This window comes from Streptomyces sp. NPDC031479, assembly GCF_055581065.1.
Map to the genome: position 1 here is coordinate 219,465 of NZ_JBVIKC010000006.1, position 40,535 is coordinate 259,999.

General features: G+C 69.9%; 34 protein-coding genes and 8 pseudogenes (1 of these 42 only partly in view). 26 read left to right on the forward strand and 16 right to left on the reverse strand.

Going from position 1 to position 40,535, the window contains the following annotated elements; translation table 11 throughout:
• Together ACZ5D2_RS10180 and ACZ5D2_RS10185 are read left to right on the forward strand one after the other, a co-directional pair.
• A protein-coding gene (locus ACZ5D2_RS10180; protein WP_468928511.1) for an NADPH-dependent F420 reductase crosses the window boundary here: on the forward strand, positions 1–286 show its 3' portion. It extends 311 nt beyond the left edge of the window; 286 of the gene's 597 nt are visible here — the last part of the coding sequence; its start codon lies off the left edge, out of view; its stop codon occupies positions 284–286.
• Between the two features lie 256 nt (positions 287–542).
• A pseudogene (locus ACZ5D2_RS10185) lies at positions 543–852 on the forward strand (SDR family oxidoreductase); the annotation flags it as partial.
• Here the strand turns inward: ACZ5D2_RS10185 and ACZ5D2_RS10190 are convergent.
• Positions 795–1,262, reverse strand: a complete 468-nt coding sequence (locus tag ACZ5D2_RS10190) for a hypothetical protein (RefSeq protein WP_468928513.1) — start codon at positions 1,260–1,262, stop codon at positions 795–797. The pseudogene ACZ5D2_RS10185 and the gene ACZ5D2_RS10190 overlap by 58 nt on opposite strands.
• Positions 1,263–1,330: 68 nt before the next feature.
• Entirely contained in the window at positions 1,331–2,203 is an 873-nt protein-coding gene (locus ACZ5D2_RS10195) for a hypothetical protein (RefSeq protein ID WP_371680987.1), read from the reverse strand.
• 700 nt (positions 2,204–2,903) lie between these two features.
• On the opposite strand from ACZ5D2_RS10195, the gene ACZ5D2_RS10200 reads away from it, so the two are divergent.
• Positions 2,904–3,368 (forward strand): DUF2199 domain-containing protein, encoded by a 465-nt coding sequence (locus ACZ5D2_RS10200; RefSeq protein WP_468928579.1) that lies wholly within the window; start codon positions 2,904–2,906, stop codon positions 3,366–3,368.
• Positions 3,365–4,020, forward strand: a pseudogene (locus tag ACZ5D2_RS10205) (hypothetical protein). The gene ACZ5D2_RS10200 and the pseudogene ACZ5D2_RS10205 overlap by 4 nt, the downstream one beginning before the upstream one ends.
• Before the next feature lie 1,462 nt (positions 4,021–5,482).
• Here the strand turns inward: ACZ5D2_RS10205 and ACZ5D2_RS10210 are convergent.
• A complete protein-coding gene (locus ACZ5D2_RS10210; protein ID WP_468928515.1) occupies positions 5,483–6,907 on the reverse strand; it encodes a hypothetical protein in 1,425 nt (474 codons plus the stop codon).
• Positions 6,908–7,059: 152 nt separating this feature from the next.
• Between ACZ5D2_RS10210 and ACZ5D2_RS10215 the strand changes: the two genes are divergently transcribed.
• The gene (locus tag ACZ5D2_RS10215; RefSeq protein WP_371681433.1) at positions 7,060–7,257 is read left to right on the forward strand and encodes a hypothetical protein; all 198 of its coding nucleotides are present in this window, start codon (positions 7,060–7,062) and stop codon (positions 7,255–7,257) included.
• Positions 7,258–7,425: 168 nt separating this feature from the next.
• Here the strand turns inward: ACZ5D2_RS10215 and ACZ5D2_RS10220 are convergent.
• Positions 7,426–7,650, reverse strand: a pseudogene (locus ACZ5D2_RS10220) (IucA/IucC family C-terminal-domain containing protein); the annotation flags it as partial.
• Between the two features lie 239 nt (positions 7,651–7,889).
• Here ACZ5D2_RS10220 and ACZ5D2_RS10225 point away from each other — a divergent pair.
• Positions 7,890–8,047: pseudogene (locus ACZ5D2_RS10225) on the forward strand (oxidoreductase); the annotation flags it as partial.
• On the opposite strand, the gene ACZ5D2_RS10230 reads toward ACZ5D2_RS10225, so the two are convergent.
• Positions 8,045–8,395 (reverse strand): hypothetical protein, encoded by a 351-nt coding sequence (locus tag ACZ5D2_RS10230; protein ID WP_468928517.1) that lies wholly within the window; start codon positions 8,393–8,395, stop codon positions 8,045–8,047. The pseudogene ACZ5D2_RS10225 and the gene ACZ5D2_RS10230 sit on opposite strands and share 3 nt — an antisense overlap.
• 470 nt (positions 8,396–8,865) lie before the next feature.
• Here ACZ5D2_RS10230 and ACZ5D2_RS10235 point away from each other — a divergent pair, with 470 nt between their 5' ends.
• The gene (locus ACZ5D2_RS10235; RefSeq protein ID WP_468928519.1) at positions 8,866–9,759 is read left to right on the forward strand and encodes a Vgb family protein; all 894 of its coding nucleotides are present in this window, start codon (positions 8,866–8,868) and stop codon (positions 9,757–9,759) included.
• An 18-nt stretch (positions 9,760–9,777) separates the two neighbouring features.
• Here ACZ5D2_RS10235 and ACZ5D2_RS10240 read toward each other — a convergent pair.
• Positions 9,778–10,259: pseudogene (locus ACZ5D2_RS10240) on the reverse strand (hypothetical protein); the annotation flags it as partial.
• Positions 10,260–10,285: 26 nt separating this feature from the next.
• On the opposite strand from ACZ5D2_RS10240, the gene ACZ5D2_RS10245 reads away from it, so the two are divergent.
• Together ACZ5D2_RS10245 and ACZ5D2_RS10250 are read left to right on the forward strand one after the other, a co-directional pair.
• The gene (locus ACZ5D2_RS10245) at positions 10,286–10,633 is read left to right on the forward strand and encodes an ATP-binding protein (protein ID WP_468928521.1); all 348 of its coding nucleotides are present in this window, start codon (positions 10,286–10,288) and stop codon (positions 10,631–10,633) included.
• 243 nt (positions 10,634–10,876) lie between these two features.
• A complete protein-coding gene (locus ACZ5D2_RS10250) occupies positions 10,877–14,551 on the forward strand; it encodes a protein kinase domain-containing protein (RefSeq protein WP_468928523.1) in 3,675 nt (1,224 codons plus the stop codon).
• Here the strand turns inward: ACZ5D2_RS10250 and ACZ5D2_RS10255 are convergent.
• A complete protein-coding gene (locus ACZ5D2_RS10255; protein WP_468928525.1) occupies positions 14,515–15,054 on the reverse strand; it encodes an Imm49 family immunity protein in 540 nt (179 codons plus the stop codon). The two genes, ACZ5D2_RS10250 and ACZ5D2_RS10255, sit on opposite strands and share 37 nt — an antisense overlap.
• On the opposite strand from ACZ5D2_RS10255, the gene ACZ5D2_RS10260 reads away from it, so the two are divergent.
• Together ACZ5D2_RS10260 and ACZ5D2_RS10265 are read left to right on the forward strand one after the other, a co-directional pair.
• Positions 15,019–15,696 carry an FAD-dependent monooxygenase gene (locus ACZ5D2_RS10260; protein ID WP_468928580.1) on the forward strand — a complete coding sequence of 226 codons (678 nt, stop codon included), beginning with the start codon at positions 15,019–15,021 and terminating at the stop codon, positions 15,694–15,696. The two genes, ACZ5D2_RS10255 and ACZ5D2_RS10260, sit on opposite strands and share 36 nt — an antisense overlap.
• A 248-nt stretch (positions 15,697–15,944) precedes the next feature.
• On the forward strand, positions 15,945–16,388 hold the full coding sequence (locus tag ACZ5D2_RS10265; RefSeq protein WP_468928527.1) for a MarR family winged helix-turn-helix transcriptional regulator: 444 nt from the start codon (positions 15,945–15,947) through the stop codon (positions 16,386–16,388).
• Positions 16,389–17,031: 643 nt separating this feature from the next.
• Here ACZ5D2_RS10265 and ACZ5D2_RS10270 read toward each other — a convergent pair.
• Positions 17,032–17,562 (reverse strand): hypothetical protein, encoded by a 531-nt coding sequence (locus ACZ5D2_RS10270; RefSeq protein ID WP_351036266.1) that lies wholly within the window; start codon positions 17,560–17,562, stop codon positions 17,032–17,034.
• A gap of 585 nt (positions 17,563–18,147) precedes the next feature.
• Positions 18,148–20,595: an FxSxx-COOH system tetratricopeptide repeat protein gene (fxsT, locus tag ACZ5D2_RS10275; RefSeq protein ID WP_468928530.1), complete on the reverse strand. Its 2,448-nt coding sequence runs from the start codon at positions 20,593–20,595 to the stop codon at positions 18,148–18,150.
• Between the two features lie 930 nt (positions 20,596–21,525).
• On the opposite strand from fxsT, the pseudogene ACZ5D2_RS10280 reads away from it, so the two are divergent.
• The 6 genes and pseudogenes from ACZ5D2_RS10280 to ACZ5D2_RS10305 all read left to right on the forward strand — a co-directional run.
• Positions 21,526–21,717 (forward strand): annotated as a pseudogene (locus ACZ5D2_RS10280) (S24/S26 family peptidase); the annotation flags it as partial.
• A 40-nt stretch (positions 21,718–21,757) separates the two neighbouring features.
• The gene (locus ACZ5D2_RS10285) at positions 21,758–22,336 is read left to right on the forward strand and encodes a S26 family signal peptidase (protein ID WP_468928582.1); all 579 of its coding nucleotides are present in this window, start codon (positions 21,758–21,760) and stop codon (positions 22,334–22,336) included.
• Between the two features lie 13 nt (positions 22,337–22,349).
• Positions 22,350–23,396 carry a hypothetical protein gene (locus ACZ5D2_RS10290; protein WP_468928532.1) on the forward strand — a complete coding sequence of 349 codons (1,047 nt, stop codon included), beginning with the start codon at positions 22,350–22,352 and terminating at the stop codon, positions 23,394–23,396.
• A 356-nt stretch (positions 23,397–23,752) separates the two neighbouring features.
• Positions 23,753–24,481, forward strand: a complete 729-nt coding sequence (locus ACZ5D2_RS10295) for an SMI1/KNR4 family protein (RefSeq protein WP_468928533.1) — start codon at positions 23,753–23,755, stop codon at positions 24,479–24,481.
• 115 nt (positions 24,482–24,596) lie between these two features.
• Positions 24,597–24,821: a hypothetical protein gene (locus ACZ5D2_RS10300; RefSeq protein ID WP_468928535.1), complete on the forward strand. Its 225-nt coding sequence runs from the start codon at positions 24,597–24,599 to the stop codon at positions 24,819–24,821.
• Between the two features lie 35 nt (positions 24,822–24,856).
• Positions 24,857–25,880, forward strand: a pseudogene (locus tag ACZ5D2_RS10305) (IS256 family transposase); the annotation flags it as partial.
• 280 nt (positions 25,881–26,160) lie between these two features.
• Here the strand turns inward: ACZ5D2_RS10305 and ACZ5D2_RS10310 are convergent.
• Entirely contained in the window at positions 26,161–26,844 is a 684-nt protein-coding gene (locus ACZ5D2_RS10310) for a response regulator (RefSeq protein WP_468928537.1), read from the reverse strand.
• A complete protein-coding gene (locus ACZ5D2_RS10315; RefSeq protein ID WP_468928539.1) occupies positions 26,841–28,055 on the reverse strand; it encodes a sensor histidine kinase in 1,215 nt (404 codons plus the stop codon). The genes ACZ5D2_RS10310 and ACZ5D2_RS10315 overlap by 4 nt, the downstream gene beginning before the upstream one ends.
• Before the next feature lie 142 nt (positions 28,056–28,197).
• Between ACZ5D2_RS10315 and ACZ5D2_RS10320 the strand changes: the two genes are divergently transcribed.
• The 4 genes from ACZ5D2_RS10320 to ACZ5D2_RS10335 all read left to right on the forward strand — a co-directional run bounded on the left by ACZ5D2_RS10320 (position 28,198) and on the right by ACZ5D2_RS10335 (position 32,205).
• Positions 28,198–29,406 (forward strand): alpha/beta hydrolase family protein, encoded by a 1,209-nt coding sequence (locus ACZ5D2_RS10320; RefSeq protein ID WP_468928541.1) that lies wholly within the window; start codon positions 28,198–28,200, stop codon positions 29,404–29,406.
• Positions 29,407–29,692: 286 nt separating this feature from the next.
• The gene (locus tag ACZ5D2_RS10325; RefSeq protein ID WP_468928543.1) at positions 29,693–30,253 is read left to right on the forward strand and encodes a hypothetical protein; all 561 of its coding nucleotides are present in this window, start codon (positions 29,693–29,695) and stop codon (positions 30,251–30,253) included.
• A gap of 85 nt (positions 30,254–30,338) precedes the next feature.
• Positions 30,339–31,394: a transposase gene (locus ACZ5D2_RS10330; protein WP_468928545.1), complete on the forward strand. Its 1,056-nt coding sequence runs from the start codon at positions 30,339–30,341 to the stop codon at positions 31,392–31,394.
• A gap of 64 nt (positions 31,395–31,458) precedes the next feature.
• Positions 31,459–32,205, forward strand: a complete 747-nt coding sequence (locus ACZ5D2_RS10335; RefSeq protein WP_468928547.1) for an ExeA family protein — start codon at positions 31,459–31,461, stop codon at positions 32,203–32,205.
• Between the two features lie 60 nt (positions 32,206–32,265).
• On the opposite strand, the gene ACZ5D2_RS10340 is transcribed toward ACZ5D2_RS10335, so the two are convergent.
• Complete coding sequence (locus ACZ5D2_RS10340; protein ID WP_468928549.1) at positions 32,266–32,652, reverse strand: Ku protein; 387 nt, start codon at positions 32,650–32,652, stop codon at positions 32,266–32,268.
• 40 nt (positions 32,653–32,692) lie between these two features.
• Positions 32,693–32,881 (reverse strand): annotated as a pseudogene (locus ACZ5D2_RS10345) (hypothetical protein); the annotation flags it as partial.
• Positions 32,882–33,651: 770 nt separating this feature from the next.
• Here ACZ5D2_RS10345 and ACZ5D2_RS10350 point away from each other — a divergent pair.
• Positions 33,652–34,641 (forward strand): IS481 family transposase, encoded by a 990-nt coding sequence (locus ACZ5D2_RS10350; protein ID WP_468928551.1) that lies wholly within the window; start codon positions 33,652–33,654, stop codon positions 34,639–34,641.
• Between the two features lie 164 nt (positions 34,642–34,805).
• Here the strand turns inward: ACZ5D2_RS10350 and ACZ5D2_RS10355 are convergent, their stop codons facing one another.
• From ACZ5D2_RS10355 to ACZ5D2_RS10365, 3 genes are all read right to left on the reverse strand, one after another.
• Entirely contained in the window at positions 34,806–35,720 is a 915-nt protein-coding gene (locus tag ACZ5D2_RS10355; protein ID WP_468928553.1) for a hypothetical protein, read from the reverse strand.
• Between the two features lie 217 nt (positions 35,721–35,937).
• Positions 35,938–36,402, reverse strand: coding sequence for a hypothetical protein (locus ACZ5D2_RS10360; RefSeq protein ID WP_371681011.1), 465 nt, complete (start codon positions 36,400–36,402; stop codon positions 35,938–35,940).
• Between the two features lies 1 nt (position 36,403).
• The gene (locus ACZ5D2_RS10365; protein ID WP_371681012.1) at positions 36,404–36,832 is read right to left on the reverse strand and encodes a matrixin family metalloprotease; all 429 of its coding nucleotides are present in this window, start codon (positions 36,830–36,832) and stop codon (positions 36,404–36,406) included.
• A gap of 465 nt (positions 36,833–37,297) precedes the next feature.
• On the opposite strand from ACZ5D2_RS10365, the gene ACZ5D2_RS10370 reads away from it, so the two are divergent.
• From ACZ5D2_RS10370 to ACZ5D2_RS10385, 4 genes are all read left to right on the forward strand, one after another.
• Positions 37,298–37,603, forward strand: a complete 306-nt coding sequence (locus tag ACZ5D2_RS10370; RefSeq protein WP_468928555.1) for a DUF6247 family protein — start codon at positions 37,298–37,300, stop codon at positions 37,601–37,603.
• 38 nt (positions 37,604–37,641) lie between these two features.
• On the forward strand, positions 37,642–37,854 hold the full coding sequence (locus ACZ5D2_RS10375; RefSeq protein WP_468928557.1) for a hypothetical protein: 213 nt from the start codon (positions 37,642–37,644) through the stop codon (positions 37,852–37,854).
• A gap of 162 nt (positions 37,855–38,016) precedes the next feature.
• Entirely contained in the window at positions 38,017–38,910 is an 894-nt protein-coding gene (locus ACZ5D2_RS10380) for a hypothetical protein (RefSeq protein WP_468928559.1), read from the forward strand.
• Between the two features lie 439 nt (positions 38,911–39,349).
• Entirely contained in the window at positions 39,350–40,444 is a 1,095-nt protein-coding gene (locus ACZ5D2_RS10385) for a hypothetical protein (protein ID WP_468928561.1), read from the forward strand.
• The last annotated feature ends 91 nt before the right edge of the window (positions 40,445–40,535 follow it).

Genomic DNA, 40,535 nt, shown 5'->3' on the forward strand with positions numbered 1-40,535 from the left:
GCTCCCCGAGACGCACGTCGTCAAGACACTCAACACCATGCTCTTCCCGGTGATGACCGCGCCGGCCACGCTCACCCAGCCGCCCACCGTGTTCCTCTCCGGCGAGGACCCGCAGGCCAAGCAGACCGTCCGTGAACTGCTCACCGACCTCGGCTGGCGCAAGGAGTGGATCAACGATCTCGGCGGGATCCAGACCGCCCGCGCCACGGAGGCCGCGATCCTCTTCGTACCGCACGTCATCCGCTCCGGCGGATTCACGCCCTTCGCGATCTCGATCGCCCGCTGACTGTCGATCCCCGGGTTTCGTAGAGGCCCTCCTGATGCGGCCCGGGCCTCGTGACGGCTCTTGACGCGCGGTTCGCTGATGGTTCGTTCGAACTCGATGGCTACCAGGCCGGCGGCGGCGCGGGTTGCAGAAGCCGGTGGTCCAGGTAGCGATCTTCAGCCGGGCCTCGGTTCGGGCGGCCCTCCACCCTCAAGTCGGTCCGCATCACCCAACGCATCCTCAGGCCGTTTCGAAGGACCAGCCTGGCGGAACACCCACTATCGGGAACCTGCCGTACGGAGCGAGCAAGGGCGCCCTGGACCGGATCACGCTGGCCGCTGCCCGGGAACTGGCCTCGCTCGGCGTGACGGCCGGCGCCGTCAACCCCGGCAGGGTCGACACCGGCTGGATGACCGACCGCGCCCGGGAGACGCTCGCGCAGGCCCCCCCTGGGCCGACTGGGCACACCGCGCGAGTGCGCCCACCGCGTGGCCTTCCTCTGCTCGTCCGAGGGCGGCTGGATCAACGGTCAGCTGCTGTACAGCAACGGCGGCCTGCGGTACGTCCCGGGCACCGGCGACACCTGATGGCCCCGGGGCTCTGGGGCGGCGATGGCGCCGGGCGGTACGGCGGCTGTACGGAAGCGGTACACCCGGGCTTCGTCGTGCTGGACACGCCGGTCCTGCTGTTCGGGCAGGAGCCGGGCCCAGGCGGCCGGCTGTTTCTGCTGCTGGAGCCATAGTCCGATGTCGTCGCCGTCCACGATTACGCCGGGTGCGACGTCGGGCAGGACGCCGTCGGCTACGGTGTCGGCCAGGTCGGCCAGAACGCGGTAGTGGCGTTGCCGGTCGAGTGGCCAGGGGCAGTTCCAGTCCCTGTCGATCGCGGTGAGCCGCGCACGACCGGCAGAAGGGCGGCCAGCGGCAGCGTTCTGTCCGGGCCTTGCGAAAGCTGCTTGACGCGGTTCCGGTCCGGCACCGATGCCCTGCTGCTCCATACGGGGTGGCGTTTGCCCTCGTCGGGCGTTGCTACGAAACCTGTACTGTGCACCGCACGGACGACGGTTCAGGAACCGTAGGTGATGGACACGTGCGCCGATCCGGTGGCGGGGCCGGAAGTGCCGCCCGCCGGGACGAGGTTCGACCCGCCACCGCCGCCGCCGGGCCCGGCGGTGCCGTTGCCGTTGACCAGGAAGCAGCCGCCGCCTCCGCCGCCGCCGTGCCAGCCGCCGCCACCACCGCCCCCGCCGAATCCGCCACCGCCCGTGCCGCCGGTACCGGGCGTGCCGTCGGTGCCGGCCCTGAAGCCCTCGGGGCAGGCGGCTCCGCCCTTGCCGCCGAGGGTCTGGGTTCCGCCGCCACCCCCGCCGCCGCTGTCCGGTCGCTCACCGCCGGGCTTCCCGATGTCGCCCGCGTCTCCGCCGGTGGCCTCTCGGACGGGGAATCCGATGAAGCTGGGGCCGCGTCCGCCGCCCCCGCCGCCGGCGGCGACGATGAGGCGGGGGTCGGTGCCGGGAACGCCGGTCAGGGCACAGCTTGCGCGTGCCGAGCTGCAGGTGCGGACGTCACTGGCACCGCCGCCCCCGCCGCCGGGGCGCTGACCGGTGACGGCTCCGCCGCCCGTGTCGACGTTGACGTAGTAGGTGGTGCCCGGCACCACGGTGAGGGTGCCGGTGACGGCGGCGCCGGTCCCGCCCGCTCCGCCCTCGATGGCCGACCGTCCCGGCCCGCCGGTGGCGGTGACGGTCAGTCGGGTGACGCCGGCCGGGACGACGAACCGCTGGTTGGCGCCGGGGGTGAAGGTCTTGGTCACGGGCGCCGCTGCGGCGGGCGCCGCGGGCACCAGCAGGGCCGCCGGCAGCGCCGCGGCGGCGAGCAGGAGCGCGGCCCGTCGGGCCGTGCGCCGAGGGTGTTCGGATCGCTGTGGGGTCAACGTCACGATGGGGACTCCTGGACAGGGCCGTGGCACCCACCCCCCGGGGCGCGCGCGGACGTAGGTCGATGGTCCGGCCCCTGCGCGGGACCGTCCGCCGCGGACCGTCCGGGCCGCAGCGGTCAGGCGTCACGCTCTCCTCCAGTCTCCCCGTTTCCCGGCCCGCCCGCCTCCCGGCGTCCCGGATCCCGCAAGGACGGTGTGAGCGGGTGTCCTGGTGGCAGTGGTCGGTCGTCAGCGAGGATCGGGTGGGTTGTGTCTGGTTTCTCTGGTGTGAGTTGTGATGTTGGCTGTCGGGGGGTGACCAGGTGGCTGCCACAGGCCGGGTAGCAGTTGGGCGGGTGGCTGTGACGGGGTTGCCCATTCCTGCGTGCGGCCGGCGAGGGCGGGGTTGTGTTGGTGGGTATGGGGGAGGGCGGCCGGTTGGCGCGGGGTGTGGTGGTGCGTCGGTTGTGGCGGTGGACCAGGGGCCGGGGGCGGTGTCGTCGCTGCACGTGGGGGTGATGGCCGAGGCTGCCGGGGTGACGGTTCGGACGGTGTGGAAGCTCGGTTGTTGGCACCCCGGGCGCGATGACTGGCCCTGCAAGGCGGCGGGCGGGGCTCCCGCCGGAGGCGGTACCGGAGCCCATCACTAGGCTTCAGCCCTATGACCAGTGATCTCGGGTTCACCTGCGCGTGCTGCGGAGCCCACCACCCTGAGCTGCCGATGAACTACACGGCCGAGGCCCCCGCCGTATGGGAACCGGCCTTCGCCGACGCCGACGATTGCTTGCTCTCGTCCGACCAGTGCGTGGTCCGTGGGCAGCACTACTTCGTCAAGGGCCTGATCGAGATACCGGTCCTCGGCAGCGACGACGTGTTCTCCTGGGGCGTCTGGGTCTCGCTCAGCCGCGAGAGCTTCTCCCGGGCCGCGGACCTGTGGGACACTCCCGGCCGCGAAGCCGAGAAGCCGTACTTCGGCTGGCTCACCACCGACCTGCCGGTCTACCCGACCACCACCCTCAACCTGAGGACGCACGTCCACACCCGCCCGGTCGGTGAGCGCCCCTTCGTCGAACTCGAACCCACCGACCATCCCCTCGCCGTCGAGCAGCGCTCGGGGATCAGCCCGCACCGCGTCCGGGAGATCGCGGCGGCCGTGCTCCACGCCGGTGACCGCGAGCACCAGTGACTGCCGACAACCCGGCACCGCTCGCGCCTGCCGGCCTCAGCCGCAGGGCCCAGAGGTTCGTCCAGGTCGAGGGCATCCGCGTACACCGGCAGGACACCCGGCGACACCGCGACGCGTGGCTCGGGCACGGGATCCCCGCTGCGGAGATCGACAGGGCCTCCGCCTTCCAGGACCGCTGGGGCGGCCTCGCCCTGCCGCCCGCTCCGTTCTACGAGGGCGGTCCGCGCATCCTGGCCGCCGGCCGCCCTGAAGGGACGCGCGCAGAAGGCTGGTCGTTCCCGGCAGGGGACTGCCGGGTGTCCATGGCCTACGGATTCATGATCGGCCCCGACGGTACGTTCGGCATCGATGCCCACCACTGGACGCCGCTGCATGCCAACACGGACGGATGGGTGGAATCCCTGGCGCTGGCCGCCCATGCCCGTCGCTGGCCGAGACCGTCACAAGGATCAAGGGCAAGGCCGTCGAGTCACTGGATCTCGGCGGATTCGCGCCGGTGCCTGAAGTGCAGGGTGTGACCGACACCTGGTGGCGGGGCAAGGACTCGCTCATCGCCGTGTACCGGGGTGAGGCCGTGGGCCTTGACGCCCCGCAGTGCCTGGAAGCACACATCTACGGCGGCCTCGACGAGTGGGGCCTCCGCGGCGGCTGACTCCCGGGACCGGAGCGAGACCGTCTCGCCGGGACATCAACGCCTTCGGCAGCACAGGACGCCTGGCCGGAGGCGGTTCGGGCCCTCCGCCGCCACCACGCCCGCGGCCGCCTCGTGCCGCACCGCCCGAAGGCTGACCCGGTCGGCCTGGACGAAGACTCCCACTGGGACCTCCTCCACCAGTGCCTCACCGACTCCCGCCTTGACCTCGACGTTCGGGCCGCCGGCGCGATCCTCCTGCTGTTCGGCCAACACCTCACCCGGATCGCTGCCCTACCCACCACCGCCCTGACCGCCGGAGACGGGACGACGTTCCTCTTCTGGGCAGGACCCCGATCCCGCTGCCCACCACCCTCGCCGACCGCCCCGCTCCCCAGGGCTGGGCCGCGAACACGAGTGCCACCTCCCAGACGTCCAGGTCTCCGCCGCTGCCCTCAGCCGACGCCTGGCCGCCTGTCACATCCCCAACCGTGCCGCCCGGACCGCCGCCTTGGTGCTCGATCACGGCCGTCCAGTGGCGCCGTCGCGCCGTCACGCCGCCACCGACTGGACCGCCTGGTGCTCCAGTACGGTGCGGATCCCGGCCAGAGCAGGCAGGAGGACCTCTCACGTACGTCGAGGAACCGCTCGGGGTCCGGACCTCGTCGAGGGGAGCTGATGGACCGCGCGTGGGCCCACGCCGGCCAGGAGAGCCACACGACATGGAGCAGTGTCGCCATCCTGCTGGCTGGTCGTCGCGACCAGCCAGCAGGAAAGCTGCCGCAGCGCTGCGGACGAACCCGGACCATTTCGCCGATTGTTCGGTGCCGAGGTGCTCCGGCTGACCCATCTGTCCGACGACAGCGACGAGGACGCGTTCGCTGGTCCCGCTCTGGACATGTTCACCGACTGGTCGGCCGAGGAGACGGACCTCTCTGTGATCACCGAGGTGCTGGTCGCTCTTGGAGAACACATCGACCCCGTGCGGAGGCGACCCTTCTGCGCCACGCTGGTCATCCCATGCCCGAGTACGGCGTGCAGTGGCGCAGGGGTTCATCAGCGACTGGCGGTCCTCGCCGCCGACCTTTTCCGGCGACACACGCACGGCGCTGCTGCGACTGATGACCGATCCGGACCAGTGGTACGGAAGACGGCCTGCCACGGTTGCCGGGGGCAGGGACAACGATCCCGCCTTCGCAGAGGCCATGGCCGCTGCGCTGGACGACACGGATCGCCTGGTCCAGCCAGCGCCCGGCGCACGGCGTCGACGTCCCCGTCCAGCGCGTCCAGCGCGTTCTGGGCGGACACCACCTGGTGCCCGTCAACCTCCCCCCTTGGAGGACTACGACGACGAGCCGCCGAAGCTCCTGATACCCCGCCACCGGCTCGGCCCGGCGCAGCCCTGCGACATGCCGGGCTTCACTCCCCTCGCTTCCGTTGGTCCCGGTCGGGAGGAACACCGCTCACCGGCCTGACGGAGCAGTCACTGCCCTGACTGCTCCTGGCTCGGGTGCCCCTCGGCGGAGCGGGCCTTTTCCAGGAGCATCTTGAAGGGTGTCTGGTCCATGGAGCCACGTGCCATCGAGAGGCCGTACCGGTCGATGAGGCGCTGCCTGTAGTGGCGGTCATGAGAGTCGAGGGTGATTCTGCTGCCCGGCGGCGATATGGCCACGTCTATGCGCGACCAGTTGCCGAAGTACAGCCTCCACGCGCGTATGTACTGCGGGCCTCGGGTGATGTTGAGGATCTCGCTGCTGTTCGAGATTTTGGACTCATCTCTGTACTTTGCATTCTTGGGTTCCCCGGGGCTCCATTTGCCTTCCCTCTTGAGCACCTCGACGGAGCTTCGGGATTGCCCGTACTCGAGAGGCAGTGTCATCCTGTCTCTCCTGATCGCGTACACCTCGGTCTGGGCCCTGAGCGTCTCGTAATCGAGTTTATCGGGATTCTTGATGTCGACCACCGAGTCCTGTGATATTTCTTCCCCCGGATCCAGTTCGCGGCCCGCCGGTGTGACGAATTCGCCGTCGTAGATCAATTTGAATTTATCACTGGGATTTCTGACCTGCGCGATGTCGTTCGCGGGCCCACCATGGACCCAGTAGATACTGCCCAGAATGTAGACAGGAATGCTGCCGTTATTCTTCACGTAAGCATGGACCGTCACGCGCAGTACCGACCTGGCGCTGTCCAGGCTTGCCTCCCTGAATTCGGCGCCACTCATGATCAGCGGAGCTGTTACGGTGGGTACATAGAGCTGCGTATACGCCAGGTTGATACCGGCGATCAGGGTAGGGACGATCGCGCCGATCGCTATTCGCCGGGGATTGCGGAGTCCCTTCCATGCCCGGGACTTGATGAGTTCAATCCCGGCCAAGATGGATCCTATGAGGAAGCAGATCCCGACCACGGTGCAGACGGTAAAGCGGTCGCCGATCTGCAGGAGAAGGAGCGAGGAGCTGCAGAGGAAGACGATCCCGACTCCCACCAGAACGAGGGGCCCTGAATAGGTTAGCTTCCGTTGGTGCCAGTAATCGAGGGTGGCCAATGCGGCGATCAGCTCCACCAGCCCTGCAGCCAGTACGGAATATCCGGCGAGTCGCTCGCCGAAGGTCAGGGCGCGCTGGCTGTCCATCCAGCCGACCCTGAGGAGCAGTCCAGCGGTCAACAGGAAGCCGATGGACATGAGGCTGCCCACTATTCGCCGCTGTGCCGTTTTATCCGGCCAGACGAGGCTGTCTCCGCCGAGCCAGTGGACAGGGTGCCCGGGTTGCAGCCCGGCACGTTGCAGAATTCTTCGGAGTTCCCCGGGAGACCGCGCCTTGCCCGTGCACTTGCCGTTGAGCGAGACTTTGCGCCAGCCAAGGTCATCAGGCGGCCCTACGGTTACCTCGGGCATGTTCGCCATAACACCAGCCTGGCGTCTGTTCGCGGACGGCGCCTCTGGAGCAGGTCTGCGCCCTCACATACAGGGGGGCCACACGCCAGGGTGCGCATGACACTGTCCTGGGTGAAGCTGGTCATGACGTGTTGGTGTCGCTCGTTTCCAGAGGAACTCCCATGCGTACACGACTTCTCACTTTCATAGCCGCCGCGATCCTGGCCGCTCTCGGTGCCGTGGCGCCCGCCGTGCAGGCTGCCGCACCCGGTATCGACGAGCCGGGCTGCCGACACGCCCATGGAACGGTGCAGTACGACCCCGGGTCCGGCCGGTGGATCTGCGCGGGCGGCAGTCACGACGGCGAATCCATCAACTGACCCGACCACGACGCCGCGACGGTGAAGGCTGGCGCGAGGGGCCGGACAGGGCGGGTGTGGCTTCGAGGGACCGTGTCGAAGTCGCATCCGCGCCGGCGCGAGGCCGTCAGCGCCGTCGATCAGCTGGAGGGCCGTGGACGGGTCGGTCAGGTCGACCGTCTGCTTGTTGCTGCGCAGCTGGAGGCGGTTCAGGCAGTAGAGCTGGAACTCGGGTGCGAAGAGGCCGTAGCGGGCGAAGCGGTCCACCAGGGCGGGGACGGAGTCCTGGTAGTCGTGGGCGCAGTCCGCCACCGCCCGCCAGAAGACCTCCTCGATCGGTGCCGTCGTCGACAACGACTGGCGCGCCGCCGCCTTGATGCTGTCTTCCGCCTCCGCCCTCTTCCCGGCCCGCAACGCGCTGTTCGGAGCGGGCCTGGTGGCGGCCTATATGCAGGCCGCAGGTTGAGCGGTCCACGCCATGCCCCCGATTAGGCGCTGGTACACCTCACCCGCGACATCGACTCCGGCCGGGCCGACGTCTACGACGTACCCGACCGGATCGGGTCCTTGCACATCTGATTCGCCATCGGGCGGTGGCCATGACCTCGGCGACGGCCATCAGCAGGTCGAGCCGCCGGGCTCGGCCCCAGCGCGGCTGCGGCCCGACCCCGGAGCGGCGCGTCGGCCCCGCCTGGGAAGGCCACCTCGCCGCCAACCACTTCGGGCACTCACCCTCGCCTGCGAGCTCTACCCGCTGCGGGCCGCGGGCGGCGCGCGGGTCGTCGTCAACAGCTCCGCCGGACACGCCCTAGTAGTGCTTTGTTAGCTGGTGTCGTAGGTCTGCCGGGGGACGGTTTGCTGGCAGGTGGGACAGGTGCCGGTGACCGGCCTTCTTGAGGTGCTTCCATTTGGTTGCGGCCTTTGCGAGTTCGCCGAGCCTGCGTGCCGTTTCGGCTGGCACCGGGTCACTGTCACGGGCCCGTCCGAGAGCCTCGTTCGTCGCCTTGCGGAACTCGGCGACCGTGACGGCAGTACGCATCCCGTTGGCGTGTTCGTTCAGTGTTTTGACGTCGGCGGCGACGTCCTCCCATGAGCCGTTCAGGGCGTTGACGGCCGAGCGGACGGCGGCGCTGTTGTTGAGGAGGTCGAGGTCGGCCATGACGGCGGTGGGGGTTCCGCACTGTCACAGGCTGTTGGCCGTGCGAGCCAGACGCGGCTTGCCGTTGGTATGGAGGAAGTGGATGTTCTCGGGCTTCGAGGGCTCCTTGGTGACGTCGAAACTTGCCGCGTAGAACTGGCAGTCCCCCTCGGACTCACAGAGAACGACACCGTCGTAGAAGAGACCGGAGATGATGTTGGAATAGCGTAGGGTCCGCAGCAGTTCCCGAACCGCCCCCGGTTCCAGAATCTTGGCGGTAGGGATGCCGGCGCTGCGGTCGAGACGGAGCGCGAAGCGGGAATGCGGCCCGGACGACTACAGGTCCGCCGCTACGACGGCTGGCCGGAGGCCGAACGGGCGGATCGTCGCGGGCGCGGTCGGCGTGGCGGGTGGCGGGGCGACAGGCGGCGGAGGGGCTGCGGTTGAGTGGTGGGGCCGTCCCCTCCCCCCCCTCAGAGGAGCAGTCAGCCATGACCGTTCATCAACACCTCCCCGCCGGTACGATCCTGCTCGCCGACTCCCAGGCCCTGGGCTGTGCCGGAATGGTGTTCCGCGTCGACCCGGTGACCGGCGAGGTGGGGCAGTTCGCCCTCGGCGGCGAACTCCAGGGGGCGACCGGCATCGCCATCGAGTCGGACGGCAACATCGTGGTGAGCAAGGACCGGAGCTTTCCCGGGACCGGCATCCTGCTCCGCCTCGACGGGCGGACCGGGGCGCAGTCCGAGGTCACGTCCGGCGGGAAGTTCACCGCCCCGATCGACGTGGCCGTCGAGGCGGACGGGAACATCCTCGTCGCGGACGTCGCCACGGGCGGTTTCGGCGCCGTGATCCGTGTCAACCGCACGACCGGCGAGCAGACCGTCCTGTCGCAGGGCGACGGGACCGGCGATCCGGCGGTGCGGGCGGCGGGGCTGTGCGTGGCCCCGGACGGCTCCATCCTCGTGGTCGAGCAGAACATGATCGGCGGCGAGGACCTCTCGTCCCGGCTGGTCCGCGTCGACCGCGTCAGTGGCGCCCGCACGACGGTCACCTCGGGCGGCGAACTCCGCAGCCCCTGCGGCGTGGTGGTGGACGCGGCAGGCCACATCCTGATCGCCGACGCCAACGCGTTCCCCGGCTTCGGAGGCGGGGTGATCAAGGTGGACCCGGCGACGGGCGCCCAGACCACGGTGTCCTCCGGCGGCGGCTTCGTCGCCCCCGGCTCGATCGCGATCGAGGCGGACGGCAGCCTGTTGGTCACCGACAGCGACCCCGGGGGCACCGACCGCTTCCTGTTCCGCGTCGACCCGGTGACGGGCGCCCAGAAGGTGGTCGCTTCGGGAGGCCAGTTCAAGTCGCTGGTGGGGGTGGCGGTCGTACGGTAGGACGGCCGCGGGCCGGGCTCAGCGCAGCGGGGCCTGCTGGAGCGGGACCGGCCGGGCGGCCGGAGGCGTCGGCGGGGTCAGCCGGCCCGGCGGGGGAGGGGAGACCGGGAGGCTCATCCCCAGCATCCCGCACGGCACTTCGGGGGTCGCGTACGGGAGGTGCAGACGGCCCTCCCGGCTCCAGCGGCCCGTGCCACCGAGCCAGCCCGCCGGGGAGCCGAGCCGGAAGACGTGCCGGTCGGCGGGGCGCCACAGGGCGAACCCGCCCCGCCCACGCGCAGCGCGACCCCGCAGGTCTCCGGCATCAGGGCCTGGCCCGGCTGGACCGCGAACGGGTGCGCGTCCGCCAGCCGCAGGCACTGCGGGAAGCGGACCGGCAGGGAAATGCCCAGCACCCCCCAGCCGAGGCGCGGTTCGCCGGGCGCGTCCGAGCGGATCGGCAGCAGCCCGCTGTCCGGGTCGGCCAGCAGCAGCCGGTCGTCGCTGTCCTCCGCGATCTCTCGGCGGCCGGCTCCAGGAGGGGATGATGGCAGACCCTGCCAAACGGCACTGCCCGTGCGAAGGCAGCGGAGCGGCGGCCCGCGCCCGCGAGGAACTGCGCCACTACCTTGACGACGTCCTGGCCTGCGGGCATCTGGTGCCGCAGGCCGTGCAGGACGCGGCGCTGGTGGTCGTCAGCGAACTGGTGGCCAACGCACTGCGCCACACCTGCGGGTCCTGCACCCTGGACCTGGGCTGGGCGCAGGGCGGTATCGAGATCGACGTCACCGACGCCAGCCCCCACCGCCCGCGCCCCCGCGTCCCGGACCCGAACGCAAGCGCGCGCGGGTTGGGGATGGCCGCTGACCCGTCGCCTGACCACCCGCGTGGCTAGCCGTCAGGACACGGTGGGCGCTGGTCGGCATCCATATAGCGCGCCATGGTCGGCCCGTCCGACCGCTCCGCACCCCCCCACGCCGGTAACGAGCCCCCCCCGAGAACCCTCCGCCGACGGGCCCCGGCCGTGCGGGGACGGCCCGCACGCCGCCCCGTTGACCTTCCGACCCCGGTCACCGATCATGGCGCGACAAACCGCCCCCATGGGGCGGACCAAGGGGGGGAAGCGGTGGGGAGTCCGTTGTTACCGGACGATCCGGAGCGGATCGGCGCGTACTGGCCGGCCTCACGGCTCGGCGAGGGGGCCCAGGGGGTCGTGTACGAGGCGTACGACCGGGCCGGGAACCGGGTGGCGGTCAAACTACTGCGCCGTTCCGCCGACGAGGCCGTCCGCCGGCTGTTCCGCCGCGAGGCGCAGGCCGCACAGCGCGTGGCCGGTTTCTGCACCGCCCGGGTGCTGGAGGTGTCATCCGGATCCGACGAGCCTTACCTCGTAGGGGAATACGTGCCGGGCCCCTCGCTCGGCGTCCGCGTCCGCGACGGCGGGCGGCTGGCGGCGGACGAGGTGGTCCGGCTGGCGATCGGGATCGCCACCGGCCTGGCGGCGATCCATCGGGCAGGGGTCGTGCACCGGGACCTCAAGCCGGGGAACGTGTTGCTCGGCCCGGACGGTCCACGCATCATCGACTTCGGCATCGCCCGGTCCCTCGACATGTCGCAGACTGCCAGCGGCGTGATCATGGGAACGCTCGGCTACATGGCGCCCGAGGTGCTGTCGGGGAAGCGGGCCGGACCGGCCGCCGACGTCTTCGCCTGGGGCGCCACCGTTCTCTACGCGGCTTCGGGCGAGGAACCGTTCCGTGGCGAAACCATGGTCGAGACCGCCTACCGGACCGTACGCCACCGCCCCGACCTGTCCACCGTGCCGCCCTCCTTGCGCGCCCTGGTGGACCGCGCCCTGTCGCAGGATCCCGACCTCCGCCCGGCCGCCACGGAGATCCTGCTGTCCCTGCTGGGCGACCCGGCCGACGCGCCCGCGTCCGGACCCCGGACCGGGGCGGGACCCGCCGGAAGCCCTCCCGAAAGCCCTGCCGTCGACCCCCGGATCGCCCTGATGCAGGTCGGCGCACGCCGCGCCGGCCCCGCGGCATCCGACGCCGGCGACCGGGTCCCCGCTCTGAGCGAGCGGGCCGAGGAGACCTGGGCTGTACTGCCCGAACGGGTACGGCCCCTCGCCCACGAACTCATGCTCCGCCTGATCGTGCCCGGCCCGTTGCCGGACGGCTCTGAGGACACGGTGCGCTCCGCGTCCCCGGCCGAACTCCTCGCCGGCCGGCCGGACACGGAACGGCACGCCATGACCGCTGCCGTCGCCGCCCTTACCACGGGCGGGGCGCTGCTCGTGCTTCCCGACGGCGGGATCCGCCCTGCCCCCGCACTCATCCCCGCCTGGCCCCGCCTGCGCGGCTGGATCGAGACGGACCGCGCCGGAACGACCGTCCGCCTCTGGCTCACCACCACGGCACTGGCCTGGGAGGGCAACGGCCGCCGGAGCGAGGACCTGCCGCACGGCAGCGCATGGGAGAGGTGCGCGGCCTGGTTGCCCACGGCACCGCTCCACCTGCGTCCCAACCCCTTGGAATCCGCCTGCGCGAACGCGGCGTCTGCCCTCGCCCGCCGTACCGTGCGCCGCCATCGGCGGTTCCGGGCGGGGCTGTCCGTCGTCACCGTGCTGGCGCTGCTGGCCGGCGGGGCGGCATGGCTCCAGTCCCGCGAGATCGACCGCAGACGGGCCGAGGCCACGGCGCGGACGACCGCCCAGTCCGCCGAGACCCTGCGCGGCACCGACCCGGTCGCGGCGATGCTGCTGGGACTGGCGTCCTGGCGGGTGGCGGAGGTGCCCGAATCCCGGGCAGCCCTCATCGCCGCCGCCTCCCAGCGCGAGATCCAGGCGACGACCACACCCGCGTTCACCTACGGCGAGAACAGTGAGCGCATGCTGTCGGGCACCGGACGGGAGGCGTTCCAGTTGTCTCCCGAGGGCTTGCGCGCGGTCGTCCTGACCGGCGCGGACAGGGGCCGCGCGCGTACGCTCCTGCCGCCCGGCACCAAGACGGGTCTCCTGGGGTCATCACACCTGAGCGAGGACGGCTCCGTCGTCGTGGCCACGGCTCCCGACGGCGGGACGCTGCAGGTCGTCTCGACCCGCGACGGCAAGGCGCTGGCCCCGCCGCTGCCCTTGAACGGACGCCAGGTGTCCGGCGTGACCAACCGGGGTGAACTGGTCCTCGGCTCGCCCACGGGCGGCACGGAACTCGTCTCACCGGGGGGCAGCACGATCACGAGCGTTCCCGAAGACGCGTCCGTCGCGCCGGACGGTCGCCACATCGTCTCCTGCTCGACGGCTGGGGTCACCGTGCGGCCCGTCGACGGAGGGCCGGGCGTCCTGGTGCCCCGCCCTCCCGGCTCCCAGGAGCCCACCTGCCACAGGAAATTCCTGTTCAGTCCGGACGGCGGCCGGCTCGGCGCGATCAGCTTGTCCACCTCCGGGAACTCCTGCGACGTTGTCGTGTACGACCTGGCGGCCCGGCGCGTCGTGGGTGAGGCCGCCGGGCTGGGCCCCGAACCGCGGTTCAGCTCCCGGGGGAACTACCTCGTGTCCACGAACACCACCAACGGGACCGAGGTCTGGAGCGCGGACGGGGGAAGCCTGCCCGTCGCACGGGTTCCCGCGGCCGGTCTCAACAACCTCACGAGCGCTCGCATCCCGGTCTGGGACCTGGCCCTGGACGAAGAGACCGAGAGCCTCCTGCAGTGGACCGGCGACACCGTCCACCGTCTCGACGTGTCCGGGGCGCTGGCCCCGGGACCCCCCGTCCGGACCTACGTGACGACCAGGGCGGTCTCCGGCGGGGGACGCACGGCCCTGGTCACCGAGAGGTTCTCCCCGGACCTCAGCGGCCGTTCGGACCGCTTCCAGGGCAGGGTGGTCGACACGCGCACCGGCAAGGACGTGGTACCGGCGTTCCACCAGAACCTGTGGGTCGCCCAGGACCTGCCCCGCACCGCACTCGGTGACATCAGCGACGACGGCCGGCTGATTGCGTTCACCCAGGGCGGGGCGGACGACCGGTACGGCATCACCCTGCGGGAGGTCGGCACCGGCCGCGACGTACTGCACTGGGCGGCCGCGGAGGGCAGCGGACCGGCCTGGGTGGACCTGGCCCCTGACGGGGCCCACATCGCTGCCCTCCAACGGGAAGGGGGCGTCCCCACCGGAGAAGGGGACACTCTGAAGATCCTCGACGTCCGCACGCGCAAGGAGGTCCGCTCCGTCTCAGGGACGCAGGCCCGTGGCGCCTTCAGCCCGGACGGCCGCTACTTCCTGACCACCGACGGCACGCTGCTGGACCTCAAGACCGGCACCGAGAGGAAGGAGGCCACTTTAAGCGGCGGTGTTCGGAACGTGGCCTACTCCTCGGACGGACGCCTGGTGGCGGCCTTCCGGGAGACCGGGCTGGTCGAACTGTGGAACGGGCAGGTCACGCAACGGATCGCGACGATGTCCAGCAGCGTCTCGCGCGGCGGCGGGAGGGGCGGCCAGGACCTCGGCGAGTTCACCTTCTCCCCGGCCGGCCGGCTGCTGGCCGCGGTGGTCGACGGCGACAGCGTCCAGCTCTGGGACACCGACAGGCACTATGCCCTGGGAGACCCCCTCCTGCTGCCCGGCCGGGGCGTCGAGGCCCTGGCCTTCGACGGTGACACCCTATGGGCCGCCGCCGGCACCCGCGCCCGGTCCGTGGACCTGACCCCGGCCCGCCTGGCCGAACGCGTCTGCCGACGCGCCGGACGCGACCTGACGGCCCTCGAGTGGTCAACCTACCTGCCGGGCGTCCCCCGCCGCCCCCTCTGCTGACCTTCCACCGACGACGGCGAGGCCCCCCGGCCACGGACGCCCACCGGGTGTCTGAGGGCCGGGCCGCTGTCCGGCCGCGCGTCCGGAACGCCCAGCAGCGGCGGGGGCAGACAGCGGGAGCGCACGCCGAGCTCCCAGCCGTGCACCTGGACGGCGAGGGCGGCCACAGCAAGGGTTTGCAGGGGCAGGTGGGTCCTGGGCGCGGGATCGTCCCCGACCCGTCGGCTGTACTCCTCCAGCCAGGCGAGGAGGGCCTGTTCTAAGGCCGACCGGTCGTCATCGAGGAGTACGCGCAGCAGGCTCTGCTCCGGCGTCAGGGAGCCCGCCGCGTCAAGCCTGCCCGCGGCCTCCGCCCGCTCCGCGGCGTCCGGCATGCACGCCGTCACCTGGTCACCTTCGAACACGGCGCGCCCCGCCGCTTCGACCCGGTCGTCGGCGCAGACGGCCTGCACTCCCGCACCCGCGCCCTGGCCTTCGGCCCCGAGAAGCAGTACGTCCGCCACCTCGGCATCTACACGGCGATCTTCAGCCTGGACAACTACCTCGGCCTTCAGAACACCGGCCGCCTCTACGCCGCCCCGGGCAAGGCCGCCAACATCTTCACGGACCGCGGCAACACCGAGGCCCGCGCGGCCTTCCACTTCGCCGTCGACCACCTGGAGTACGACCGCCGCGACCCCGCCTCCCACAAGCGGATCATCACCGAGCGGTTCGCCGGCGAGGGCTGGGAGGTGCCGCGCCTGCTGAAGGAGATGGACGCCGCCGGGGAGTTCTTCTTCGACGCCAACGCCCAGGTCGTCATGGACAGCTGGTCCGCCGGACGCGTGGTCCTCCTCGGCGACGCGGGCTACTGCGCCAGCCCCACCTCCGGCCGCGGCACCTCCCAGGCGCTGATCGGCGCCTACCTCCTCGCCGGCGAACTCGCCACCCGCGGCGGTGACCACACGGCCGCCTTCGCCGCCTATGAGGAGCAGCTGCGCCCCTACCTCGCCGAGCACCAGGCGCTGGGCCACGAGGGCGCCGAACGGTTCTTCCTGCCGGCCCCTACCCAGGAGGTGCTGGACATGCTGGCCGCGAACGCCCCTGAGAACACCCGCACGGAGCCGGTCCGCCTCCCCGACTACACCCCTGCCCCCGCCGCCTGACAGGCGACGGAGCCTCCAGACCGGAACCCGACCGCCCAGCCGTCGCTGCCGCCGATCGGCACGTGCTGACGCCGCAGCACAAAAGTCGGCAGCAGGTACTTCGCCTGCACCGAACTGGGCCGGATGGCAGCCTGCACTGCCCCCGCGCTTCCCCCAGCGCCCGTGCACAAGGCCAGTTCTGCGAGCTGCCCCTGCGACACACATCTGGTTCCACCCGTACCAAACGAACAGAACCGAAAGGGCCCCCAATGACCAGCACCGCACCCGTCGCCGACGTGCGCCTTCTCGGCCTGGCCCACTACGCCGCCCGCGGCGTCCTGGAACACATCCTGGCCCGGCACGGCCTCACCTTCACCCAGTACAGCGCCCTGCCCGCCGCCGTCACCGCCGACGCCCCGCAGACACCACATGACCTCATCACCCAGATCCACGGCTCCCTCACGACGGACCCCGCCGACATCCACGCCACTATCGACGAGCTGCTGGCACGGCAGCTGCTCACCGCAGACGGCGCGTACCTTCACCCCACGGACGCCGGGCGCGAACTGCTCGCCGAGGTTGGCGCTGACACCGCCCCCGTAACCGCCCGGATCTGGGGCGGGATACCCGCCGAGGACCTTGCCGCTGCCGGCCGTGTCCTCGCCCTGGTCACCGGACGGGCAAACGCCGAACTCACGGCACTGACCGCCTGACGGACAGCCTGCTGGGCTGCGCGTGGCCCTGTACGGGTGCCCGTACCCGCCGCCCCCACCCAGAAGACCATCGACGGGAGGAAGAAGGGATGGCTGCCGCCCGACTACGGTCTGCCCGGACTCCAGCCCCACGCTGGGCATCGGGGCTGCCCCTGTAGCCAGACAGCGCAACGCGTGGATGGCCGCCTGCTCACATTCGCCAAGCACCGCGCAGTGTGAATGGGTGCGGTGGAGGCACTGGATGGGTGTCAGCCGGGGCGGGATGACTGATTTCCTGCTCAGGCCTGGTGGTTGTAGTGATCATGGCTGTCACGAGGTGACGAAGTTGCTGCTGTCCGGTGCCGATCAGGAGGGCGGCCTGCTGCCATGGGCGTGCCAGTTCACATCGTTCGGCTCCAGGAAGACGGGCACGATTGCGATCTCTCGGGTTTGGGACGGTGGTGTGGCAGACAGGGGGCTGTGGTCTGTTGGTGCTGGTCGGGGCTTGTTCCGGGGTCTGGTGTCACTGTCTTTGATGTGAGAAGCCGTCTCTCAACCGATCTTGGAACGTGCAGGTCGAACAGGGGTCCTGGTTGAGTGATCTTCCGGCGGTGAGCACGGCCGCCCTCACCCTGGGGCAGCACCGGTGAAGAGACTCATTCGGCTATTCAGCCTCGCCGGCGCCGTCGCCTTGGTCCACGAAGGCGACGCCACGCCAGGGCGACGGGCCGCCGAGTGTCTGGTCGAGACGTTCCTGCGAGGGATGGAGTGAGCGTCGGGCCGCATTGACGAACTTCAAGTGCCCCTGGTCCAAGGCGGCGTGGATCGGTCGGAGCTCCTCAAGATCCGCTGGCTGACGATCGTGGAAGAGAATGCTGAAATCCTCGATGACATCGCAGAGCTGCAGAGCTGCTGCGGCCGCCTCGGGATTCGCCACCAAGCTCAGCGACTGGATCGCGGCATTGAACGGCCCCCATGCGACTGCGGGTCTGCGCCGTTCGAGGAACGCCTCACGCAGCTCCATCTCGACCGCGCCGAAAGCCTGCAGGAACCTCTCGTAGGCGGAGGTCTGTGTCTCCTGAAGCCACTTTCGATTCTCGCTGTGCCGCCCAGCGACCCCTCCTGCAACGACGCCCACGATGGTGGCGGTGACAGCACCCGCGGTGGATATCAAAAGCTCCCATGGAACAGCCATTTCCAACCCCCTGGGTGGTTGTCAGAAGCCGTCTCGACCGATCGTGGAACGTGTGGGGCGAACGGGGTCTTGGTCGAGTGAACTTCCGGCGGCAGGTGCATGGAGGCAGGGCCTCCTGGTAGCTCAGGAACGCGACCCCATTCCGAGCGGTTCCCGGAGGCCCTGTTGTCGTTGTTGTACGCGCCCGCGCCCTTCCGTTTCAACTCGTCTGCCGTCTCGTGCGATTGTCTCGCGCATGGGTACGGCAACGCGGCCGATCATCCCGATCGGGTGCGCCGGTATCCGTCGGACATGACGGACGCGGAGTGGGCGGCCGTGCGGCTCTTGCTTCCGGTGCCGGCCTGGCTGGAGGGCGGGGCGGAAGGCCGGAGGGCTACTGACACCGGCAGATACTCGACGCGGTGCGTTACGTCGTCGACAACGGCGTCAAGTGGCGGGCGATGCCCGCCGACTTCCCGCCGTGGGAACGGGTCTACGCATTCTTCCGCCGCTGGCGCCGCCAGGGCCTGGATGTGGCGTTCCACGACCGGCTACGGGGCAGGGTCCGCATCAGCGAGGGACGGGCGGCCGAGCCTACCGCCGGCATCAGCGACTCGCACCGCCACCGGCTGCGACGTTCCTGCGCCGCCGCCGGTGCCACCAACGGCTCTGTGGCCGTTGGGTGGACATGGCCAGCGCTGTCTCCAGCGCGTTGCGGGTGCTCAAGGTATGCGGGTGCTCGTCGCCCAGGATGCGGACGCGGTCATCGAGGGTTCGGCGCAGCAGGTCTATCGCCTGGGCCTGCTCACCTGCACTGGTCAAAGCGAGGGCGAGGTTGTGGCGACTGGCAAGGGTATCCGGGTGCTCGGGGCTCAGGATGCGGGTGCGGTCCTCCAGGGTCTGCCGGAGCATGCGCACTGCTTGTGCGTGCTCGCCCATCCCGTCCAGCGCGAGACCGAGGCTGTCCCGGCTGGCCAGCGTGTGCGGATGCTCGTCGCCCAGAATGCGGGCGTGGTCGTTGAGCGCCTGCCGCAGCAGCTGTATCGCTTCCGTCTGCTCACCCGCCCTGGTCAGGGCGCTGGCGAGGTTGTGGCGGCTGAGCAGGGTGAGGTGGTGCTCGGGGCCCAGGACACGGATGCGGTCGTCCAGGGTGCTCCGGTGCATGCGCACTGCTTGTGCGTGCTCGCCCATCCCGTCCAGCGCGAGACCGAGGCTGTCCCGGCTGGCCAGGGTATGCGGATGCTCGGGGCCCAGGACACGGGTACGGTCGTTGAGGGTATGCCGCAGCAGACCTACCGCCTCGGCGTGCTCACCCGTCCCGTCCAAAGCGCATGCGAGGTCGTTGCGGCTGGTCAAGGTATCGGGGTGCACGGGGCCCAGGATTCGTGTGCGGTCCTCCAGGGTCTGCCGGAGCAGGCCTATTGCCTCGGCCGGCTCTCCCATTCCGAACAGGGCATTGCCCAGGTCGTTGCGGCTGGTCAAGGTATCGGGGTGCTCGGGGCCCAGCATGCGGGTCTCGACGTCGAGGACCCGTTCATGCAGCAGGCGCGCCGCACCGAAAGCGCCAGCCTTCTGCAGCACCTGCGCCAGGTCGTTGAGAGTGGTGCGGTGGTGTGTGGCAGTGCGCGGGTCCGCATAGTCGAGCAGCAGCGGCAGGTGGGGGGCGAGGAGCACGGCTGCAGGCCAACCAGCGCGCCCGCGCTGGTTGGCCTCGTGCACGGCCGTGGTGAGCCGCTCGGCAAGGGCCTGGTGCCACACGGCGAGATCGGAGGTCTCGGCCGCGAGGGCGACAGCGTTGATCTCTCGGATCAGGGGATGCAGCACCGTCTGCGCCCCCTCACTGCTGCCCGACGCCGGGCCGGTGCTGCCGGGAGAGTGGGGCAGGCCGAGGAGACCGTAGCGGTGCAGGCCGGCGAACGCGGCCTCCAGGGCCACCGCGGTGACGTCGTGTCCGGTGACGACGGATAGCAGGTCCGGGGTGATCAGGGACAGTGGGACGGGGGCCTGAGCCAGCAGGGCCAGCAGTCGCAACACGGGGCGGGCCAAAGCGTTGCCCTCCCCGGCGAGCTGATCCAAGGAAACCTCCCAGGTGTGCCGCACCACGGCGCGGGCGACCTGGGGATGGGAGGCATTCGGGTGCGCCGCTCCCAACAAGAACCGCAGTTCCTGTTCCAGGGCCTGGCGGTAGGCGGCAAAGGTGCGGTAGCGGCTGGTGGGTCCGGCCAGATAGGTGCCGGCCGCGCGCAACGCCAGTGGCAGCCCGCCCAGTCGCGCTGCCAGCTCTCGGGCCTGCTCGGTGGTGCCGGCTGCGGGAGCAGCGTCCAGCAGGACCTGCCCCGCAGGCCGCATCGGCAGCGGCGCCAGTGGCAGCAGCTGTGCGCACGGACCCCAGGTCTGCTCGCTGCCATCCCGGCTGGTCACCACCAGCAGGCCCCGGCCGTAAGGACGGATCCAGCCGCGATAGTCGGCCACCGGCTCCCCTGCCGGGCCGATCTCGTGCGGCTCGTCGGCGTTGTCCACCACCAGCAGCCACTGCCGCACCCGGCCCAACTGTCGCCAGACCACATCCGGCAGGCTCGCCTGCCCCGCTCGCGCGGCCTCCAGCTCTGCCTCTGGAAGGCCGCAGGCCAGCGCCGCCTGCACCATCTGCTGCGCCAGCTCGGCACCGTCGCGCCAGCGCACCCAAAACACTCGCCAGCCCGCCGCCTCGGCCTGGGCGGCCAGTTGCGCGGCCACCGTTGTCTTGCCCATCCCGCCGACCGCGCACAGCACCGCGAACCGGCCTTGTGGCCGCCGAAGCATGCCTGTCAGCACGGCGAGTTCGTCCTCACGCCCCCGCACGCGCTGAACATGCGGGGGGCGTAACGAAGCCTGCTGGCCCCGGGCCAGTCGGCTCACCGGTGCCGGCCGCGCCGGGGGCCTTGCTGCGGTATCCAGATGTCGGCCCCACAGCAACAGCCCGATGCTGACCGCCACCAGCACGGCGAACACCGGCCAGATCACCCACGCCTGCGCCGCCCAGCCAGGCACCGCGTCACTGGCGTAGTTGGTCACCGGCCCCAGCACAGCCGCCACCACTGCGGCTGCTCCCGCTACCGCCGACCCGGCCCACCCACCCCGTCTACGCCCCATGGTCTGCCACCCCCGTCTACGCCCCATGGTCTGCCACCCCCGTCCACCGACACCAGAATGCTCCCGCCTGGGTCACGTCCATGGAAGGTTGCGGGTGGTCACGACGCGGGCGGCGGTGTTGCTCCGGTTCAGCGGCCGGATACCGAGCCTGCTGCTTGAACGCCATCATCCGCCGCCCGGCGCGGCCCGGGCACCAGGGCAGGCAGCAGGTCGAGCCGCTTGTCCATGTCGAGGCGGAAGGTGCCGTACGGGTTGATGTTCGACCAGAACAGCGCGGTCAGTCCTCGCCGGTCCTCGTCGGACAGCTTCTTCGCCTGCCCGCATCAGCAACTCCTGCATCGAATCGTGCAACAACCCGCCGCAGAGCCACACCCCCCGAGAACGAGTCCCAGGAGCTCAACGAATCCACCTCACCCCACGTCACACCACAGCTGATCCACCCCAAGAGAAAGCGAGTTCGCGCCGAGGCCGTAGCGGCAGCAGGGCTGCCGGCATTTGGCACAGGGGCCGACCTGGGACGGGGCGCAGGTGAGTACAGGCGTTCGTGTGGGGGTGATCGGTGTGCTCACGGATGGTTCCCTCCGGAGGGCGGCAGCACTGGCAAGGACGGTTTCGGGCCAGGAATTCCGGCGTTGGCCTGTTTGGTGTGGGCGAGTGTGGCCGGGCGGATGGTTCCGGGCCCGTAACGGGCGCGGGCTCGGTCGGTGACCGTCTGGATGGCGAGGGCACGGTCGTCGGCCGGGTCGAGGCTGAGCTGCTGGGAGGCTTCGCTTGCCGGACGCAGGTCGTGCGCGCGAAGGAAGCCATCCGCAGGCTCCTCGGCCAAGACTCCGCCGCCCCCGCCCAGCGTGCGTGCGGGCCGCGACGTACTTGGGGTCGGCGATGGACCCCACCTACACCAAGGGTGATCCGCTGCTGTCCCGCAAGGACACGGTCGAAGTCCGGCGCGGGGACGTGGTGCTGGTGACGGTGGGCCCCATGGACGGCGGCGAGGACCCCGGGGGCCCGGTGGTCGAACAGGTCGTGGCCGTGGGCGGCGACACCATCGCGTACGAGCCCGGCGCCTCCCGCCTCCCGCCTCGCGCTGGGCGGCCCGCCCCTGGACGAGCCGTACGTGAAGGACGGCGACCCGACGGCCGGTTCTGCCGGGCCGTTCTCGGTCACGGTCCCGCAGGGGCGCGTCTTCCTGCTCGGCGACAACCGCGGCAACTCCGCCGACTCCCGCTACCGCATGCGGATGACGCCGGGAGGCACCGTGCCGGTCACCCAGGTGCTCGGGGTGGCCCTCCCCGAGAAGGAGACCCTGCGCACCGGCGTCCTCTACGGCTCACTGATCATCGCGGGTGTCCTGGCCCTGCTGGCGTCCGCTGTCCTAGGCCTCCTCTGGCTGGCGGCCCGCCGGCGGCGGTCGGCCGTGCAGGGGGCCGGTCTGGGGAGCCATGGCGGTGGAACCCGCCGGTCCGCCGCGCCCGTGAGCGGTCCAGGGCGCCGTGTAACCGTCATGGGCAGCATGAGGCTGGCGTGGATCTCCTGGCCGGAGACGGCGGTGTTCGGGACGGGGGACCTGGGAGGGGTAGCGGATTTCGTCGGGCCACCGCAGCGCGTGCAGCGCAATCACGTCGCCCTGACGGGGATTGACACACCCATTGTCAGCGGCCGCTGACAGCATCACCGCTATGAACGCCACATATACCACCCCGCCGCGGCCGTTCGACGTCACCCCGCTCTTCCCCCAACTGGCCCCGCTGGCCCGGACGGCGACCCGGCTGCACCCACGGCCGGGATCGCCGACCGTGCACGACAGCTCCGCCGGCGGTCCGCTCCTGTGGCCCGCCGACGAGCCGTGGCCCCACTGCGACGAGCCGCACGACAGCCGGGCGTCGCAAGTGCCCCGCTCCCCGGACGACGTCCGCATCCTCCGCCGCGATCTCGCCGCAGCGACCGAGCGGCTGCACCTCGACCCCGGGGCGCCCGAGGCCACCCCCGAGGAGCGGGCGAACTGGGAGCGGCTCAAGGAGGGCCGCCCGTGGTTCGACGGCCCGACGCCCCTACTGCCCGTCGCCCAGCTCTACGCCCGCGACATCCCCTTCCCCTGCCCGCCCGACGCGGACCTGCTCCAAGTCCTGTGGTGCCCCTTCGACCACGAGATGGCACACCCCAAGACCGCCCTGTTCTGGCGGTCCTCCGCCACCGTCACCGACGTCCTCGACGCACCGCCCGAGCCGCCGATCGTCCAGGACGGCTGGTACTTCCCGGAGCCGTGCCTGTTCTCACCGGAGCAGGTCACCGACTACCCCCACCCCAGCGAGCTGAGCAATGAGCTTCGAGACCAGTTGGACGACGAGAGCCGCTGGGCGACGATCGACCCCGCGCAGTACAACGCGTACGCGGACGATCCGGGCGAGCTCTACCTGAACAACCTCTGCACCGCCCCGGGCTGGAAGACCGGCGGCTGGACCCGCTGGAGCCCCACCGACCCCGTCGACCGCGCCTGCCCGGAGTGCGGCACAGAGGAGGTCCCGCTCCTCACCATTGCCTCCTCGGAATGGGACGGCGGCAGCGCGACCTGGATCGCCGAGGAGGACCGGCCGACCCCGGGCCCGCCGCCCCTGGGCGCCCGGGACGGCAACTTCACCTTGATCGACATCGCCGGTGGCAGCAATCTGCAGCTCCACGTCTGCCCGTCTTCTCCGTACCACCCCCACTTCGAACTGCTCCAGTGAGCTCGTGCGAAGTCCTCCGCGCCGACGCCCACGCCACAATCGGCACCGCGATCGACTCTCCGGTCAGCAGCCTTGGCCAACTACCAGGTGATCCAAACGACGGGTCCCAGGGGCGGACGGGGCCCGGCGTATCCGTGGCTCTGGATCTCCTTCCAGAGGGTCCAGGCGTTCGTGCAGCCCTCGGCCCACCGCTCGTGCAAGTACGGCTTGAAGTCGTCGAGCTTCGTTGCGGTTCTGCCACTGGCCTTGGAAGAGGAATTCCGGAGAAGTTGAGCCAGAACCTGAGTCCGGAGAACGCTTCGTCGGTGTGTCGGGGTGTTGAGGGGCTCGATGAACGGGACGGATACCGTCCTGGCATGACACAAAAGTTCGAATTTGCTGCGTCTCTTGCCGAAGGCATCGAAGGCCGTAGAGGTGCATGGAGCTTCATCCAGGGCTTCGCTGCCCACTGGGCTGATGCCCTGGAGAGCGGTGACGGGTGGGCGGAGGCCGATCTGGTCGCTGCTGAGGAGAGGCTGGGTGTCCGGCTGCCGGCAGCGTTGCGTGAGGCATATCTGTTGTTCGGGCGCCGCCGGGACCTCATCAGCAACCACGATGTGCTGCTCGGCCCGGCCGAGCTGTATGTGGATGACGCCAATGAGGCACTGGTCTTGCGTCATGAGAACCAGGGAGCCGCATCATGGGGCATCCTCCTCGACAGCCTCCAGGACGAAGATCCTGCGGTGTTCATGCGACCTGACCTCGCCGACGAGAGCACCGAGCGCTGGGAGAAGTGGCTGGAGCGTCTTTCGCTCTGCTTCGTCGAGATCGTGCTGTCTGAGTCTCTGCAGGCCGATGAAGAGCTTTGCGATTTCCTCGACCCAGACGACACCAGCATCGGGCTGCTGGAGGAGATCGCCGTCCGGCTGCCTTTCCCCGTCTATCCCATCGGTGAGGAGGAGTACGCAAGCCGCTGGTTCCTGGGCCAGGACGTCCTTCTCCGTGACGACGACGGCGCGGCCGTTCTGGCCCGCGGTCGGACGTCAGAAGACCTCGACCGCGTTCGTGACCTGATCCCGGGTGACTGGCTCAACGACTGTCGCTGACCACGTCCCGGGCCTCATCCGGCCGAAGCGTCGGCGCCGGAGTCAGAGGCCATCTCGATTGGCTGCCGACGGCTCGCCGTTGGTGGAGGCATCTCGACCGTTGTTGAATGCGGTGATGAGTGACTTCTGGACGCCAGCCCATCACGCGGTCGAGCACGAGGATGCGGAAGCCCTGGCCCGCTTGCTCGCCAGCGGTTCCGATCCCGATGAGGTCTTCAGCGATATGACGCTGCTGACGCACGCGATCGATACGAGCAATGCTCAAGACCTGTGGATCGGTTTCGGGGTGGCACGCGGAGTGCGTACCTTCCCGAATGGTCCTTTGATGGTCACCGAGTAGGCCCGCGTTGCAGCGCGGGTCGGGAAGGCACGCCCGTGCTCAGCGTAGTGAATGCCGACGGTTCGACGGAGTCCGGCTCCCTGATCGATGAGATCGTCCGTGAGGGTGCCCGCCGGATGCTGGCCGCCGCACTGGAGGCGGAAGCCAACCAGTGCATAGCCGAGTTGGCGGCCGAGACGGACGAGCGGGGGCACCGCCTGGTAGTCCGCAACGGCCACCACCGGTCCCGGACCGTGGTCACCGCTGCCGGCCCGGTCGAGGTCACCGCGCCGCGGGTGAACGACCGCCGCGTGGACGAGTCCACCGGCGAGCGCAAGCGGTTCTCCTCGAAGATCCTGGCGCCGTGGTGCCGCAGGTCGCCCAAGGTCGGTGAGGTGCTGCCGCTGCTCTAACTGCACGGCCTGTCGTCGGGGGACTTCGTACCCGCGCTTGAGCGGTTCCTCGGCTCAGCCGCCGGGCTGTCGCCGGCCACGGTTACCCGACTGACCAAGCAGTGGGGCGACGACCACGCCGTCTTCCAGGCCCGGGACCTGTCCGACCGGGACTTCGTCTACGTGTGGGCCGACGGGGTGCACCCCAAGATCCGGTTGGGGCAGGCGCACTCTTGCGTCCTGGTCCTGCTCGGGGTTCGGCTGGACGGCACGAAGGAGCTGATCGCGCTCGCGGAGGGGCTGCGGGATTCCACGGACTCGTGGGCGGACCTGCTGCGGGACTGCCGCCGCCGGGGCATGCGCGACCCCGAACTGGTTGTCGGCGACGGGGCTGTGGCGGGCCTTGGCCGAGGCGTTCCCTGCGGCCCGCCATCAGAGGTGTTGGGTTCACAAATCCCGCAATGTCACAAATGCCCTGCCGAAGTCCGCGCAGCCGGGCGCGTTGAAGGCGATGCAGGAGATCTGCAACGCCGAGGACCGCGCCCACGCCGAGCATGCGGTCGAGGCGTTCGCGAAGACCTACGGTGCGAAGTGGCCCAAGGCCGTCGCGAAGATCACCGCAGACGCCGATGAGCTGCTGGCGTTCTACGACTTCCCGGCCGAGCACTGGATCCATCTGCGGACCACGACCGCGCGGCGCGTTTCTCAGGTCGGTTCGTTGAGACAGCGCGCGAACACGCCAGTGAAACAGCGATGAAGCACGTACAAGGCGCTGACCTTGCTAAAGGTTCTTGCTCGGTCCGATCCTCCTCGACCCCGGAAGCGGGCTACCACGCTCTCGACACCCGCACCGGTCCGTGACTTCCTGAACAACCTCGGCCCGAATCCCGCCGCGGCCAGGTGGGTGAGCTCGCGCATCTGGCGAACGCGGCGAACTCGTGGTCGGCGATCGTTCTTCTCACCCTGCCCTACCGTCTACCCGGCGTGAGTCCGTTCTCGTAGGCGATGATCGCCAGGTGGACGCGGTCCCGGGCTTCGAGCTTGGCGAACAGACGTGCGACATGGGTCTTCGCCGTCGCCGCGCTGATCAGCAACCGCTCGGCTATCTCGGCGTTCGACAGTCCCTGTCCGACCAGTGCCAGCACCTCGCGCTCCCGGTCGGTGATCTCTGCGATGAGACGTGAGTCCTGGGCGGGCGCGGTGTCCGGTTCGGGGGCCGCGGGGCCGGACGTTCCGGCGAAGTCGGCGATCAGCCGTCGGGTGACGCTCGGCGCGATCAACGCGTCGCCGGCCGCCACCACGCGGATCGCTTCCAGGATCGCGTCCAGGGCCATGCTCTTGAGCAGGAATCCGCTGGCCCCGGCGCGCAGTGCGCCGTAGACGTACTCGTCGTCGTCGAAGGTCGTCAGCACCAAGACCTTGGGCGGGGCCGGCTCGGCGGTCGCCTGCCGGGTCGCCTCGATCCCGTCCATGCCCGGCATCCGGATGTCCATCACCACGACGTCCGGCCGTAGTTCACGCACCAGGCGCACCGCCTCGCGGCCGTCGCCGGCCTCGCCGACCACCTCCAGGTCGGCGGTGTCGCCGATCAGGATCGCGAGCCCGAGCAGCATCAGGGGTTGGTCGTCGGCCAGCAGCACCCGCACGCTCATGCCGGGAGCCTCGCCGTCACCCGGAATCCGCCCTCCGGACGCCGGGCCGCGCTGAACTGGCCGGACAGCAACGTCACCCGCTCGCGCATGCCGAGCAGGCCGAAGCCGCTCCCGCCGGCCGCCGCCGAGGGCCTCGGACGGCCGGGCGTGCCGGGACCGTCGTCCCCGTCGTCCACCACCTCGATCCTCACTCCTGTCGGCTCGTAACCGACCGCGACCCGGCACGTCCGCGCCCCGGAATGCCGCACCACGTTCGTCACCGACTCCTGGACGATCCGGAACGCCGACAGCTCGATCTCCGGCGGCAGCGGACGCTGCTCGCCCTGCCAGGTCACGTGGACCCGCACCCCGGCGTCGGCCGTGCGTTCGGCGAGCCGCGGGATATCGGCCAGGCTGCCGGCCGGCGCCAGTGGAGCGGCCCCCGGCATGGCGTCGTCCGGCTCGGCGCGGCGGAGCGCCCCGAGCATGCGCTGCAGCTCCAGCAGCGTCTCCCGGCTGGTGGTCTCGATGCCGGTCAGCGCCTGCCGCGTCTGCTCGGGCTTGGTGTCCACGACCCGCGCCGCCGCTCCCGACAGCACCGTGATGATCCCGATGCTGTGCGCGACGCTGTCGTGCAGTTCGCGGGCGATCCGCAGCCGCTCGGCCATGACGGCGCGGGCCGCCCTCTGCTCATGCAAGGCTCCGAGGTATTCACGGCGTTTGCGATACACCCCCCCGAAGACCCACGCGACCGCGAACCACAACGCAAACTGCCCGGCCCACTGGGCCGCGTCGCCGATGTTCTCCCCGGGGTAGACGTTGATGTTCTCGACGAACGCGGCCACGACGGCCGCGACGGAGCCGACGGCGGCAGCCTTCGGCCGCCGGACGGCGAGGTACCCGCCCAAGACGACGAGCAGGACGAACACGATCCAGGGCCGCACGCCGAACATGTCGCCGAGGACCGATTCGCCCAGGATCGCCGCGAAGACCGCCGCCGGCAGACGGCGCATCAGCAGAACCGGAAGGGCGAGCACGACGCACAGACCCATCATCTGGATCTGGAAGGGCCCGAGGCCGGGAAACCGGAACAGGCCTTCGTGGTGCGGAACCTGAGCGATCGACCAGCAGAGCATGACCGCGTAGAAGCAGGCGGTGGCCAGCACCACGGCCTGGTCCGTCAGCCAGGTCATGCGCTCCGATGTCGAGAGACGCTGGAGAAGCTCTTCCATACGGAGATCGTATTCAGCGGCGTCGGCTCCGCGCGTCGTCCCGGGGATGTACGCGGGGTACACCCCCGGGCCGACGGCCTGGGGAACGGTGACATCCACCGGCCGACGCGACGGAGGAGCTGCGGAACCTAGCGTCGATCCCATGAAACGCAATCGCCGTATCAGCGCTGTCGCGGTGCTGGCGCTCGCCGCCCTCGTCACCGGAACCGGCGCCGGGTTCGCCGCCACGACCACACCGTCGGCCACACCGGTGGCCACGCACGCGTTCGACACCGCACCGGCCACGGCCACGGCCACCGCGCCCACGCGGTCCTTCCAAGGCACGCTCCCCGCGCCGACCGGCCCCTACGCCGCCGGCGAGGACGTCATCCACCTCACCGACGCGAGCCGTCCCGACCCGTGGGTGCCGTCATCCGGCCCCCGCCAACTGACCGTCACGATGGTCTACCCGGCCGTCCCCGAGACCGGGACTCCGGCCCCTTACATGACCCTCGCCGAGGCAGCCGGACACATCCAGCACGGGAAGATACCGGCGAGCTCCGGCATCACCCCGCAGAACCTTTCCAGCGTCACCACTCACACCTTCGACCGCGCGCGGCCGCAGAGGGGCAAGTATCCGCTGGTGGTCCTCTCACCCGGGTTCGGGGACCCGCGCATGGTGCTCACCTCGCTCGCGACCGACCTGGCCAGTCACGGCTATGTCGTCGCGCTCGTCGGCCACACCCACGAGGACAGCGGCGAGACGCTGGCGAACGGCCAGACGCCGCCGTGCGCCATCTGCGATGACCCGAACCTCGACATGGACACGGTCACCGCCAGCCGCGCGCTGGACGTGTCCTTCGTGATCGACCAGTTGACGCATGGCAATACCGCGTGGCGCCTGGCACACCTCATCGACAAGCACGAGATCGGCATGGCCGGACACTCCATCGGCGGAGCGGCGGCCGCCACCACGATGATCGCCGACCCGCGAGTACTGGCCGGAGTGAACATGGACGGCACCTTCCACCCGGCCCCGATGCCCGGCCAGATCAACCGGCCGTTCCTCATGCTGGGTGCGGCCGCCTACCACTCGGCCGGCGGTGGCGACAACTGGGGGCAGGCCTGGGCCGCCCTCGGCGGCTACAAGAAGTGGCTGGCGGTCACCGGCGCCAACCATCCCAGCTTCACCGACGTGGACCTGCTCGAGGAGGAGGCCGGGTTCCCGACGCCGCCCCTCGACCCCGAACGTGGAATCGTGATCACGCGTGAGTACGTGACGGCGTTCTTCGACCAGACGCTGAAGGGGATCCACAGTTCGCTGCTGGACGGCCCCTCGCCGAACAATCCGGAAGTACTCTTCCAGTACTAGTGCAGCGCCGCGTTGATCCTTCGGGGGTTCAAGCGGCTTTGAGTGGGCTGCCGTCGTAGGTTCAGCGGTAGGGCTTGGCGTCGTGTTCGTCCTAGGCCAAGACGAAGGTGTCGATGGCCGCGGCCAGTTCGTCGCGGGAGGCGAACTGGCCGCGGCGTAGTAGACATCGGGTCAGGGTGGAGAAGAACAGCTCGTCGGGTAGCCCCAGCGCGCCTCGGACCTGGTGGCGTGAGTCCTCGGGTCGTATGCGATGCTCCGGGCGTCACCACGACAGCGAGGAGTGAACATGCTGGTCACGCTGACTGGAGGTGCCGGGGCGGGAAAGACCACACTGGCTACCGCACTGGCGGCTACGACGCCCCGGGGGCCAGCGCGGGTACTCCACGGTGACGACTACTACTTCCTCACTCCTGAGCAGGGGGTTTGGGAGCCGGATGAATCCGGGGTGCCGCGGTTGGACGTCGGCGATCCCCGGTCGCTGGATTTCACGCGTCTCGCGCACGACACCGACGCCGCGTTGGCCAGCTCGCCCGTTGTCATCGTGGACGGCCTCTTCGCCCGTCATGTCACCCCGCGAACAGCGAACGTGCGGTTCGACAGCTTCGTCGACCTGCCTGCCGACCGGCGCCTGGCCCGGAAGATCCAGCGCGAGTGCCTGCGGGACGGCTTCCCCCTCGACGTCCTCCCGCGCAACTACCTCAACCACCGGCGTGCCGCGCATGAACGGCATGTCGAACCCCTGCGTGGCGGCTGCGACCTGGTCGTCAGCGGCGACCGCCCGGTCGACGACCTTGATCAGCAGGTCTGGACGGCGATCGCAGCCAATGAGCCGATCCACAAGTCTTGACCATTGCTCGTTTCCCGCCCTGGTTCCCGCCTAGCGGCAGGTCACCCCGCGGACGCCGGTCGAGGTCCTGGACCTGGCGGCCGCGTTGAAGAAGGAGAATCCCGCCCGCACGGCCGCGCAGATCCAGCGGATCCTGCGGACCACACAGGGCTGGTCGCCGACCGACCGGACCCTGCAGCGGCACTTCGCTGACGCCGGCCTGACCGGCGCTGGCGGCGAGAAGAGCGTGTTCGGCCGGTTCGAGGCAACCCGCGGCAACGAGCTGTGGACCGGGGACGCGCTCCACGGGCCGAAGATCGGCGGCCGGAAGACTTACTTGTTCGCGTTCATCGACGATCACAGCCGGGCGATCGTGGGTCACCGGTTCGGGTTCGCCGGGGACACCGTCCGCCTGGCCGCGGCCCTGCGGCCCGCGCTGTCTTCCCGCGGGGTCCCGGAGTCGATCTACGTCGACAACGGGTCGGCGTTCGTGGACTCGTGGCTCTTGCGGGCCTGCGCGTCCCTGGCCATCCGGCTCACCCACTCCAAGCCCGGCCGGCCGCAGGGCCGGGGCAAGATCGAACGGTTCTTCCGCACCGTCCGTGACCAGTTCCTGGTCGAGCTCGGTGACGAACGCGCCGGCCGGATTGAGCACCTCACCGAGATGAACAGGCTCTTCACCGCGTGGGTGGAGACGGTCTATCAGCGCACGGTGCACTCGGAGACGGGGCAGCCTCCGATCGAACGGTGGCTGGGTTCGATTCCCCGGCCGCCGCCGCTGCCGCTGCCCAGCCCCGCTGATCTTCGGGAGGCGTTTCTGTGGTCAGAGTTCCGGACCGTGACGAAGACCGCGACGGTCAACCTGCACGGCAACAGCTACGAGGTCGACCCGATGCTGGCCGGAACGAAGGTCGAGCTGGTCTTCGACCCGTTCGACCTGACCGAGATCGAGGTGAGGGCCTCGGGGAAGACGGCGGGCAAAGCACTCCCGCACCGGGTGGGCCGTCACACCCATCCCAAGGTGAGCCCGGAGACACCGCCGGAGCCGGCCCCGCCGACTGGAATCGACTACCTGAAGATCCTCGACGACACGCACCCGGCGAACACCGCCAAGGGCATCAACTACTCGTCCTTGATGGACGACGGGCGGGGACCGCGATGACCGACCGCGTTCAGGGGTACTTCGGGTTCACCCGTGTCCCTTCGGCCGCAACCTGGCCCCGTCCATGCTCCACCAGCACCACTCCCACCGGGAAGCCGCCGCCCGCATCGCGTGGTGCATCAACTACTGGGCGATCGGCGTGGTCACCGGCGAAGTCGGATCCGGCAAGACCGTCGCCCTCAAGGGCGCCGTCGCCTCCCTGGACCCGGCCCGGTTCACGGTCATCTACCAGCCCAACCCCGAGGTCGGCATGCGCGGCCTCTACGACCGCATCGTCACCAGCCTGGGTGGCACCCCCAAGTTCCACCTGTCCGCTCTCGCCACCCAGGCATCCGCCGCCCTGGCCGCCGAGGTCGACGAACGGGGCAGGACGCCGGCCGTCGTGATCGACGAGTCACACCTCCTCGACCACCAGGAGCTGGACGCGATCCGCATGCTCACCAACTACGACATGGACTCCACCACGCCGTTCGCGGTGTTGCTGATCGGCCAGCCCACCCTGCGCGAACGTATGAAGCACGGCGTCCTGGCGGCCCGGGACCAGCGGATCTCTACCAGCTATCAGATGCCCACGATGACGAAAGAGGAGACCGCCAGCTACATCAAGCACCACGTCACGATCGCCGGACGTCAGGACCCCCTGTTCTCCGACGACGCCATCGAACTCATCCACCTCACCAGCCGCGGCCTGCCCCGCTCCGTCAACAACATCGCCTGGCAGTCCCTCATCGCCGCCTTCACCGAGGAGAAGGGCATCGTCGACGAGTCCTCCACCCGCACTGCCATCACCGAGACCCACGCGACAGAGTGAGCACGAAGCCGACACCGTGTTCACGACGACCCCGGCGGCCTGACGGCCGCCGGGGTCGTTTCATCCCATCCCATCGACAACCAGCACGTCGCCTTCATGCTCATCTTCAGCGTCGCTCAACACCCAGCCAGCCTTCGCGCTCGGCCTCGACGATGCGGGCGACGAGGTTGTCGCGGATCTCCTCCAACCAGCCGAGTAGAAGGTGGCGATTCCCGCCTTGCCGGTCTTGGCCAATGCCTGCTCCAGCAGGGCGTAGACCTTCCCGTACTCGGCGCCGCGGGGGGCGAGGTAGTAGGTCTTGTCGAAGAAGATCGGGTCTACCTCTGCCAGGTCGACGAACCCGGCGATGTCCACCGAGCGGGAGCGGCCGGGAGCGATCTCGTACAGCTCTTTCGGCTCGACCAGGACGTACTCGTCGCCAGTTGCCGTAGCCCTTGACGGTGTCATCGAGGTCGACCTCCTTGCCGGTGCGCTCGTTGATCCGCTTGTTGCGGATCCGGTCGGAGGCGCCGCGCTGGAGCTGGTGGAAGTGGGTTGTGCGGCTGTCGGTGGCCGCGTAGAGCCCGACCGGCAGGCTGACCTTCTCTGCCCTACGGAGTCGCCCGACCACCTCGTGAATCCCTGGGTGCTCTGGGCACTGCTTGCTCAAGGTCGCCGGTGGTGGCCTCGGACGCACAGGATCGTGCCTTGTCCTGGGGAATCGGCGGTGGCTGCGGCGGGTGGTACGGCCGTGGTCCAGGCTGCGGGTACGGATGTGTGGACCGGATTCCGGCAGCAGGTGGCGGAGTGGTTCGGCCGTGGGGGGAACGCCCAGCGGGAGAGCGCCGAGCTGGAACGGCTTGGCCAGACCGCGAGCGCGTTGGAGGCCGCGGGGCCGGAGCAGGTAAAGCCATGCTCCGCAGGCCGGCGGCTCGGCCGGACAGGGCGGGATCGCCGCCGGCCGCGACGTGAATGTGAAGGCGGAGCAGGGTTCGATCGCCGCAGCCGTACTTCACGGGGGTGCGAGCATCGGCACCCCTTCCCAGCCGGATCCGGCCCAGGGCTGAACGGACCGGCAACCCAGAGCCCGCCCTCGCCGCCTGCAGGCAGTGATCGACCGGAGGTCGGCACGGTTCACGCCGCCGGCCACAACATGGCGATCGGCATAACCAGCCAGGTCAACACCCAGGCCGCGCCTCGCGAGCCAGCGGCCTGGCCGCACCAGGTAGGCGTGATCCCCTCCCGAGCCCTGACATTCCAGAACCTCGCCGAGGCGACCTGGCTGCGGGCTGCTGTCGCCGGCGGCGGCACGGCGGTGCTGGGCCAGGACCTGACCGGCATGGGCGGGGTCGGCAAGACCCAGCTCGCAGCCGCCTACGCCCGTACCGCCTGGCAGCACGGCAGCCTGGATATAAAACTGCCGGACGTTGGTTACACATGGGTCTCCGATCGTGACGGAGATTTGCCATGCCCCCTTCGCCGCAACAGCAGCGGGACCGCCAGGCCCAGCGACGTCTGGCGGTGCTGCGACACGCCGAGGAGGTCACCGGGAACGTCTCGCTGACCTGCCGGTACTACGGAATCAGCCGAAACTGCTTCTACAAGTGGCAGCGCCGCTACCAGGAGGAAGGGCTCGACGGGCTTCGCGACCGCTCCAGCGCGCCGCACACCAGCCCAAACGCCACCGACGCCGACATCGTGAACAAGATCGTCTACCTCCGGCAGAACTACCACTTCGGCCCGATGAAGATCAAGATGTACCTCAAGCGGTACCACGACATCGACATCGTCTGTTCAGCCGTATACCGCATCCTCAAACGACTGGACCTGAACCGACTGCCCGCCTCTCAGCGCTACAAGCGCCACGACCGGCGCCACACACGCTACGAGAAGCAGCTGCCCGGCAACCGCGTCCAGATCGACGTCAAGTTCATCGAGCCCGTCGGTGCCCCGGCCGCGACGGGCAAGACCCCGGCCCCGGTCACAGGCGAAGCCCCCAAGACCCGCCGCCGGGCCAAGTACTACCAGTTCACCGCAATCGACGACTGCGCCCGGTTGCGGGTCCTGCGGATCTACCCGCGGTGCGACCAGAAGACCGCAGTCCAATTCCTCGATTACGTCCTGGAGCGGCTGCCGTTCCGCGTCGAAGTCATCCAGACGGACAACGGAGCAGAGTTCCAGACCGCCTTCCACTGGCACGTGCTCGACAAGGGCATTGCCCACACCTACATCAAGCCGGCGTCCCCGCACCTCAACGGCAAGGTCGAACGCTCACACCGCATCGACGCCGAGGAGTTCTACCGCATGCTTGCCGGCGTCGTCATCGACGACACCGGCGTGCTGAACGAAAAGCTCCGAGAATGGGAGGACTACTACAACTACCACCGCCCACACGGCGCTCTCGACGGCCGGACACCCTACGAACGCCTCAAGCAGAAGACCCAGGCCCGGATGTAACCAAGCTCCGGCAGACGCACAACAACACCGCCGGGCAGCTCCTGGCCACCTGGTACCAGGACGAGAGGATCCTCAACCGCGAGGGTTTCTTCGTCGCCATCGGCTCATAGCAGCAGCCACCCCTCGTCAGGGCCCGTGCGCAGTCGCGCACGGGCCCTGACTGCCTACTGGCGGCCTGTCGGCCAGATGGCAATGTGGATAATTTCGTGGCCGTCGTCGCCGAAGCCCTGCGGCCGGTATGCCATCGCCGTGTCCCGCTCGATGCGCACCTGGTAGGTTCCCGGTTCCCCGAGCACCAGAGGATCGCTGAAGCGCCCCTCAGGGCCGACGACCACCACCGTCCCTTCACCGGACGATCCCTCTACGACCGTGATCACACACTCGCCGCCCGCCTCCAGAGGCGGCTGCGTGGCAGACGGTTCACCGCTCAGCAGCTGCAGACGGGCCAGAGCCGTGTGCTCAGGCCGCGATGACCAGACGCTGAAGCCACCGTCCGCGGTGCCGGGCCGGCTGGGCTCTGGCAGCCCCGGACGCGCTAGGCCCGGCCGGGCGCCATCGAGTACCTCCAGCCGGTGCCCGGCGACCCGTGCGGCGGCGAGCAGGTGGCGCACCGGAAGAGCCATCGCCGCGGTCCGGGACGGCCCTTGAGCAGTGACCCGGGAGCGCCACAGCTGGATCCGGAAGGACACACCAGTCCGGCGCAGGACACGGGCCTGGTAGTTGCCGGGACCGGCCAGGGGGAAGGCCGCACCGTACGGGCCGCCGGCCAGTGTCCGGAGGATGACCGCACCCTCCGGGTAGTCCTGCGACGCCCGTACCGGAAGGTTCGCCTCTCCGGCGTTCTCCTCGCCGTCCGCGGGGGCCGGCGGCTGACCGCCCCAGAGTTCCAGCCGCACCATCGGGGCGAAACCCATCAGGCCATGGTCGGAGAGAACGGCGAAGGAGTGAGCACCCACGGCAAGGGAGTCCAGCTGCGGATGCCCCAGGTTCTCCTCGCCCTCGCATGCGTGGTCCTGGACACGGATATGGGCGTACTGCGGGTCACCCGACTGAGGAAGGCTGCGGATCAGGTGGGTCATGGACGGGGAGTCTCCCCATGGACTGCCGCGCGGTAGCGCGAATCAGGCCAGCCGCAGTGATCGCCGCGGGAACCGGAGGCACAAGGCGTCCAACGCGAAGCGGCTACGAAGACGCCAGTGACCGGCAGAGGCCTTGACCCATGGGAGCAGCGCACGCCCGGGCTGCGGCCGCCAACGGCGCAGCACGACGTACCTGCCCCTTCAGCCGACCGGGCCTTCACCTGGTCTGCGCGACGGCTTCCGTCCAAGTCGCGATGGACGCGGCGTCCGCTGGACGGGGCTCGGCGTCGTAGAGCTGGGCGGCGCCATCCTCACGCTGGGAGTTGGCGTTGGTGGCCCACATGTACGTCTCGCCCACCGCGTACCGGGCGGCCTCGCCGTCGACGCTCTGGGTGATGACGAGCTCGCCGACGGCGGTGCCTTTGAGGACCTCGGCGACACGGACGAGATAAGTGTCCGAGGGCAGGCCTTCGACGCTGCGGCGGCCCGTGTCCTTCAGGACGGTGCCGGTGAAGACCGCTGTGGCGTGTCGGGCGACGACGGACGGGCTGTTCGTGTCGTAGGCGTAGAGGACATCGCTGGTGGTGTTGGCATCGCGGTACTCGCTCCAGCCGATCCAGCCGCCGGCACCGAGAGCAAGGGCGACGGCCGCCGACACGGCCACCACGGTCTGCTTCTTCATGTCATCCCCACAACTGGTGGTAGGCCTTGCGGTCGAACTCCCGGACGCCGTCGATGCCGAAGCGGGCCGCCGCACTGTTGTCTGTCCACATGACCGAGGCCGCCGTGTCGGCCTTGTGGCAGAAGCCGAGCGCGTGGCCGAGCTCGTGCGTGGCGACCCGGCGCCGGTGGGCGGTGGTGCCCCGGCTGCCCTTGGCGCCGAGGTAGAAGGCGTTCAGCGTGATCGTGTCGGTGCCAGGCCGGCCCGACCATTGGCCCAGGACGCTCTCCCAGTCCCCGCTCCCGCTGTTGATGTCGTTCCACTCCAGGTCGGCGATCTCCGAGACCGTGTCCGGGTGGAACTTCACCCGTGTGAGTGCCCCGGCGCTCCATTGTCCGACCGCGTAGGTGCGTGCGTCGTCGAACTGGGTCTCGTCCTCCCACGCGATCACACTTGTATCGACCGACGATCTGCCCCTGGAGTCCTGACCGGACGGCACACATGCGGCGGGCGCTGCCGCCAGATCAGCCGGGAGCGGCTGAGGGAGGGCAAGCAGGACTGCGGCGACCGTGGTCGCTGCCAGCCCGGGTAAGGAGATAAGCACCCCGGAAGCATACTGAAGGTGACATGCCCTTAACGCTGTGTGGCAATGGTGATGCTGTCCAGCGGTCGCGTTCCCCAACCGGCAGGCGCGGACGGATCAGTGGAACCACCGCGAGCAACTGGGACAGCAGTCGAAAGCCCGAGCCGAGCGGCTTCCAGAGCGCACCAACGATTGCTGACAGCCTCCTTCCACCACTGGCAGGCATGGCGCTCTGACACCCCCAACTCGGCGGCGGAGAACGACAACACGGGAGCCCCTGTGGACTCTTACCGGACCCGGTACCGTGGTCAGAAGCCACACTTGGAGGAGCCCTTGAGCGCCCAGCCCGAATACGCGCCCGCACCGCCCCCGGCCCCCGAGCCCACCGCGGCTGTGGAGCTCCTTGCCCGGGTCCGGAAGGACCCCCGGGCCGCGCAATGGGTGCCGGCGTTCGAGCATGACTGGGCCCAGGCCCTGGAGGCGTCCCGGCACAGCTACAGCCTCACCCCGCTCCACGAGGTCGTCCGCGTTTGGAAGGCCCGTCTGGCATCCGCCTCGGCCGTCGACGCATTCATCGCCTCCGGGCTGGACGACTCCGACGGCATCGGCCTGGAAGACGTCCTGGGCGCGCGTTCATGAGCGGATGGCCGGCCCGCCTCTCCCCACAGGCTGCCAAGGTGCTCACGGCGCTCCCCGATCATGCGGTGGAGATGGTCCGCGATGTCGTGGACCTTGCCTCCCGCGACCCGTGGTCCTTTACGCCTTTCGACAGCCGTGATCCTGAAGGAGAAGACATCCGGTCTGCCACTGTCGGGCAGCTGTCGGTGGTCTACTTCATCAACCGGCCCAGCGGCCGCCTGTACGTCATCGACATCGTCTGGCTCGGCTGACGCCTGGCTGCCCAGTGGTGCCCGGATGGTGCGGCCGCGCGATCGGCTGCGAGGGTGCACAGTGTTTTGCCGCCGCCCGCACCGATACCGCCCTCACACTCCTCCTGGCAGGGCCGCTGAAAACGGATGGCCGGCAGCCTCCCGCCCGGTCATCCTGACCCAATGGGAGACAGAGCCAACGTCATCGTCGTCCGCGAGAACGGTACACATGAGCTGTACCGAACCGGCTGGGCGGTCGGAATCGACCTCGACTTGCTGGAAGGGCCGACGCCGGTTCTCGCCATGCTTCCCGAACTCCGCCAAGACGGCTGGTGGTTGGACGACACCATGGCGCAGGGCGGGATACTGCTCGACCTCGGCCGGAAGGTGCTCCTGTTCTTCGCATGGGAGGGGCCTACCACTGAGCTCCGCCACCGCGCGGCCATGTTCGAGCTGATCCGAGCCGCGTGGCCGGGCTGGGAGGTCCGCTGGCTATACGACGGCTCGGCCGAACTGCGTGAGTACGTCGGGCTGGACCCGGAGTACGTTCGCTGCCGCGATTCGGACCCCTCCTTGGCCCCACTGCTGGCCCCCGGCGACGAGGACTTGGCCGGGCCCGACCCAGGCGGTGTGGTGATCACGGTCGGCACCAGCCACTGCCACGTCGCCTCTGACGCCTTCGGCCACCCAGTCCGCGAGGGAGCCACCCTGCTCAACCGTCTGGCGGACGCCCCCGCGCACGGAGGCTGCCATCTGCACGTCAACTCCGGCATCCACCTCGACCCGGAACGCCGCCACCTGGGCTGGTGGTCCCTCTACTCCTCAGCACAGGCTTACCAAGTACCAGAGTTGTGGCCGGGCTGGACGGTGGAGTTCTGGCATGACAACTGGGAACGGCACGTCAGAGCCAGCGACCGCTTCTCTCCGGCGGCGTTCGACGCCGGAGAGGAAGCCAGAGCCGCAGCGCTCGCCGAGGCCGGGGAGCGCCGGGCTATCCGGGCCGGCAGCCGCGCCCAGGTCACCCGTCTAGGGACCGCGCCGACTCGACCCCAGAGGGGAGGACCGCAACCGGCCTGATCATGGACGACTGGCCGACATCACGCATTCAAGCTCAGGAGTGGTCCATCGCGTCCGAAGACAACGGTCCCCGACCACGAAGGACGGGCGGTGTCCGGCACCACCGGGCTCCTTCCACCCGAGTTCGTGGGCTGCTGTCGGCCGTCATGGACACCGGTGTCACCGAGGACGACCTGGCTGCTTCGCCACCGAGGGCGCGCAGCGGGTGCCGGCATGCCGCGCATCGTGATCACAGGGCTGCTGGACGGCTGACAGGTTCTCCACTGCGGTACTGCGTGGGGTGAGCACCGGCACGCGTTCCGTGCGCCACAGGCCCCGCCGTTTTTCGCCGTGCAGCCTGGGACACCCTCAGGGCCCGGAATCCCCGTGGCACCAGGGCAAAGACTGACGCGGTGTGTCGGGAAGGCCGGCAGGGCGGGCGAAGTCCTACGGTGCGCTCATGTCAGACAAGCTCCCGGCCCGCGTACGGTCCGCTGTGCTGGCCCGGCTGCGCACGGGCCAGAGCGTTCAGGCCGTGGCGGAGGAACTGGGGGTGGCCGTCCGTGAGGTGTTGCGCGGCGCCCGGACGGATACGGCGCTGGCCCTCGCGCTGGCCGGTGTGGACCCGGACAGCGCCGAGGCGGTCGGCATCGCCGGCCGCGCGGACTGCCTGCGGCTGCTGGCCCTGGGAACCTCCCCCAGTCTGGCGTCCCAGATCCTGTTCGACGGAGCCGGTCAGGCCAGCACCTGGCGCGGCGACCAGCCAGCATTCGCTGCCGCATGCGACGCGGTGGCCGCCGCGACCGTGAAGCGGGCGGAACGCCGCCCGTCCCGCTTCACGCCGGAGCGCCGCGGCCAGTTCCTCGAGTACATGCGTGCCGGGATGGCGACGACGAAGGCCGCGGCGGAGGTCGGCATCACGACCGCGGCCGTCTATCAGCGCCGACGCCGCGACGCCGGCTTTGCCGCGGCCATGGACCGGGCTACCGCCAGCCGCATCACCCCGGAACCCGCCAGCGCCGCTGCCACCGAGGCACAGTGGACGGCGTTCTACGAGCACCTCGCTGTCCACGGTGTGCTCCGGCAGGCGGCTCTCGCCGCGGGGATTCGGCCCGAGGCCGTCTACGACCGGCGCCGATCAGACACCGGCTTCGCGAAGCAGACCGACCGGCTGCGTACGCGACGCTCGTCAGGAGACCTTCGAGACAAGACGACGACCCCAGTCGCATGCAGCCTGGTGTCAGGTCTGGCGAGGCGTGAGCCGATCCGGCATTTCACCTGCAGCCCGGCGGATGCCGTCGCCATGCCCGGCATCGTCGAGGAGCCCATGAGCCACTTGGGTGGACCGTCCCTGCGCGTATGGGCCGGACTTCGGGTCGTCCAGTCCGACCTGGATGGGGAGGGGGCCGTCCCTGTGGGTATGGGCCGGCCCCGCTCTACACCCGGATCCGGAGAGCAGGTAGGGACCGTCCCAGCGCGTACGGGCCGAACCCGTGGTGTGGATGGGTTTCGAGTGGTGGTGCGGGACCGTCCCTGCGCGTACGAGCCGGACTAGTGACCTGAGTCAGAGATTCGGTGGCAGTAAGCGGCGACTTTGTCGAGGATCTCGTCGGCGGTCTTCGTCCAGACGAAGGGCCGGGGCTGGT

What these genes read in the sequence shown, in the direction of transcription:
- ACZ5D2_RS10190 (WP_468928513.1), bottom strand. Translation starts at nt 1,262, where the DNA reads ATGGAGCAGCAGGGCATCGGTGCCGGACCGGAACCGCGTCAAGCAGCT.
- ACZ5D2_RS10200 (WP_468928579.1), top strand. Translation starts at nt 2,904, where the DNA reads ATGAACTACACGGCCGAGGCCCCCGCCGTATGGGAACCGGCCTTCGCC.
- ACZ5D2_RS10210 (WP_468928515.1), bottom strand. Translation starts at nt 6,907, where the DNA reads ATGGCGAACATGCCCGAGGTAACCGTAGGGCCGCCTGATGACCTTGGC.
- ACZ5D2_RS10215 (WP_371681433.1), top strand. Translation starts at nt 7,060, where the DNA reads ATGCGTACACGACTTCTCACTTTCATAGCCGCCGCGATCCTGGCCGCT.
- ACZ5D2_RS10230 (WP_468928517.1), bottom strand. Translation starts at nt 8,395, where the DNA reads ATGGCCGACCTCGACCTCCTCAACAACAGCGCCGCCGTCCGCTCGGCC.
- ACZ5D2_RS10235 (WP_468928519.1), top strand. Translation starts at nt 8,866, where the DNA reads ATGACCGTTCATCAACACCTCCCCGCCGGTACGATCCTGCTCGCCGAC.
- ACZ5D2_RS10245 (WP_468928521.1), top strand. Translation starts at nt 10,286, where the DNA reads ATGGCAGACCCTGCCAAACGGCACTGCCCGTGCGAAGGCAGCGGAGCG.
- ACZ5D2_RS10265 (WP_468928527.1), top strand. Translation starts at nt 15,945, where the DNA reads ATGACCAGCACCGCACCCGTCGCCGACGTGCGCCTTCTCGGCCTGGCC.
- ACZ5D2_RS10270 (WP_351036266.1), bottom strand. Translation starts at nt 17,562, where the DNA reads ATGGCTGTTCCATGGGAGCTTTTGATATCCACCGCGGGTGCTGTCACC.
- ACZ5D2_RS10290 (WP_468928532.1), top strand. Translation starts at nt 22,350, where the DNA reads ATGAACGCCACATATACCACCCCGCCGCGGCCGTTCGACGTCACCCCG.
- ACZ5D2_RS10295 (WP_468928533.1), top strand. Translation starts at nt 23,753, where the DNA reads ATGACACAAAAGTTCGAATTTGCTGCGTCTCTTGCCGAAGGCATCGAA.
- ACZ5D2_RS10300 (WP_468928535.1), top strand. Translation starts at nt 24,597, where the DNA reads ATGAGTGACTTCTGGACGCCAGCCCATCACGCGGTCGAGCACGAGGAT.
- ACZ5D2_RS10310 (WP_468928537.1), bottom strand. Translation starts at nt 26,844, where the DNA reads ATGAGCGTGCGGGTGCTGCTGGCCGACGACCAACCCCTGATGCTGCTC.
- ACZ5D2_RS10315 (WP_468928539.1), bottom strand. Translation starts at nt 28,055, where the DNA reads ATGGAAGAGCTTCTCCAGCGTCTCTCGACATCGGAGCGCATGACCTGG.
- ACZ5D2_RS10320 (WP_468928541.1), top strand. Translation starts at nt 28,198, where the DNA reads ATGAAACGCAATCGCCGTATCAGCGCTGTCGCGGTGCTGGCGCTCGCC.
- ACZ5D2_RS10325 (WP_468928543.1), top strand. Translation starts at nt 29,693, where the DNA reads ATGCTGGTCACGCTGACTGGAGGTGCCGGGGCGGGAAAGACCACACTG.
- ACZ5D2_RS10335 (WP_468928547.1), top strand. Translation starts at nt 31,459, where the DNA reads ATGCTCCACCAGCACCACTCCCACCGGGAAGCCGCCGCCCGCATCGCG.
- ACZ5D2_RS10340 (WP_468928549.1), bottom strand. Translation starts at nt 32,652, where the DNA reads ATGACACCGTCAAGGGCTACGGCAACTGGCGACGAGTACGTCCTGGTC.
- ACZ5D2_RS10350 (WP_468928551.1), top strand. Translation starts at nt 33,652, where the DNA reads ATGCCCCCTTCGCCGCAACAGCAGCGGGACCGCCAGGCCCAGCGACGT.
- ACZ5D2_RS10355 (WP_468928553.1), bottom strand. Translation starts at nt 35,720, where the DNA reads ATGACCCACCTGATCCGCAGCCTTCCTCAGTCGGGTGACCCGCAGTAC.
- ACZ5D2_RS10360 (WP_371681011.1), bottom strand. Translation starts at nt 36,402, where the DNA reads ATGAAGAAGCAGACCGTGGTGGCCGTGTCGGCGGCCGTCGCCCTTGCT.
- ACZ5D2_RS10380 (WP_468928559.1), top strand. Translation starts at nt 38,017, where the DNA reads ATGGGAGACAGAGCCAACGTCATCGTCGTCCGCGAGAACGGTACACAT.
- ACZ5D2_RS10385 (WP_468928561.1), top strand. Translation starts at nt 39,350, where the DNA reads ATGTCAGACAAGCTCCCGGCCCGCGTACGGTCCGCTGTGCTGGCCCGG.